47 protein-coding genes and 1 pseudogene (2 of these 48 only partly in view) are annotated in these 57,671 nt (G+C 58.1%); 36 read left to right on the top strand and 12 right to left on the bottom strand.

Annotated features, from left to right (window positions below; all coding sequences use genetic code 11):
• Positions 1 to 1,102 carry the 5' portion of an ABC-F family ATP-binding cassette domain-containing protein gene (locus ABD796_RS14970; RefSeq protein WP_344908905.1) on the bottom strand. The gene continues 821 nt to the left of window position 1, outside the view, so the window shows 1,102 of its 1,923 coding nt (coding positions 1-1,102); it begins with the start codon at positions 1,100 to 1,102; its stop codon lies beyond the left edge, outside the window.
• Between the two features lie 200 nt (positions 1,103 to 1,302).
• On the opposite strand from ABD796_RS14970, the gene ABD796_RS14965 reads away from it, so the two are divergent.
• Both ABD796_RS14965 and ABD796_RS14960 read left to right on the top strand, forming a co-directional pair.
• The gene (locus tag ABD796_RS14965; protein WP_344908904.1) at positions 1,303 to 2,466 is read left to right on the top strand and encodes an MFS transporter; all 1,164 of its coding nucleotides are present in this window, start codon (positions 1,303 to 1,305) and stop codon (positions 2,464 to 2,466) included.
• 90 nt (positions 2,467 to 2,556) lie between these two features.
• A complete protein-coding gene (locus ABD796_RS14960) occupies positions 2,557 to 3,579 on the top strand; it encodes an aromatic acid exporter family protein (protein WP_344908903.1) in 1,023 nt (340 codons plus the stop codon).
• 190 nt (positions 3,580 to 3,769) lie between these two features.
• Here the strand turns inward: ABD796_RS14960 and nagZ are convergent, their stop codons facing one another.
• Positions 3,770 to 5,095, bottom strand: coding sequence for a beta-N-acetylhexosaminidase (gene nagZ, locus ABD796_RS14955; RefSeq protein WP_344908902.1), 1,326 nt, complete (start codon positions 5,093 to 5,095; stop codon positions 3,770 to 3,772).
• A 158-nt stretch (positions 5,096 to 5,253) separates the two neighbouring features.
• On the opposite strand from nagZ, the gene ABD796_RS14950 reads away from it, so the two are divergent.
• Positions 5,254 to 6,837, top strand: coding sequence for a helix-turn-helix domain-containing protein (locus tag ABD796_RS14950; RefSeq protein ID WP_344908901.1), 1,584 nt, complete (start codon positions 5,254 to 5,256; stop codon positions 6,835 to 6,837).
• A 164-nt stretch (positions 6,838 to 7,001) separates the two neighbouring features.
• Here the strand turns inward: ABD796_RS14950 and ABD796_RS14945 are convergent, their stop codons facing one another.
• Positions 7,002 to 8,204 (bottom strand): oxalate decarboxylase family bicupin, encoded by a 1,203-nt coding sequence (locus ABD796_RS14945; protein ID WP_344908900.1) that lies wholly within the window; start codon positions 8,202 to 8,204, stop codon positions 7,002 to 7,004.
• A gap of 220 nt (positions 8,205 to 8,424) precedes the next feature.
• Between ABD796_RS14945 and ABD796_RS14940 the strand changes: the two genes are divergently transcribed.
• From ABD796_RS14940 to ABD796_RS14930, 3 genes are all read left to right on the top strand, one after another.
• The gene (locus tag ABD796_RS14940) at positions 8,425 to 9,993 is read left to right on the top strand and encodes a DUF4127 family protein (RefSeq protein ID WP_344908899.1); all 1,569 of its coding nucleotides are present in this window, start codon (positions 8,425 to 8,427) and stop codon (positions 9,991 to 9,993) included.
• Between the two features lie 106 nt (positions 9,994 to 10,099).
• Positions 10,100 to 10,792, top strand: coding sequence for a gamma-glutamyl-gamma-aminobutyrate hydrolase family protein (locus tag ABD796_RS14935; protein WP_344908898.1), 693 nt, complete (start codon positions 10,100 to 10,102; stop codon positions 10,790 to 10,792).
• A gap of 903 nt (positions 10,793 to 11,695) precedes the next feature.
• Entirely contained in the window at positions 11,696 to 12,058 is a 363-nt protein-coding gene (locus ABD796_RS14930) for a hypothetical protein (protein WP_344908897.1), read from the top strand.
• Between the two features lie 182 nt (positions 12,059 to 12,240).
• Here ABD796_RS14930 and ABD796_RS14925 read toward each other — a convergent pair whose 3' ends face one another.
• Positions 12,241 to 12,411 carry a hypothetical protein gene (locus ABD796_RS14925; RefSeq protein WP_344908896.1) on the bottom strand — a complete coding sequence of 57 codons (171 nt, stop codon included), beginning with the start codon at positions 12,409 to 12,411 and terminating at the stop codon, positions 12,241 to 12,243.
• 954 nt (positions 12,412 to 13,365) lie between these two features.
• On the opposite strand from ABD796_RS14925, the gene ABD796_RS14920 reads away from it, so the two are divergent.
• From ABD796_RS14920 to ABD796_RS14890, 7 genes and pseudogenes are all read left to right on the top strand, one after another.
• Positions 13,366 to 14,820, top strand: a complete 1,455-nt coding sequence (locus ABD796_RS14920; RefSeq protein WP_344908895.1) for a sensor histidine kinase — start codon at positions 13,366 to 13,368, stop codon at positions 14,818 to 14,820.
• Between the two features lie 358 nt (positions 14,821 to 15,178).
• Positions 15,179 to 16,789 (top strand): heparinase II/III domain-containing protein, encoded by a 1,611-nt coding sequence (locus tag ABD796_RS14915; RefSeq protein WP_344908894.1) that lies wholly within the window; start codon positions 15,179 to 15,181, stop codon positions 16,787 to 16,789.
• 154 nt (positions 16,790 to 16,943) lie between these two features.
• Positions 16,944 to 17,141, top strand: a complete 198-nt coding sequence (locus tag ABD796_RS14910; protein ID WP_344908893.1) for a hypothetical protein — start codon at positions 16,944 to 16,946, stop codon at positions 17,139 to 17,141.
• Positions 17,110 to 17,544, top strand: coding sequence for a hypothetical protein (locus ABD796_RS14905; RefSeq protein ID WP_344908892.1), 435 nt, complete (start codon positions 17,110 to 17,112; stop codon positions 17,542 to 17,544). The genes ABD796_RS14910 and ABD796_RS14905 overlap by 32 nt, the downstream gene beginning before the upstream one ends.
• A 3-nt stretch (positions 17,545 to 17,547) precedes the next feature.
• Positions 17,548 to 18,576, top strand: coding sequence for a Gfo/Idh/MocA family protein (locus ABD796_RS14900; protein WP_344908891.1), 1,029 nt, complete (start codon positions 17,548 to 17,550; stop codon positions 18,574 to 18,576).
• A 7-nt stretch (positions 18,577 to 18,583) separates the two neighbouring features.
• Positions 18,584 to 19,129: a Gfo/Idh/MocA family protein gene (locus ABD796_RS14895; protein WP_344908890.1), complete on the top strand. Its 546-nt coding sequence runs from the start codon at positions 18,584 to 18,586 to the stop codon at positions 19,127 to 19,129.
• Positions 19,126 to 19,616, top strand: a pseudogene (locus ABD796_RS14890) (Gfo/Idh/MocA family protein). Before ABD796_RS14895 ends, ABD796_RS14890 begins: the two are co-directional and overlap by 4 nt.
• Before the next feature lie 114 nt (positions 19,617 to 19,730).
• Here the strand turns inward: ABD796_RS14890 and ABD796_RS14885 are convergent.
• The 4 genes from ABD796_RS14885 to ABD796_RS14870 all read right to left on the bottom strand — a co-directional run bounded on the left by ABD796_RS14885 (position 19,731) and on the right by ABD796_RS14870 (position 28,960).
• A complete protein-coding gene (locus ABD796_RS14885; protein ID WP_344908888.1) occupies positions 19,731 to 20,714 on the bottom strand; it encodes a Gfo/Idh/MocA family protein in 984 nt (327 codons plus the stop codon).
• 37 nt (positions 20,715 to 20,751) lie between these two features.
• Positions 20,752 to 26,160: a carboxypeptidase regulatory-like domain-containing protein gene (locus ABD796_RS14880; RefSeq protein WP_344908887.1), complete on the bottom strand. Its 5,409-nt coding sequence runs from the start codon at positions 26,158 to 26,160 to the stop codon at positions 20,752 to 20,754.
• Positions 26,161 to 26,231: 71 nt separating this feature from the next.
• Positions 26,232 to 27,548 (bottom strand): ABC transporter substrate-binding protein, encoded by a 1,317-nt coding sequence (locus ABD796_RS14875; RefSeq protein ID WP_344908886.1) that lies wholly within the window; start codon positions 27,546 to 27,548, stop codon positions 26,232 to 26,234.
• An 11-nt stretch (positions 27,549 to 27,559) separates the two neighbouring features.
• A complete protein-coding gene (locus ABD796_RS14870) occupies positions 27,560 to 28,960 on the bottom strand; it encodes an extracellular solute-binding protein (protein ID WP_344908885.1) in 1,401 nt (466 codons plus the stop codon).
• Between the two features lie 575 nt (positions 28,961 to 29,535).
• On the opposite strand from ABD796_RS14870, the gene ABD796_RS14865 reads away from it, so the two are divergent.
• The 9 genes from ABD796_RS14865 (at position 29,536) to ABD796_RS14825 (ending at position 38,314) form a co-directional block, all read left to right on the top strand.
• Positions 29,536 to 31,125, top strand: coding sequence for a methyl-accepting chemotaxis protein (locus ABD796_RS14865; protein WP_344908884.1), 1,590 nt, complete (start codon positions 29,536 to 29,538; stop codon positions 31,123 to 31,125).
• 23 nt (positions 31,126 to 31,148) lie between these two features.
• Entirely contained in the window at positions 31,149 to 31,574 is a 426-nt protein-coding gene (locus ABD796_RS14860) for a chemotaxis protein CheW (protein ID WP_344908883.1), read from the top strand.
• A gap of 18 nt (positions 31,575 to 31,592) precedes the next feature.
• Positions 31,593 to 33,662, top strand: coding sequence for a chemotaxis protein CheW (locus ABD796_RS14855; protein WP_344908882.1), 2,070 nt, complete (start codon positions 31,593 to 31,595; stop codon positions 33,660 to 33,662).
• Positions 33,663 to 33,886: 224 nt separating this feature from the next.
• Positions 33,887 to 34,177 (top strand): type 2 periplasmic-binding domain-containing protein, encoded by a 291-nt coding sequence (locus ABD796_RS14850; protein WP_344908881.1) that lies wholly within the window; start codon positions 33,887 to 33,889, stop codon positions 34,175 to 34,177.
• A 166-nt stretch (positions 34,178 to 34,343) separates the two neighbouring features.
• Positions 34,344 to 35,075: a WecB/TagA/CpsF family glycosyltransferase gene (locus tag ABD796_RS14845; RefSeq protein ID WP_344908880.1), complete on the top strand. Its 732-nt coding sequence runs from the start codon at positions 34,344 to 34,346 to the stop codon at positions 35,073 to 35,075.
• Positions 35,076 to 35,091: 16 nt separating this feature from the next.
• Entirely contained in the window at positions 35,092 to 35,469 is a 378-nt protein-coding gene (locus ABD796_RS14840; protein ID WP_344908879.1) for a DnaJ family domain-containing protein, read from the top strand.
• A 213-nt stretch (positions 35,470 to 35,682) separates the two neighbouring features.
• Positions 35,683 to 36,726, top strand: a complete 1,044-nt coding sequence (locus tag ABD796_RS14835) for a multicopper oxidase domain-containing protein (protein WP_344908878.1) — start codon at positions 35,683 to 35,685, stop codon at positions 36,724 to 36,726.
• Between the two features lie 12 nt (positions 36,727 to 36,738).
• On the top strand, positions 36,739 to 37,947 hold the full coding sequence (locus tag ABD796_RS14830; protein ID WP_344908877.1) for a ZIP family metal transporter: 1,209 nt from the start codon (positions 36,739 to 36,741) through the stop codon (positions 37,945 to 37,947).
• Between the two features lie 19 nt (positions 37,948 to 37,966).
• On the top strand, positions 37,967 to 38,314 hold the full coding sequence (locus ABD796_RS14825) for a c-type cytochrome (RefSeq protein ID WP_344908876.1): 348 nt from the start codon (positions 37,967 to 37,969) through the stop codon (positions 38,312 to 38,314).
• Between the two features lie 67 nt (positions 38,315 to 38,381).
• Here ABD796_RS14825 and ABD796_RS14820 read toward each other — a convergent pair whose 3' ends face one another.
• Positions 38,382 to 38,894, bottom strand: coding sequence for a hypothetical protein (locus ABD796_RS14820; protein ID WP_344908875.1), 513 nt, complete (start codon positions 38,892 to 38,894; stop codon positions 38,382 to 38,384).
• Entirely contained in the window at positions 38,891 to 39,313 is a 423-nt protein-coding gene (locus ABD796_RS14815) for a NucA/NucB deoxyribonuclease domain-containing protein (protein WP_344908874.1), read from the bottom strand. Before ABD796_RS14815 ends, ABD796_RS14820 begins: the two co-directional genes overlap by 4 nt.
• 182 nt (positions 39,314 to 39,495) lie before the next feature.
• Here ABD796_RS14815 and ABD796_RS14810 point away from each other — a divergent pair, with 182 nt between their 5' ends.
• Positions 39,496 to 39,774 (top strand): DUF2277 domain-containing protein, encoded by a 279-nt coding sequence (locus tag ABD796_RS14810; RefSeq protein ID WP_344908968.1) that lies wholly within the window; start codon positions 39,496 to 39,498, stop codon positions 39,772 to 39,774.
• Positions 39,775 to 39,847: 73 nt separating this feature from the next.
• Here ABD796_RS14810 and msrA read toward each other — a convergent pair whose 3' ends face one another.
• A complete protein-coding gene (gene msrA / locus ABD796_RS14805) occupies positions 39,848 to 40,477 on the bottom strand; it encodes a peptide-methionine (S)-S-oxide reductase MsrA (protein ID WP_344908873.1) in 630 nt (209 codons plus the stop codon).
• Positions 40,478 to 40,666: 189 nt separating this feature from the next.
• Between msrA and ABD796_RS14800 the strand changes: the two genes are divergently transcribed.
• Positions 40,667 to 41,233 carry an NUDIX hydrolase gene (locus ABD796_RS14800; RefSeq protein WP_344908872.1) on the top strand — a complete coding sequence of 189 codons (567 nt, stop codon included), beginning with the start codon at positions 40,667 to 40,669 and terminating at the stop codon, positions 41,231 to 41,233.
• 83 nt (positions 41,234 to 41,316) lie between these two features.
• Here ABD796_RS14800 and ABD796_RS14795 read toward each other — a convergent pair whose 3' ends face one another.
• Entirely contained in the window at positions 41,317 to 42,540 is a 1,224-nt protein-coding gene (locus ABD796_RS14795; RefSeq protein ID WP_344908871.1) for an MFS transporter, read from the bottom strand.
• A gap of 177 nt (positions 42,541 to 42,717) precedes the next feature.
• Here ABD796_RS14795 and ABD796_RS14790 point away from each other — a divergent pair, with 177 nt between their 5' ends.
• The 12 genes from ABD796_RS14790 to ABD796_RS14735 form a co-directional block, all read left to right on the top strand.
• Positions 42,718 to 44,910, top strand: a complete 2,193-nt coding sequence (locus tag ABD796_RS14790) for an ATP-binding protein (protein ID WP_344908870.1) — start codon at positions 42,718 to 42,720, stop codon at positions 44,908 to 44,910.
• A gap of 140 nt (positions 44,911 to 45,050) precedes the next feature.
• Complete coding sequence (locus ABD796_RS14785) at positions 45,051 to 45,620, top strand: Pvc16 family protein (RefSeq protein WP_344908967.1); 570 nt, start codon at positions 45,051 to 45,053, stop codon at positions 45,618 to 45,620.
• Positions 45,621 to 45,638: 18 nt separating this feature from the next.
• Positions 45,639 to 46,439, top strand: coding sequence for a hypothetical protein (locus ABD796_RS14780; RefSeq protein WP_344908869.1), 801 nt, complete (start codon positions 45,639 to 45,641; stop codon positions 46,437 to 46,439).
• Positions 46,440 to 46,654: 215 nt separating this feature from the next.
• A complete protein-coding gene (locus ABD796_RS14775; protein ID WP_425566885.1) occupies positions 46,655 to 48,403 on the top strand; it encodes a phage tail sheath family protein in 1,749 nt (582 codons plus the stop codon).
• Positions 48,404 to 48,427: 24 nt separating this feature from the next.
• Positions 48,428 to 48,862 carry a phage tail protein gene (locus ABD796_RS14770; RefSeq protein ID WP_344908867.1) on the top strand — a complete coding sequence of 145 codons (435 nt, stop codon included), beginning with the start codon at positions 48,428 to 48,430 and terminating at the stop codon, positions 48,860 to 48,862.
• An 84-nt stretch (positions 48,863 to 48,946) separates the two neighbouring features.
• On the top strand, positions 48,947 to 49,324 hold the full coding sequence (locus tag ABD796_RS14765) for a phage tail assembly protein (protein WP_344908866.1): 378 nt from the start codon (positions 48,947 to 48,949) through the stop codon (positions 49,322 to 49,324).
• Positions 49,279 to 49,527 carry a DUF6760 family protein gene (locus tag ABD796_RS14760; protein ID WP_344908966.1) on the top strand — a complete coding sequence of 83 codons (249 nt, stop codon included), beginning with the start codon at positions 49,279 to 49,281 and terminating at the stop codon, positions 49,525 to 49,527. Before ABD796_RS14765 ends, ABD796_RS14760 begins: the two co-directional genes overlap by 46 nt.
• Positions 49,528 to 49,532: 5 nt before the next feature.
• A complete protein-coding gene (locus ABD796_RS14755; RefSeq protein ID WP_344908865.1) occupies positions 49,533 to 49,982 on the top strand; it encodes a phage tail protein in 450 nt (149 codons plus the stop codon).
• 210 nt (positions 49,983 to 50,192) lie between these two features.
• A complete protein-coding gene (locus tag ABD796_RS14750) occupies positions 50,193 to 55,643 on the top strand; it encodes a hypothetical protein (protein WP_344908864.1) in 5,451 nt (1,816 codons plus the stop codon).
• Between the two features lie 95 nt (positions 55,644 to 55,738).
• Positions 55,739 to 56,371 (top strand): CIS tube protein, encoded by a 633-nt coding sequence (locus ABD796_RS14745; RefSeq protein ID WP_344908863.1) that lies wholly within the window; start codon positions 55,739 to 55,741, stop codon positions 56,369 to 56,371.
• Between the two features lie 3 nt (positions 56,372 to 56,374).
• Positions 56,375 to 57,466, top strand: coding sequence for a phage late control D family protein (locus ABD796_RS14740; protein WP_344908862.1), 1,092 nt, complete (start codon positions 56,375 to 56,377; stop codon positions 57,464 to 57,466).
• Positions 57,466 to 57,671, top strand: partial view of a phage baseplate assembly protein V gene (locus tag ABD796_RS14735; protein WP_344908861.1) — the start only. 508 nt of this gene lie beyond the right edge of the window; only the first 206 of its 714 coding nucleotides appear in the window; its start codon is at positions 57,466 to 57,468; its stop codon lies beyond the right edge, outside the window. The genes ABD796_RS14740 and ABD796_RS14735 overlap by 1 nt, the downstream gene beginning before the upstream one ends.

The raw sequence follows: 57,671 nt of genomic DNA, 5'->3' as shown, positions 1-57,671 counted from the left end.
GCGAGCCTGCGATCAGCTTCAGAAGCGTCGACTTGCCCGCCCCGTTCGGTCCGACGATACCGATCCGGTCGTCGCGCTGCACGATGAGGCTGAACGAACGGATAATGTCGCGCTCCCCGTAACGTTTGGAGACGCCTTCCAGCTCGATCACCTTTTTGCCCAAGCGAGCGCCGGAGAGGGCGATGTCCATATCTTTGGCTGCGCCTTCGGGAGCGGCGTCCTGCAGCTTCTCGAAGCGCTCGATCCGCGCCTTCTGCTTCGTCGATCGCGCCTTCGCCCCGCGGCGAATCCAAGCCAGCTCGCGCCGCAGCAGGTTTTGCCGCTTCTCCTCGGAGGCTTGCTGCTGCGACAGCCGCTCGGCCTTTTGCTCCAAATACAGGTTGTAGCTGCCCGCATAGCCGTAAAGACTGCCGCGGTCGAGCTCCAGGATACGGTCGGCGACCCGGTCGAGGAAATACCGGTCATGGGTGATCATCAACAGGGCGCATTTCGATTTGGACAAATGCTGCTCCAGCCAATCGACCGTATCGGTATCGATATGGTTGGTCGGTTCGTCCAGGATGAGCAGATCGGCCTGCCGGATCAGCGCTCCTGCCAATGCCACCCGCTTGCGCCGGCCGCCGGACAGGGTGCCCATAAGGTCGTCGTAACGGTCGATGCCGAGCTTGTTCAGAATGCGCTTTGCCTCGTTCTCGACCTGCCAGGCATCGGCCGCGTCCATCCGCGCGTTCAGCTCCAGCAGCCGCTTCTGCAGCTCCGGGCTGTCCTCGCCGCGCTCCAGCCGGTCGAGGGCGCTCTCGTAATCGCGCAGCAGCCGCATAAGCGGCGAATTGCCGCTGAAAATATAGCCGAGCACTGTTGCCTCGTCGTCGATCGCCGGATTTTGCGGCAAATATTCGATCGTGGCTCCGTTGCGGATGGAGATCGTTCCGGCGTCCGGCTGCTCCGCTCCGGCTATCACTTTCAACAGCGTCGATTTGCCTGTGCCGTTGACGCCAATCAATCCGATTTTCTCGCCTTCGCTTATGCCGAAGGACACTTGCTCGAACAGCTGCTTCATGCCGAAGCTTTTGCTCAATCGTTCCGCAGTCAGTAGGTTCATTGTTTTTTCGCTTTCCTTGGCTGATGGTTTTGTACAGTCAAGCATAGCATATTTTGCCGGGGAACTGAACGTTTAAGCGGAGACGACTTGAAAGCGTTTTGCACGATGCATTGACGGCCGACGGCGAGGCGTGATATCGTTAGCTCCGATAGAGCTTGTACGGACAAGGCAATGCAAGAACCCAAATGGAGCTGAGCAGCATGAATCGATTGCACACCTATGCGCCACACGTCTATTATTTCTTTTTCTTTGCCGCAGCCGCTTCGTATGCTCCGTTTTTGGCGTTTTGGCTAAGAGAAGCCGGATTGACGAGCCAGCAGATCGGCATTCTGTACGCCATCGGGCCGCTGGTCGCGCTGGTGGTGCAGCCGATCTGGGGGCTGTTATGCGACAAGCACGGCATCGAAAAAGCCGTGCTGATGATTTGCAGCCTCATGACGCCGGCCATCGCCTTCGGCTACTCGACCGGGGGCGGCTTTGCGCTGTATGCCGCTACGGCGGTAGCGATCGCGATATTCAACTCGCCGATGATTCCGTTATCCGACGCCATCGCCGTGGCGCATGCGCAGAAATACAGGCAGACGTACGGCGCTTCGCGGATGTGGGGCTCCATCGGGTACGCCGTGCTCGTGTCGCCGATCGGCATCATGTATTCGCATATTGGGATTCGGCACATGTTTGTGTTTTACATGGTGATGATGGTAGTCGTCTTTGCGATTACGCTCGTACTGGAGAAAGGCGGGGGCGTGCGAAAGGCGGCTTCGTGGAGCGATATCGGCAAGCTGCTGCAAAACAAGGAATTTCGGATGTTTCTGCTCCTCGTGCTGCTCGTGGCGAGCGGAACGCAATGCTTTAGCGTGTTTTTCTCGGTCTATGTCGGCTCGACCGGCGGCAACGTATCGGAGAAGATCGGCTGGCTGACCGCCGTGTCCGCCTTGTCGGAGCTGCCTTTTTTCATTCTGGCGGCACGCTTCTCGGAGCGATTCGGCTACCGCCGGATGCTGGCGCTCGGGGCGTTCGCGGCGGCGCTCAGGATGTGCATCGTTTCATTCGATCCCCCTATGGGACTGCTGCTCGCCAGCCAGATGCTCCAGGGGATCACCTTCGCGCTGTTCTATGCGGCCGGCGTGCAGTGCGCCAACGATCTCTGCCCCGAAGGCTGGAAAACGACGGCGCAGACGTTGTTCAGCATGGTCTATACGAGCCTCGCAGTGCTGATCGCCAGCAACGTCGGCGGCTGGCTGATCGACCACGCCGGCTTCAGCATCATGTACCGCACCGCCGCCGTCTTATGCTTCGCTGGAGGCGTCGGGTTTATCGCGATGCGCGGACTCGGCCGGGGAGGCACGGTGTCGAGGTCTTGATAATGTAATCTAATATGACATGAAATCAAATAAACCATTCAAAACCCTCTTTTTGTGTTATGATATATAACATAATAAGGGGGTGTTTTGATGTTGGTCGGACTTCGTGTTATAAAAACCGTCATTGCAATTGCGATCAGCATATCGATCGCCCGCCTGATGCACCTGGAGCCGAGTCACTTCGCCGGCATCATCTCGATGCTTGCCGTACAGCCGTCGGTGTACCGGTCGCTGAAGCATACGCTGGCGCATCTGGCCAGCGCCTTATGCTCGGTGCTGCTCGGGATCGGCGCTGCGCTGCTGTTCGGCAACTACTCGATCGTCATCGCCGGCGTTTCCTTGCTCGTCATGGCGCTTCACGTCCGCTTGCGCAAGACGGCGTCGCTCACGCTCGCGGTCATCGTGGCGGTCAATACGATCGGCACCTCGAGCGAGCTGCACGGCAACGCCGCTTACCATCAGTTCATGCTGGTCATTATCGGCATGGTCGTCGGAACGTTGGTTAATCTGATCCGCAAGCCGGTTCATCGGGAGCGGGAGGAAGTGCTGCTGATGAAATCGGAAAGCATGCTCCGGACGCTGCTGTACTACATCCAGCACGATTTGATGTGCAGCCGGATGACGCCATATAAGCCGCAAATGCGCATGCAGATCGAAGAAGTGCGGACGTACATCGAATCCGGCAAGGAAATATCCGGATTGATTCGCGAAGACCGCTGGTTGAATAACAAGGGGGCTTTGGAACCGGGCGATCTGTTCCGCACGTACGAGACGATGCTGGAGCGGATACGCGATCTGGTCAAGGCGCTGCAGAAAGCGGATCTTTCGAGCGGGGAACGGCAGAGGCTGATTCGCGCGATCGGTTTGACCGTTAGGCTGCAGGAGAGGGTTATGCAAGGGCGGAGAGTGCACGACAAGCTAATGCTGAAGGCGCTTCGGCCGGAGCTGCTGCAGTCGGACGGCGACGCATCTCCGTACGGTCTGTTTCCTTACTACCAGGCTTACGAAGCGCTGACCGAATACGTGGAGGAGTTTTCCGGCGTTACCCAGACGTTTTTGTTCGTGTCGTCGCGGTCGATCGTAGACGGTCGTCAAGCGTTTTTTCAGCTATAGGATCGGAGCTTTGGGAACATCCCGTCCGACAAAAAAAGTCTTCATGCCGCTTGTTGCGGTCATGAAGACTTTTTTGCACACTCACCGGGTTGGCGGGCTGTCCTGCGTACTGGACCGGTCGGCATAGCGGCGAAGCTGACCGGGAAAGCATTCCTTTGGCCGGACATAGCGGGACCGGCCCATTGCGACTTTATTTGCCGACCGCCTGGCGCAAGGCCGCGTTGATCGGCTCCATATCGACCGTCCCGGCGGGAGCGTCGCTCAGCTTGTACTTCGTCTTGAGTGTCAGAATGCGGTATACTCTGCGGTCGATCGCCTCCACGGCAATCTGTCCGCTCTCCACCGCCTGCTTCAACGCGCCGAGCGCCAGCTTGGCGTTCGCGTATTCATGGGCGACCAGCACGATATCCGCTCCGGCGCGGACCGAACGGACCGCCGCTTGGCCGAGGTCGTAATGCTTTACGATGGCGCCCATCGTCATATCGTCGGTAATGACGACTCCTTCGAAACCCATCTCCGTGCGCAGCACGTCGGCGATGACTTTGGCCGACATGGAGGACGGGAATTCCGTATCGAGCTGCGGCAGCAAAATGTGCGCGATCATTACCGCGTCCGCTTTCGCCTCGATCGCTTTTGCGAACGGGACGAGCTCCAGCTTGCGCAGCTGCTCGAGCGTCTTGTTGACGACCGGCAGCTCCAAGTGCGAGTCAACGGACGTGTCGCCATGGCCGGGAAAATGCTTCACCACCGGAACGACCTGCCCGGCTTGCAGCCCGGACATTTCGGCGATACCGAACGAGCTGACGACCGCTGCGGTCGGGCCGAACGAACGGCTGCCGATTACCGGATTGTTCGGATTGCTGTCGATATCGAGCACCGGTGCGAAGTCGACGTTAAAGCCGAGCGCGCGTACCCCGGCTCCTATGGCCTCGCCGATGGCGCGGGCTTTTTCGCTGTCGCCGGATTTGGCGATCTCCCGGCTGGACGGCACGGGCACGAACGACGGCGGCATCCGGTCCACCTTGCCGCCCTCCTGATCGACGCTTAGAAGCAGCGGAGCCGGGTTTGCCTTGTTGGCGTCCTTCAGGGCGTTCAACAAAGCGACCGTCTGCTCGACCGTTTCGATGTTTGGTTTATACAAAATAAATCCGCCCACGGCATCCTCGGCGATCAGTCGTTTTGCCTGCTCGTCGATCTTCGTGCCGTCGATTCCGGCGATGATCATCTGCCCGAGCTTCTGGTCGAGCGTCATCGAACGGATCGTATCCTTGACCGGATCGGAGGGAGGGGCAGGGGGCTTGGACGGCTGGGCCGGAGCACTTCCTGTCCCGCCCGAGTCATTGGGCGGGTTTGTCGGCTGGTCCGGGGCGCCGGGGTTCGCTCCCGCTCCGGCTTGGCCGGTCTGGCCGCCGTTTGCTTGAGGGCCTCCCGTCGGCCCTTCGCCGGACTTGCCCGAGCAGGCGGCTCCGAAGGCGGCGCAAATCAGCAAAACGAGTGCAATACGTACAGTTCGCATGGAAGTTTGTTCCTTTCCGGTTCCGATTCCTTATGCAATATGCCCAACGCTGCCGGGCTGAATACCGACGATTGTAAATGAGAACAATTATCAATATAATGAGAATGAGTATCAATTGTTATTTTGATATTGTTTTCGGTAAGAAAGGAGATGCCGGCGTGAAGCCTACCTATAGTAAAATATACAAACTTGTTGGCGTCAAATCGCACGTCTGGACGCCGGAGCAACTGCCGTGCCAAGAGACGGCGATAACGCATTCCCTGTTCGTCGCCGCAGCGGGCAGCGGCGAAGCGTATGTAGACGGTCGCAAAAACAAGCTGGCTCCGGACACGATCCTGTTTCTGAACCCGGGCGCCGTGGTGGATATTCACCGCTTGCGCAGCAGCATATTCAAGGGAACGCTCTTGTCGTTCGAAATATGGGACGTGGAGGAGGCGCGCGACAACCGCCAGGTACTGGTCAAGGAATCGGGCGAGTTTATCCGGTCCGGAGAAGCGCTCGTCGAGCAGCCGGGCGACGTGTGCGCTTTGGCGGCGCAGCTGGCCGAAGCGTGGGAGCGAGGACGGGGGGAGCCGGATTTCCAGACGGACGCGCTGTTCCGCACGATTCTTCATCACTTGACGAGCCGGCTTCCGGAGACAGGTGACGGAGATCCCGAGCGGCGCATCCGCCAAGCGGTCGCTTACATACACGAGAACTACCGGCTCGACATTACCCGCGATTACTTGGCGCAAAGCTGCGGGTTGACTCCCGAATATTTCTCGGTTCTGTTCAAGAAGACGACAGGGCAGACGTTCGCCGATTATTTTGCCCAAGTGCGTGTCGCCAAGGCGAAGGAGCAACTGCTGCTGTCGAAGGCGACGCTCGATCAGATCGCCCCGGTCGTCGGCTATTCCGACGGCCTGTACCTGAGCCGCAAATTCAAGCAGGTCGTCGGCATGTCGCCGAGTTTGTACGTCAAGAAGCCGAAGACGATCGTCTGCCTGCAATATTTGGGCCATCTGTTCGCGCTGGGTCTGAAGCCTGCCGGAACGACGGCCAAGCAGCTTTCGGCTTTCGCCACGTCGTTGCGAGCTCAAGGCATACAGGATATCGGTTTTCCGGTTTCATTAACCAAAATCTCCGAGCTCGAACCGGACTTGATTCTGACCACGCGCACGAAGCACGAGCACTTTTCGCAGATTGCCACGACGGTTTCGCTTCCCTGGGGGCAATACGACACGCTGAAGGAGCTTGAATATTTGGGCGAACTGCTGGACCGGACAGACGGGGCGAAGGCGTGGATCGAACGGTTTGCGGACAAGGAGAGGAAGGCACGGCGAAATACGGCCGGCGCGGTCGGCCCCGGCGAGACGGTCGCTGCCTACGAAATCTGGGGGGACCGAATTTGGGCGGTCAACATCCGTTTCGGCCGCGGGACGCGGAATTTGTACGGCACGCTTGGCTATTCGCCGCCGATGCAGCTCGCCGAGCATGTGCTGGGCAAAGGCCCGGGCATGGCGATCCCGTTCCGCGAGCTGCCGCAATACGCTGCAGACCACATGTTCGTCAGCGTCTGGAACGAGCACGGCGGGGAGAAGCGGGCCCGCGAGATCATGAGCAGCGAGCTGTGGCAAGGGCTGGACGCGGTGCGGAAAGGGCGCGTCTATGAGGTGGACATCAACCGGTTCGCTTGGAACGACCCGCTTTCCCTGGAGCAGCAGTTGGATATCCAGACGCGGCTACTGACGCGAAAGCGCTAGTGCAAAGCCGGAGCTGGCTCTGCGAATTCGGGAAAGCACGCTGGAGCGGCAGCTCGATATTCAGGTGGCCATGCTGCTGGAACGGAACAAGAAATAAGCCGTTAGCGGACACGCGCAAAGAGCCGATCCTTCCCCGGATGCGGCTCTTTCTTTCTTGTCGCTTGTCAGCGCTCCAGCTTCGGGTAATAGGAATAGCCGGGATATTTGACCACCGGGTGCTTTTCCTTGCTGAGCGCGTCCGTGAAGTCGGCTCCCACGCGCAGGTTGCTCTCCACCAGCTCGTGCGGCGTCAGCGCCAGCCACTGGTTCAGCGAAACGTCCTCGAACCGGTTGCTTTTGAACATTTCCAGAAACCATAACGACTGCGTTCCCGTATTCTGAATGTAATGTCCAAACGCGAACGGCACATATCCGACGTCCCCGGCGCGATAATCGAACGTGCGGGCGCTTCCGTTGCCGGCGAACACGGTCATGCGCCCTTGCCCCGCGATGTAATACTGCCATTCGTCGTTGTTGGGGTGCCAGTGCATCTCCCGCATGCCGCCCGGCTCGATCTCCACCAGCGCGGCCGCGATCGTCTGGGAGATCGGAAAGTTGGTGGAATCGACGATGCGCACGCTGCCCCCCGGCAGCCGCATCGGCGGCTGGGCCAGCAGCTCGTGCTTGAACGTCAGCGGAATGGTGCCTTGAGGCGACTTCACCGCTTGGCTGGCCAACGGGCCGGGGACTTTGTCCTGATAAATGTATACTTGGCCGTTCGGAATGTCCGCGAACTGCTCCGGCGGCACCCCGAAATTGGCGGAGAGCACGTCTCTCGGCGTATGGGCGAACCAGTCGGAGAGCGACAGCGTATTCAGATCGGAGAAGGTGCCGTCGTCGAAGACGAGCAGAAACTCGCAGCCGCCCTCAAGCCCTTGGATCGAATGCGGAATACCAGGGGGGAAATACCACAGATCGCCCGGCCCGACGTCGGCGATAAAATTGCGCCCGTTCTGATCGACGGAAGTAATCCGGGCGTGCCCGAGCAGCATATACGACCATTCCGCCTGCTGGTGCCAGTGCAGCTCGCGCACCCCGCCGGGCGTCAGGCTCATGTTGACGCCCGCCATCGTCTTGGCGATCGGCAGCTCCCGCACCGTTACTTCCCGCGACCAGCCGCCATGGTTGAGCTGCATATGCGTATCCGAGAAAGAAAATTTCAGATTCGGCACAAGTCCCGCATCGGTGACGGGAGGGACGAACATATCCGGATTTTCCAGATCTCTCATGACGTCCCGCGGACCTTTGTCGACCGCTCCGGCCCCGTCGGCACGGATCGGCTGAGGCACCTCGGTTTTGGACGGGGACGGACGATGTGTAGGCTTCATGTGCACATGCTCCTCTTGTTCGGAATGAGGCCGGTAACGGCCAAAATGGTTCACATCCACCATTATGCCGGCGTTCCGTCATATATGCCGATCAATTGCCTACCGGGGAACAAAGCGCCCTTTTCCAAACCGTGCAGTCGTGATAGAATGGAGTTATTCTCCAAACTTAATTGCATAAAAAGAAAAATATTTCTATCACTTCATCAACGGGAGAGAAACCATGCGTAAAATCGTATATGTCCCCTTGGACGAAAGACCTTGCAATTACCGCTATCCGCTTCAGTTGGCTTCCATGACCGACCTGACTCTGGAAGTGCCGGATATGGCGCTGTTGGGCCGCAAGAAAACGCCGGCCGATACGGATGCCGTCCGGGAATGGCTGCTGGGCGCAGCCCCCGACGCGGACGCCCTGATCGTGTCGATCGATATGCTCGTTCACGGCGGCATTGTGCCGTCCCGGCTGCACCATACGAGCGAAGCGACGTGTACGGAGCGCCTCGACGTGCTGGCCCGGCTGAAGCAGAGCCATCCGCACCTGCGCATCTATGCGTTCAACCTCATTACCCGCGTGCCCGCCTATTCCAGCTCCGAGGAGGAGCCGGACTATTACGCGGATTACGGCAACGAGCTGTACACGTACGGCTGGTTGAACGACAAAGCCGAGCAGGAGACGCTCGACGACGCGGAGACGGCCCGGCTGGAAGCAGTGAAGGCGAAGATTCCGCAGGACGTACTGGCGGATTTCCTGAACCGGCGCCGGACGAATTCTTTTGTCAATGCGGAGACGATGAAGCTGGTCCAGAGCGGCGTGATCGATTTCCTGATCGTTCCGCTGGACGACAACTCCAAGTACGGCTTCAGCCCGATGGAGCAGCGCAAGCTGTCGCTGCTCGCCGAGGAGCTGGAGCTGGGCGACCGTATCCTGATCTACCCGGGCGCCGACGAGATCGGCTGCACGCTGTTCGCCCGGGCGTTCTGCGAGGCGAAGGGTTACGTGCCGAAGGCGTTCGTGCGCTATTCGTCCGTGCACGGGCCGTTCGTCGTGCCGAAATACGAGGACCGTTCGCTCGGGGAAAGCATCAAGTATCATCTGACGGCGGCGGGCGCGGTAGCACACGACAACTCTGCCGGAACCGACTTTATTCTGATGACGAATTCGCCGCCGGTCGGCCAGAAGGATATGGCCGAATGCTCGACCCCTTACGCGGAGCGCAATCGCGCGTATTTCTCGGAGACGAACCCGAAGGAGTTCGTGCAGGCGATCCGTCATTATATCCGCGAAGGGCATACGGTCGCGCTCGCCGACGTAGCCGTCAGCAACGGGGCGGATCTTCCGTTCATGAAGCTCGTCTCCGCCAGCGGACTTCTGCACGACATCGCCGCTTACGCAGCTTGGAACACGTCCGGCAATACGATGGGGACGGTCGTGTCTCACGCGATCATCGAATCGTACTATCGCGGCCGCGGGGACGATTCCGCGGAGCGGCTGAACCGCAGCCGGGCGTACTACTATTTCCGGCTGATCGAGGATTGGGGCTACCAGGCGATCGTACGCAAGGACGTCATCCATAACGAGCTGCCGAGGCTCGGAGCAAGCTACTACGAGCTGACCCACGTGCAGGACGACGTTTACGCGGTCATTTGCGGCAAGCTGGAGCAGTTTTTTGCCCAATATGTCCAGAAAGGTTGTCCGGGACGCGTCCGGATCGAGGACGTGCACCTGCCGTGGAGCCGCATGTTCGAGGTCGGCTTCGAGACGGTGCTGGAGGCCGGGCCGGACGGCGTGTAAGGCCATTCAACTATCCGGCCGCTCCCGGCGTCACCGTTTACAGCCCTCCCCGCATAGGGTATAAATAAGGAAGAATGACCCAACCGATCGATGCGGAGGGATGCGGATGAAACCGATCATTGCCATATCGGCCAATTACGAAGACGAGTACGCCGGTTTGAAGCACGCTTATGCCGACGCCGTTTTGCAGGCGGGCGGCATTCCCGTTATCGTGCCGTTCGGCCTCGGGGAAGCGGAGGTGCGCGGCCTGTGCGCCGTGACGAGCGGGCTCTTGCTGTCCGGCGGCCCCGACGTCGATCCGTCCTATTACGGGGAGGAGCCGCTGCCCGGACTCGGCCGGGTTACGCCGGAGCGAGATCGGCTGGAGCTGCTGCTCGTTCGCGAATATGCCGGCTGCGGCAAGCCGATCTTCGCCATATGCCGGGGGCAGCAGGTTTTGAACGTCGCTCTCGGCGGGAGCCTGTACCAGGACATTTATTCGCAGTGCCGCCCGCTCCAGCATAGCCAGAAGGCGCCGAGAAACCATCTGTCCCACCGGGTTCGGGCCCAAGGGGACAGCCGGGTGGCGACGATAGCGGGCGCGACCGAGTTCAAGGTGAACAGCTTTCACCACCAGTCCGTCAAGCAGCCGGCTCCGGACATGCGCATTACGGCCTCTGCGGAGGACGGCATCGTCGAAGCGATCGAGAGCACGGCGCACCCGTTCGTTATCGGGGTGCAGTGGCATCCCGAGGATACGGCTGCGAGCGACGACGTGTCGCGCAAGCTGTTCGAAGCGTTCGTAGCCGCCTGCCGTTGATTCCGGCGATAAGCATCTAGCAAAAGGTTGAAGACACAGAAGCGATTCCGTGTGACAAAGTATGGGTTCCAGAAGACGCCTTCGCAGGCCAAACCTGCGGAGGCGTTTTTTTTCGCGGAATGGCCCGTTCCGCGCGCATTCGTTGCAGTGCTTGACCCATGATGATGTTGACTGGCGCGCAGGGAGCGAAGGTCGTTGGAAGGAAGGCCGCTTTGTACGATATTTCACACAGGAAACGGTCTTTTCCAGGCAATGACGAGTGTTTTATATGAAATACCGTACAAATTTTGGCTTTTTGAATGCCGCGTCTTGCTTTTTGTACGATTGTTCGCACAACAGGCATGAATTCGAATTGCTTTGGAGACAACTTGTGTGAAAAATCGTACAATACTTCATAAGACGTTAGGGAACGAAGAGGCTCACAGGACCTTCACATCACGTCAAGTACTGATTTTGAGGTGAGCCACAAAAGGAAGGCCGAAATTTCAGTAAGTTTCATCTGAGGCCCCGCACTCCAACATACCGTTCACGTGCTACCAAAGTGGGACGGGACGTATGGAAGAAGCAATATTCACGATGAGGAGCCTGCTTATGCAGCTCGCTGTATCGCCGCAGTGCTGAGGTCGAATCGTCAAATCGGTCAACCACAACCATTTCCTCCATATAGCGGTTGCCGTTCATAGAATGAGCTTTCGTTGCCTCTAGAACCACCCATTCATTCGGAAACCGTTCCTGAATTTCTTCCCAACGCATCCCATCACCCCTACTTTTTATATTGTTTACATTGATATAACTCGTTTGATGGAAAGTCTCCGATCATCTCGACGGCCAAATCATGCTTATCATGAAAGGTGATCCGTTGGAGGGCAGGCTTTTATCTTGAAATGGATGAGGGATATTTGGATGAATTTTAGACGTTTGATCATTGTAATGACTTTTGTAATGCTAAATCTAGGTTGCTCAAACAAAGAGCCGGATTTTATGGGTTACGTCGTTAACCGTACCCCCGAGAAAGTTACAATTGTCGAGATAAGCGATAAAGAACCTCCAATGGTGTTGCTCCACCAAAGCTCGAAATTGAAAATCGGCGCCAAAGTTGAGGTCAGATTCAAAGAGAAGAATATGGACACAAGGTTTCCTTCTTCAACTCCCGCAGAAGTTAAAGAGATGAAAGAAAATGCAGAAGTAAAAAACATGCTTAAGCACCTTCTTTCGACTATCACCGAGAGAAATGGCCCTGACTCCTATACTTCGAGACCAAGTTGAGAGTTGGGTTATCCAAACTAAAGAGTATACTGGAAGTGAATGTATACCCAAATCGTATAAGGTATCGAAAAATGGACTTAAGATGGAGACCCTTGAATAGTCTACTCGATATAAAAAAGCAACGAGAGTCGAACTTGCTCGACGGCTCGTTGCCTTTTTTTGGAATAAAGTAAAGTTTACACTTAATACCAGTTGCCCGGCCCGTCCAGCTCACTACTGTTTGTATTACCCAATGCTTTTTCTAAGCTTTTTTGCTCTTGTTTAGCAAGAGTAATTGCGCTTTCATTTTTTTTCTGTTTTTTGTAACCACGCACAACGGGTTGTAATTCTGCAGACCATGTAAGAGTTTTCATATTAGACCTCCCAAAAGTTATGGAAATATATTACACTACTATTATAAAACTATTAAGGATAAAAATGAAAGGGGATATTTAATGACGCGAAAAGTTTTTTTAGGACTGACCGTATTTTTCGTGGTCATTCTCCAGATATGGTTCGTAACTTTGCAATATCGTTATCCATACTTGGGAATCGATTTAAACGTAAACCCTATAACCAATCAATGGGTCGTATCTAGTCTTGAAAATGAAACCAAAGGTCTGGATGCTCGAATTGGTGATATTGTCTACAAAGTAAATAATAAAGATCCCAATTCACATTTTTCCATTACAAAATGGAGAACGTTAGAGCAAGTAAACTCACTCGAATTAATTCGTGACGGAGACTTGATTGTCGTTGATTTAGAGTCCGTCAGTAATTCAGTACGGCATGATCTTCTTCCCATTATGGCTGAAGTTATCTGTTTTTTTGCGGCCATTTTACTGTTCACCAAAGTTAAAATGTCCAAATCGTCGCAATATTTATCCTTTCTCTTTTTCGTTATCGGAACAACATTTATGAGTTTGCCTGCTTCAATTCGAGGAGAAATAGCAGGCAAGTTATTATTGCAACTATCACTTTCTGCAATTCCTGTTGTATTTCTTCAATTTTTAGTTATTTTTTTCAGAGAGAAGAGCGATTTGCGGTTGAATCTGAAAGCTGTGCTTGTGATTCTTTATATTTCTATCATTCTTCAAAATATTTTGTGGCTATCTTGGGTAGGGAAACAACATATTAATTATGATTTGTATCGCATAACCGGACCACTTATTCTAGTCACATTTCTTATTGGAATGTTAATTGTTTTTGGTTTGTTGTTTTATATATATTTTCGATACCGGCAGGAGAAATCAAGTTTAGCTACAATTATACGTTCTGTCGTGACGTCAATGTTAGTTTCATTTCTGCCAGTAATCTTACTTTCTTTTTTGCCAAGCATTGTATTCGGCCACTATGCTGTTACTCCTTACGTAACCAGTTGGTTCGTACTCATTTTCCCGCTGGCGTTTGCTTATCTGATTATTACGAGGCAGATTTACGATATTCATATGGTGCTGCGCCGCGTATTGTTCACGCTCTTAATGGCGTCTTTGCCGAGCGCGATTGTCACAGCGCTATTCCTCGTGTTTACTTATGACCATTTCTCGGTGCGCAAAAGCATCCTGTTTTTTTCCGTTTGTGTGATTATCCTGACGTTTGTCCTGTATTCCGCCGAGCACCTATACACCCGGATGGAGCGGTTTATGTTTCCGCGCAAGCACGTGCTCCAAGCCGCCTTGAAGAAAGTTGCCAAAAATTTAACCTCTACTTCGAGCTTCCGCGATCTGAAAGATTTAATTCTCGTCGATATCGTCGATACGCTGCAGGTGTACGGGGGAGCAATCGTGTTCAAATACCGCGACAGCATGGAAACGATCAGCGAAGGGCATATCGATAAAGCCGAGGTGGAGGCACTCGTCAGCCGCCATATGCCGGAGGAGCACCCGGATCTGGTTTGTATCGAGATCAACCGGCACGAAGAATATACGAGCTATCTGATCATGACGCACAAGCGGGCGAATACCCGGCTCGTCCTGGAAGAAGTGCAGTGGCTGAATCTGATCGTCTCGTATTTGGCCGTGAGCTTGGAAAATGTATACCTGATCCGCAAGCTGACCGACCGGTTGAACGACATGGCGGCCCAGTCGCCGGATCAGGAGGAGTCGCGCCACCTGAACTGGTACCGCAAGCTGTCGTTCGAGCTGCAGGAGCGCGAGCGGATGCGGATCGCTGCGGATATGCACGACACGACGATGCAGGATTTGTTTCACCTCAAGCGCAAGCTGACCGCGCTCGGGGAGAAGTTCGAGCTGCCGCCCGAAGGACACAGCAGCATTCGCAGCCTCGTCGAATATGTGGAGATCATCAACGTCAACCTGCGGCAAAACTGCTTCGACCTTCATCCATATTTGCTTCAGGAAATCGGCTTTATCCAGACGGTCGAGCGGGTGATCGAGCGGGAATCGTACGCCTGTCCGTTCGAGATCGTCTTCGACGCTTCGCGGGCGTACGAGATCGAACGGCGCAGCCTGGAGACGAAGCGCCACCTGTTCCGGATCGTCCAGGAGCTGCTGAACAACGCGCGGAAGCATTCGGAAGCGTCCGTCGTCAGATTCAAACTGGCGGTGGCGAAGGGCAGCTTCTATCTGGACTATACGGACGACGGCGTGGGCTTTGAACCGAACGAGTTCAAACCGGCGGATATCCGCAAATCGGGCGTCGGCATGGAGCAGTTGCGGAGCCGTATACTTTATTTGCAAGGCCATCTGGAGCTGGATACGCATAAAGGCGCTGGCGTGCAGATGCGCATTACGTTTCCTTTGAAGGAAGGCGCGACCGCGTGACGGTGCATTAGTCCGGTTGAACCGAATACGAAAGGATCGTGAATGGCTATTATGTTCATCGAAAAATACGGACATTTGGACTTGGGCGAAAGAATAGCGGCCGGCGAAAACTTCGTTCCTTTTCCTCGAGCAGACGACAGAGCCGCATGGGAAGGCTAGCTTGCCGGTTCGCGCTCGTAATGGATTTCCCAAGGGGAAGCGCGATTAGCGTTTGAGTGGCCGTCCTTGAAAGCGGAGCATTTCCTCCACGTGAAGCGGACCGGCGAGTTTATCGGTTATCTTCATCCGTATTGGGAGAGGCGCAGTCTCCTCGGAACGTTCGTTTTGGCGGAATGCGCGGAAGGCCGGGGGGCGGTTTATGAACCAGATTCTGAACGGCATCCAATGCATATGCGAAGAGACGTCCTGGATGCCGCCGCACATGAACAGCTATTTAACCAGAATCAATAAAGCGGAGTATATGCCAGATGCCGCCGATCATGAGGTAGAGCTTTTTTCGAGCGAGACCGCCGTTCTGCTCGTATGGACGTTTTATTTGCTGAAGCGTCCTCTGGATGCAATCAGCACCCGAATCGGCCGGCGTATCCAGAAAGAAGTAACCGACCGGCTGCTGGCGCCATACTTGGAACGGGACGATTACTGGTGGATGGGCTTTACGGGCAGTCGGGTCAACAACTGGACTCCTTGGTGCAACGGCAACGTATTGATGGCTTTGCTGGTGTTTGATGGGGATGCGCAGGTTCGGAGCAAGGCAATTCGCAAAATGATGCGGAGTCTGGACGTGTTCATCGACACGTATCCGGAAGACGGCTGCTGCGACGAAGGGCCGATGTACTGGGGCCGTTCCGGGGCTTCTCTTTACGATTGTCTGGAACTGCTCCACGCGGCATCCGGCGGGACGATCGATTTGTTCGCCGAGAAAAAGATTCGGGATATCGGGCGTTATTTGGGCAGCGTACATATTCATGAAAACTACTACGTGAATTTTGCCGACGGCGATGCGATCGTGCATGCCGATCCGGATGCGGTGTACGGCTATGGCAAAGCGATAGGGGATCACGCGCTGACGCGATTGGGAGCCAGCATCCGGGCCAAACGGCAAGGCTTCGTCGATTGGTTTCCGCTCTACCGGCATATCCGCGATCTGTTTCAGGAGGAAGAGAGATTGTCGTTCGGGGGCAAGCCTCCTTATGTTCGCGATGCCTGGATGCACGCCTCTCAGGTCATGACGGCGAGGGAGCGCGAAGGCAGCGAGCAGGGGCTGTTTCTGGCTGCAAAGGGCGGCCATAACCTCGAGTCCCATAACCACAACAATGTGGGTAATTTTACCGTATACGCCGACGGCTTGCCGGTGTTTATCGATCTCGGCACGGAGGAATACGTGGCCAAGACATTCAGTCCGCAGCGGTTCGAGCTCTGGTACTTGCAATCCGCCTACCATAATGTACCGACGATCCGCGGCGTTATGCAGCGTGACGGCAGCATGTACCGGGCGAAAGACGCGCATTACGCGAAGAATGCGAACCGCTCGGAGTTGTCCATGGATATCGCCGAGGCATATCCGGGGGAGGCCGGGATCGCGACGTGGCGGTGCAGCTTCGGTCTGACGCGTGGCGAAGAAGCCGAAGTAACGATGGCCGACGAGTTCCGGCTAACCGAACTGGCAGCCGATCTGTATTTCAGTTTCCTGACGCCCCACCTCCCGATGGAAACGTCAGAAGGTGTCTTCGAATTGGAATATGCCGAAGGTAGGCGGGTTGCGGTCGCTTACGACGGCGGCATGTTCCGGATGCGTACCGAGCGAATCGCGATTACCGACAGTCGTCTTCGCGGAAATTGGGGAGAGATCGTGTTCCGGATCGTACTGGAAGCCAAGGACAAGCTGCAGCAAGCGGCACACATGCTCCGCATTCGTATCGTCGTCGACCCGCCAAAACTTCATTCTCCGCACTTCCCGGCATCCCCATAACGCTCATCGTTCCCCATCGTAGCTGGCGCTCTTCGAGCGATGGTTTACGAAAAAATTCAGCATGGCGCTTTCTAGCCTCCCTATTTTCATATATTATATAGAATATACTCATCAGAGAGAAAGCTTACACTCCATAGGGAAAGGGAGTCTCGTCATGCCGAAGTCGTGGCTGAACCGTCTGTTCTGGTCCTTTTTTCCGATCGTATTCGTGATCTCCTTAACCTTGCTGTCCATGTCTTACATGACCTTGAACGAAATGTCCAAGCAATCCGCCAAAAAAGCGAACGAAGTGCTCTCGCACGGTATGATCCAGATGATCGATGCGTGCTTGCAGCAGGCTCGACCTTGCTGATGTGTGCGTCGTCACGGGGACGGGTCGCGCGATCAGCGGCGTTACCGCCACGGCGACAAGCGGCTCGGACGTGCTGACCGCGGTCGCGAACGTTACGGAGCTGATTCCGGGCGACTGCATTATGGCGGCGGGGACGTCGGGATTCAAGCGCATTTTGTCCATTTCCGGCACGACGGTCAAGGTGGACTCGAACTACGACGCATCGGCTGCTGGAGCGGCGGTCGCGAATCGCCCGTTCCAGTTCCTGGCCTTCGGGCAGAACGGATACCGCACGGCGGCAGGCAGTCCGTCCGGCGCGGCGGTTCCGCTGTTCGTCGGCGAGGAGCTGCTGGATACGACAAACAAAGCGTGGTACAAATCGACCGGCGCCAGCAACGCCGATTGGGTAAAGACGGGAGTGTAAGCCATGACGAAAAGCTATACATTTGCGGTGGCCGGAGCGCAGAGCGGCCATATTGACGGATGCGTCGGCGATCTGCTTGCCGACGGGCACCGGTGCAAGGGCATATTCGAGGATGACCGCCGCGCGGCGCAAACGTTCGCGGAAAAATGGAAAGTGCCGTCGCTTGCATCGCTTGACGAAGCGTTCGCGCCCGAAGTCGATTTTATCGTCTCGGCTGCTCGCAACGATCTTAAAATCGATCTGATCGAACGGTGCGAAGCGGCCGGCATCGGCATTATGCTGGATAAGCCTGCCGTAACGGGTCGGGAAGGGCTGGAACGGCTGCGCGCGGTCGTCGAACGGAGCGGCATCGCCATAGGGCTGCTGCTGTCGGAGCGGTACCGCGCGGTCATCCGGGAGGCGAAGCGGCGGATCGTCGACGGCGAGCTCGGCGAGCTGGTCAGCCTGTCGCTGCGAAAGCCGCACCGGCTGTCGCCGGAGGCGCGCCAGGATTGGTTTTATGCGAAGGACCAGAACGGCGGTATTCTGCTGGATCTGTTCATACATGATTTCGACCTGCTCCGTTTTCTGACGGGGCAGGAGCTGGTGTCGCTGCACAGCCGCAAGGCGAAGCGGATTATGCCGGAGCGCGCGGAGTTTTACGACACGGCCTCCGTTCAGGCGGTGCTTGAAGAAGGGATTATCGCCCAGCTTTACACGGATTGGCACGCGCCCCGCACATGCTGGTCCTACGGCGACTGCCGGATTTTCATCATCGGCACGAACGGGAGCATGGAGCTTCGCTTGACGGGCGATCCGCTTCTCGAGGAGGCGGGCAACGAGCTGCTGCTGCTCGCCACTTCGGAACGCGGACTGCATCGCGCGGAAATTCGGGCGGAGCGCATGTCGATGGCGCGGGATTTCGTGAATCGGCTGGAAGGCGGACCATCCTTGCTGACCAATATGGACATATACTTGGCGAGCCGCGCCTCGGTGGAAGCTGATGAGCAGGCTGTCGTCTACAACCGGTTTCAAACTGACGATACGGAGTGAATCACATATGGAGAAATCATTACTGACCGATAAAATCCGTTTTGCCGTGCTCGGCTGCGGAGGCGTATCCAAAGCTCATTTCATGGGCATTACGGCTACGAAGGAAGAGGAGCTCGTCGTCGTCTGCGACGCCGTGCCCGCCAGAGCGGAGGAATTCGGGCAACTATACAAGGTCAGAGCCTATAGCGATTACGACGAGCTGCTGGCCCAGCCGGACGTCGACGTGATCTGCGTATGCACCCCGAGCGGCATGCATCCGGAGCAGGCGATCCGGGCGGCGGAAGCGGGCAAGCACGTCATCTGCGAGAAGCCGGTGGCGATCCGCGTCGAGGACGCGCACCGGATGAATGAAGCGTTCCGGCGGAACAACGTCAAGCTGGCCGCGATATTGCCCCGGCACATGTCCCCGGCCGCGCAGTTCGTCAAAGGGCTGATCGAGCAGGGCAAGCTTGGCAAGCTGAGCCATTGCTCCGGATATTCGCTGTTTTACCGGGATCAAAGCTACTATGACACTGGCGCGGCACCTGGGAATACGACGGCGGCGGCTCGATGATGAATCAGGGTATTCATACGGTCGATCTGCTGCAATGGCTGGTCGGCCCGTGCAATCGTTGTTCGGCTACGCGAAGGCGACGCTGTGGAACATCGAGGTGGAGGATGCGGCGATCGCTACTCTGCAATTCCGCAACGGGGCAGTCGGGGTCATCGAGGCGACGACTACGGCTTATCAGGTGCCGGATCGGCATGTCATCACGATTTATGCCGAGAAGGGGACGGTTACGCTGACAGGCGACGCAATTACCGACTTTAATCTTGCCGATAAGTCTATCGAGCTTCCCGAGTTCGGACCGTTCTTTATTTCCGACGGCCACGAGGCGCAAATCCGCGATATGGTATACGCCATTCGGGAGGGAAGGGACCCTGGTATCCCGGGAGAAGAGACGGTGCATGCGCTGGAGATCATTTTGGGCACATACGAGTCGTCCCGGCTGGGCCAACAAATTGTTTTCGATCAACCTGACGCCGCCGCCAACCGATAAGGCATTACCCCTGCGGTTAAAGCCTAGTTAACAAGCAACCCCCGGAAAGCTTTCGCTCCCGGGGGTTGTTGGCATGGCGCCGGCAAAGGAGTCTTCGATTCGGTAAAAGCGATATCAGCCGACCAACTGCTCCGTCCCCGTCTCGTGGGAAAGATAGGCGGCGTCTACGGCGGCGGCGACCGATTGGCCGTACGCGCCCGAGGTGACCGTGCCGCCTAGGCCCGCGATAGCTTGCAGCATGTCGCTCCATTGGGCGGCGAAAGGCTCAAGGTGCTCGGCCAGCTTGACCTGCTCGTAAGCCCGGTCGTTTCCTCCGATCCACAGCGAGTTTTGTCCGCCCATTTTGAGCTGCCCTCCGGTGAACAATAGCTCGGTCTCGTTGACCGATACGTTATGGTAGCCGCACAGCGATATGACGGCCGGAACGCCCGAGGCGGTTTGCACATACATTAGACCGCTTCCGTCGACATCGCCGCGCTCGCCGAAATACGTCAGGTCGGCTTTTACCTTCGTCACCGCGCTGCCGGTCAGCCACTGGACCTTGTCGAGCGAGTGACTGCCGATATTGCGGACAATGCCGCCGCCGGAGCGGGAGCGGTCCAGGAACCAGGCCGGCCGCTCGGCGGAGAAGTAAAAGTGGTGCCTCTTGTCATTAATCATGATGAGCTTGCCAAGTTGCCCCGATTCGACGATCTGTCTGGCGCGAATCACCGATGGAAAGTAATGCTGCATATGGCCGACGGCGATCACGACGCCGCACCTTTCGGCGGCAGCGTTGATGTCGGCGCATTCTGCGGCGTTCATCGCCATCGGTTTTTCCAGCAAGACGTGGCAGCCTTGCTCGGCGCACCAGATCGCCGCTTCCTTGTGCAGGAAATGGGGAAGCGTGATGACGACGATGTCGGGGCGCTCGGTCAGCACCATGCGGCGATAATCGTCGTAGGGCGTCACCCCGTAGTCGGCTGCAAGCGCCCCCGCGCGGGCGGCAACGATATCCGCCAGTGCGGTCAGGCTCGTGTTCTCGTTCTCATGGAGTGCCTTCATATGGGCCTTGGCGATAATGCCGGCTCCGATGACAGCGGCTTTGTAAGTGCGCATGGTTCTCTCCCTCTCTATTCTGATGCGCTTTTCCGGCTTATGGAGCCGTAACCCGAAGCTCGTCGAACGGAACGTAATAGCCGGTCGCGGCTTCATTTTTTTCCCATAGGGTGACGATCCGGATCGTATGCGGTCCGGCCGGCAGCAGGCCGGTATCGAATACTTCTTGCTTGTAAATAATCGTCGTCGGGTTGTAGAAGTCTACGGTTGCTTTGTATACGCCGTCCACATAGACGGCGCCTTTGCCGCGCAGCGGGCGCTTGTCGCCGACAAGCTTCGCCCGGGTGCCATAGAACGGAATTTCGGCGGACGATCCGCCCTGGAAGCCCAGCACCAGACTGCCTCCCGCGTATAGCGGAGACAAATAGGTGCGCCAATCTCCCTTATACAGCACAAGCGGGTCGTTGTCGTCGATGTTTGCGGCCTGCGCGAGCGGATTGATGACTGCAATCGGTCCGGAGCCCAGGGATACGTCCCCGCGGCTGTCCACGGCGTAAAGACGGTACCAGCCCAGCGGCAGGCTGGTCGTATCGATATGTCCGGCGGCTCCTGCGGTGATGGAGACTGTTCTGCCTCCGGCGGCCGCCGCGGCTTCGATTGCTGCCCTGTTGTCCGCAGTAGCCTCGGGCACCAGATGCAGCGCGCCGCTCTTCGGGCTAGTCGCCGCAACCGTCTGTCCGACCGCAACCGCGCCTGCCGTCGTATCGGTCAATGCGTACCGGTTCTTGAACACGAGCAGGGAATCGAACGAAACGTTTATTCCGCTTGAGGCAGCCTGCTTTTCGCCGGTCACTTCGATGCGAATCACATGGACGCCTTCGCTGAGCGGGCCGGTATCGAACAGCTCTTGGCGGTATTTGATCGTCGGGCTGTAAAAGTCGACCGTCGTCTTGAACACGCCGTCGACGTAAATATTGCCTTTACCGCGGGCGGTATGCAGATCGGCAACGATTTTGGCCGATGATCCGTAGAACGGAATGTCCGCATAGTCGCCTTTCACGCGGCCGAGCATCATCGTGCCTCCGGAGTAACTGGCCGACTCCAGCTTCAGCCATGTGCCGGAATACCGGATCAGCGAATACGTATCCTGTATGACGGTCATATCGCCAGGGACGAGGACGATCGGCGAACCGGTGGACACACCCGTCTGGTTTATGGCATACAGCGTATAATAGCCGGGCGCCAGTCCTGAGGTTGACAGCTCAACCGGAACTTGAGCCGTCGCCGCAGCCTTTACGCCGTAGACGGCCCCCGATACCGGTGTTGCCGCAAGCTCGATTGCCTGGGCCTGGCGCGGCGTTCCGGAAGGGACGAGATAAATATGTCCGTCGCTGGAGCTGGTCGCGTGAACAGGGTCGCCGGCTACAGCCCCGTTCGGGGTTATGTTCGTCAGCACCGGCGGCAACCGCCCGGTCAACGATAACGCTATGTTTGCCGTTTGCCCCTGCGTCACATAGACGGCTTGCGAGACATTAAGCGCGTAGCCTGGAGCGCTGACGGTTACCCGCTGTCTGCCCTCCGGCACGCCGGCGAGCGTAAACCGGCCCGAGTTGTCGGTGAGGGCAGAAGGCGTGCCGTAGCCGGTCGGATGAACCGCGGCCCCGACAACCGGTTCGCCCTCGGCGTATACGGAACCGGTTACGGTACCCGTCCTCAGGTTGCCGGGATTTCCCGTAAGCTCCGAGGCGCGCTCGATGTTACCGATCTCGAACGTATGCGCCCCGGTCCACTGCTTCGAGGGGAAGAACATCTGCTCCGAGCTGCCGTCCGCGCGTATCTCGAAGCCGGGGTCATGCTCGGCGAGCACGATAGCGGTACGTCCCGGGCTCGAGACGATATCCCTGATCAGGAACCCTTGCTTGCTGCCGTCCGGATGCTTCACCAGCACATAGCGGCCGATCGCATCGCGGGACACCGGGATATCCGTGACGATCGCGTCGTACGCGTCGCCCTTCGCCCGGCGCAGCGTATCCGTTACGGTGCCTGCCGCCGCGCCCGCTCCGACAAGCTCGGTGTCGCCTTTTTTCAGCAGCGTGCCGCCGTACAGCGTCAAGTCGCGAACGGCGCCGTCCTTGAGCCGGATCAGTCCCATCTGGCCACGCATCGTCACGTCACCGACCTGTATCGGCTGCTCGGGATGACGCGGATTGCTCAGCAAAATATCGATCGTGTCGCCGTAGGCGATCCGCACGGCGACAGCTCCTTCCGGAGCTTGCTCCGGCACCAGCCGGTCAATGGCCTCAATGCGCGGCTGCTCCCCGGTGAAAGGCTCCATGAGGGTGACGAAGGAGCTTTCCAAATTCGTGCCGTCCCGGCGCAGGACCAGCTTCGGCATATCGTATTTGTCCACTTCGTCGTTGTTGTCCATCGCTCTGCCCTGCACGCGTATAGCCCGAAGCGAAGGCGAGCGGCCCAAATACAGCTCGTTCGTACCCGGCTCAAGCAGACCGGTTATGTTCATTTTCATTTTCTCCGCGCCTTCGGCATAGGTGACGAGCGAGACGTTGTACCGGTCGTCCTGAAGCTGTGCCTGCTTCACGTCGCGGACATAAATATAGCCGGGATAATGCCCTTCCGCGCTGCCGCTGTCGTTGTTGTTCGTCGGCTCGACCACGACCGTTCCCGGAGGCACCAAATAAGGCCCGTAATCGGTCAATGGCAAGGACGTAAGGAATGCGGCATCCCGGTTCGCGTCGCCCTGCAGCGTATATTCATGCCGGCTGCCGCCGGATACCCGGAACAGGTCCAGCACGTAGCCTTGTTCGGCGGTTCCGCCCGGGAAGGGCACGAACCACGGCTCGCGGCTGTATTCCGACGTTTCCGGATAAGCTCCTTCGTAATCGGCACGCATGGCCTGGAACGCGCCGCCGTTCGCGACGAATGACTGGATGCTGCCACCGTCCTTCGACGACTCGCCGAAGGGCATATTTTTGCCATTCACGACGACTGTATTGTGTCCCATCGTCGACAAGGAGAAATACCGGTATTTCGAACTATGCGTGTAGCCGAGATCGGGAAGCAGCTCCTGGCCGCCCGCGAACAGACTCAAATTGAGCGGGTCAAAATGCACATGGCCGTATTTCGGCTGGAAGCCCATGTACAGCATAGTCTGGCCCGTTCCTTGTCCGCCGGACAACCGACCGATGCCGGCCGACGGCAGCAGCAGCGGCCCCTCGTCCGTTTTGGGTTGACTCGGCCTCTCGGCAGCCCACGTGTCCATGACGGGCAGCACTTTGCCGTCCGGGTAGACGAGCCGGTTGGCGGCATCGAGCGCGCGGTTGATGATCGGGAACTGCTGGGCCATATCGAGATTGTCGAAATGCATGCCCGTGCGCGGAGAGACGTACCCGGCCGGGTCGCTCCAGCCTTTCAGCAGATTAAGCGCCGATTGAAGCCCGCTGACCGTCTGAATATGGTAGGAGGGCGTTACTTCCTGCCAGAAGCCGTCGGACAAATACATACGGGCCGTGAACGCTTCAATCGATTCGACCGCGCGGTGAATGTAGTCCGGCTCGCCGAGCGCTTTGCCCAGGGCGATCAGGCCAATCCACGGCTGCAACGACATGTTGCTGTACCGGTTTACGTGCGTCAGCACCAAATCCGCCGACGGAATGAACATCTCCTGCACGATTTTGCGTTCGACATCCTCGCCGAGCGAGGCGCTGAGCAGATCGAAGGCATTCGTTTTCTTCACTTCCGTATAGGCGTCCATCAGCGGGCGCAGCTGGGGAAGATCGTTGTACCACCAGCGATCCCATACGCCGCCCCAATAGGCGTACGGCGGCCCGGATGCCTTGTTCGCCGAGTAATTGATTAAAGTGCTGCCGCCGATCCGGTCGACGGTCGGGTTGTAGGAGCCGTAAGCTTCCGCGAACCGGAGAAGCAGGCGCGCCGCGCCGAGCGGATCGGTTTTCGCGATGGATGCCGTCTGTGTGAGGGCGCGTTGCTTTTGCAAATACCACATTTGGCCGGTTATAAAATATTTTGTACCGTCCCCGGCTTCATAGTAGGGAATTTCGACGGTTTCGCCTTTGCCGTTCAGTACGGTCAGCCGCTCGTTCTCGGGGAAGAGGGCGTTCGGATAGACGGTGCCGGTACGAGCCGCGGTCATACTGTGTCCGTCCGCAGAGAGCTGGTACAGCGACTGCGGATACAGCTCCGGCATTTCCGGCAGGCCGACGAAGATGAAGCCCGGCTGCGGCGGAATCAGCGTCAACGCATTGCTGACCGCCGTCGAAGGTTCCGACCACGTCACGTTTCGGACGGAACCGGAAGGGCCGGGCGCCGTATAGGCTGCCAAGCTCGCCTCGATGGCGTGCTCGCGATCGAAGGACAGCAGCGCCACCTTCGTCTGGCCGGCCCCCGATGGAGAGAAGGCGACCGCCAACTGGTAGACGCCATCCTTGGCGGCTGCGGGATGCTGGAAATCGATGGCGGCCGTCGCGCCGTTCAGGGCAAACGCGTCTATCGCCAGCGTCTGCCAGTCGCCGCCGGGCGCCTTCCAGAACAGCCGCGTATCCGCGCTCGTTAAGCCGGCAGCAGGCGTGGAAATGGTCAGTCGTTTGCCGGTAAAGCCGGTATAAGCCAGCTCGGCAAGCGCCGGCCGCCATTCGGCTGCGCCGCCCGGAAGCGAGGCAAACCGTGCGGGGACTGCCGAGAAAAACAGGCTGCCTAGCCGCTGCTGCCCGATCACATCGCCGACAACCCGGCCATCGGGTCCTCCGGCATGCCAATGGTTCACATTGCGGACCGGGACCCATGAATCGAGCGGGGCGACGTACAGATTGGGAAGGTGAATCACGTTGATGCCCCATTCCGTTCCGGACGTCACGCCTGCCGGGGCAATTTCCGAAAGGGGAATGGCCGCCTCCACGCGCAGCTTGGCCGTATCCTGCGATGTGGCGTAGCGGGCATTCGCAATGTTCCGGCGCCCGATATCCGCCGTGGTGTTGATGTCGTTCATATCCGGATTCCAAACCGTCTGCAGCGACGGCGGCTGCGCCGTGGCGAGCGGAATGCGCAAGGCGTAGAACGCTGCCTTTTCGTCCGCGGGGCGAATGACGATTTCAATCTGCGCGAGCATATCCGCGGCCGGCCGGTCGAGACTTCCTGCGATGTAGAGCGACGAGCCGTCGTAGGCCAGCTTGTATTCGGCATGGTGCGTCGCCGCCTCTTCATAGAAGGCGGTGCCGAAGCCGTTCAGGACGGCGGCCGTCTGCCAGATGTTCTCGCTCGTCGTTCCGTCGATAACCGGAGCGTCCGCTTGATCGATGAGCGGCGCTACCGCCCATTTGTCCGGATAATGCCGCATTGGTTCCAGGAGCACGTTGTTATCTCCTCCTTCGGCGGCTTGTATAGGGGTGGCAGGGATTCCTGCCGAGAAAAGCATCAGCAGGGAGAGCGTGCAGGCGATCGTGACTTTCCCGTTCTTGTATCGTATACCCATTGAGAAATCCTCCTCATCTCGGGACAATACGGTCATGTTTCATTCTCAGTTGGCTGAATCGTTCGTTATCGTTATTTCAGCAGTTCCGCGAGCTTCAAGTCGAGCTTCTCGCCCGCTTCGCGGAGAGCCGAATTGGTGTCCTTCGTGCCGAGCACGACGTTCTGGTAAGCTTCGAAAAACGCCGTATGTCCAGGGCCTTGTCCCTTCACGATCTCGACCTTCGTCAGCGCGGACGGGGCGAACTTCTCCGGCAGCAGCGCCTTGACGTTCTTGCCTTTAAGTAAAGGGACGTCCTGGCCGAATTGGGCCATGCCCGCCGTGCGGTCTTTCAAAATCGGCAGCATGCCTTTTTTGGACAGATGGTTCTGGAATTCCTCCGACGTCATGTAAGCGATTACATCAAAGGCGTCATTTTTATGCTTGCTCGTCTTTGTTACGTAAAAGTAAGTCGGATACGATTGCGGTCCTACGCCCGGCTTGTCGGCGAGCTGCGGATAAGAGGCGATATCCCAGTCGAACTGATCCTTGAGCGTGGACAGCGACAGGACGACGAAGTGCAGCAGCATGGCGGCCGACTGATCCTGGAAAAACATTTTTTGCTGCGCGGCCAGACTCCACGTCTGCGCGTTCAGCCCGTTGCCGGGAATTTGCGCCACGCTCGTCAAGAGCTCGAACGGCTTCTTAAACGCGTCGGTGTTAAATACCGATTTTTTCGTGGCTGCGTCGAGGTATTGCACCGAATACTGGTTGAGCACGATGTTGGCCGACGATGACATCACCAGACCTTTGTAATCGACGCCGCCCTCGGAACGCGACAGCCGCTTCGCCATGTCCTTCACTTGGTCCCACGTGTTCCCGTCCTTCGGATATTCGACACCGAACTTGTCGAACAAGTTTTTGTTGTAGAACAAGCCGAGCGTATTCGTGAAGACCGGAAGGCCGTACATGCCGCCGCTGGCAAATCCTTTCTGCAGCTCCACAGCAGACGGCTCCAGCTTTGTCAGGTCGTATTTCGAGTTCTTGATCATCTCGGAAATATCGTACTGGTAATCGTACGTCGTCAGCGTATCCGCTTGGCCGATCGACATGAACATCACGTCGATCGTCTGGCCCGCAGCGACGACATCCGCGACCTTGTTGCTGCCGGCCGGAAGATGCTTGACCGTGATATGCGGGAATTTTTTCTGGATCAGGGAGCCGAACGTATCCATAAACGTGGCGTCATAGTCGGCAACCTGCGAGTAAAATACAAGCTCGACCGGTTCCTTTTTGACCTCGGCCGTTGCGCCGGGCTGGCCTCCGGCGTCCTTGCCCGCATCTTTTGTTCCGCCGCAAGCGGTTGTCGCCAGCAAAATGGCGCAAGCTGCGGGTATCATTATTTTTTTCATGGAATAACCCCCTAATTGATCTGTTCGTTTCTGTCCGTGGAGAGCAGATGGCCGAGCCGGTCGCACAGTTCGTCTTCATCCAGCAAATCGGCCCAATACGCTTTCAACTCGCCCTCCATCTTGCGTATGGCGTCGTGCGAAACGTTTAAGGCTTCGTGCGGCCGGAAGGAGGACATAATTTCCCGGAACATCATGTAGCGGGACGGACGGCGGCCGTTCGCTTCGTTCTTGTCCTCTGCATGCTCGTTCATGTGTAGCGTCCCGAGAGTCGGGATGCTTAGCGTCGTCCGGCTGATGAGCTGTTGCGCTTGCTCCGAGACGAGATAGTCGACAAGCATAAGCGTTTCTTCCTTGTGCGCGGACTCCCGGCTGATTCCGATGCCGAGCGAGATAAGGAGCGTCCGCATTTCGTCAAGCCGGGGTATCGGAGACACGTCGAATTCGATGTCCGATTCCTTCCAGCCGTTCATCCCCATATAGCTGCTCAGTGTCATCGACACTTTGCCCTCGAGAAACATCCGGTCGATATCGTCATGATTTTCCGACAAATACATGGGAAACGCCTTGCGGTTATGGATGATCCGCTTGCACATCTTCATCCCTTCAAGCAGCTTTGTGCCGTAAAGGCTGCGGAGCCGTCCGCCGTCCCATTCGAACCGTTCGCCGCTTTGCAGCAAAAATACGGGCCAGCGGTTTTTCGAAGGCACATGGAAGCAGAAGCCGTACCGTCCTTTACCGTCGGTCAACTGTTCTGCGGCCCGCATCAGATCGTCCCACGTCCAGCTGCCGTCCGGCTCGAGCATACCATTCTCGCGGAAGTGCGCTTTGTTATAGCAGAGCACGATCGGCGAGAAAATAAGCGGCTGCATATAAAGCAGTCCCTCGTACCTGAACATGTCGGTTGCCTGCGCGTACAAACCGGGCTTCTCGATCAGCGGTTCCAGTCGTTCGTGGTCACGATTCTCGGCGATATCCTGGAATTGATAATTTTCCAGCAATACCGCGTCGGCTGGCAGGGTGCGGTCGTCGGTCCCGAAACCGGGAGAGCCTTGGGTCGGCACGGCTTCCACGGAGATCCACGGATATAGTCGATGAAAGCCGTCCAGCAGTCGCGTAAGCTGCAGGTTGCGAAAGGGTGCGAAATTGCAAAGAAGCTTCAACTTAACCGGCGGCCGTGCGGCCGTCACGCGATTGCCGACGCGAGGGATCTTCTCGATCCAGCCTTCGCTGACCAATTGCTCCAAACCGGCACGAATGGAATTGTTGCTCATGCCGAATCGCTCCGCCAGCGCTTTCTCCGGCGGCAGGTAGTCGTTAGGGAGCAGCTGTCCGTCGAGAATTTCGTTCCGCAGCGCGCTAACCATCTGTTCCAACTGCATATGAAATTGTTCTTTTGTCGGTCGTCTTCTCATGATCGTTCTCCCAGCTGACAAGCGTCGTTTCTTTCCATTTTATCATATTACGCCGATTGCATGGCCAATCTCCCCCTTCTGTATCCGCTTGCACTCATTGATTCATAAATTAGCATTAAATAATGAATCAAATCAAGCGAGTTCCACCGAATAGATGCTTATTTTTATGTTAAAGGAGAGTTTATAGGATGTCAATTTTAATTTAATGAATCAATTAATAATTTTTTATAATTTTATAAATCACAATCGATTTTGAAAGTTCAAACCGACAGACAGTTGCAATCGTCCATGCGCATGAGCCGGCAGTGGGCCTTTGGAATAGGGACCGGATGTTTCCCGAACGGACGAGGCACTCCTCTGCTGGCGCCCAATTCGGCGCTCCCGACTTCCTTATTTCTGGAAAATGCCGTTTTGTCGAAAAATAGGCGAGATTCGGGAAAAAATGCAGCATTTCGTGTAGTTTTGTGTATTTTTTTGTCGAATTATTGGTGACAGAATTAGTTCATGAGACTTATAATGAATTTGTTCATAATTTTTCCTTTTCACCAAACAGAAGATTGGGAGTGATGCGAAGCATGAAATGGTTTTTGAATTTGAAGACGTCGGTGAAGTTGATTTCCGCGTTTGTGACAGTCGCTTTCATATTGGCGGCTGTCGGGATTTATTCCATCTCCAACTTGAGCATGCTGAACGGCAACGTGAAGGAGGTGTACACGAACAACCTCGTCTCGGTGCGGGATTTGTCCGCGGCCTCGATCAGCTATCAGCAGGCCCGGGTGGCCATACGCGACATGAGCACAAGCTCGGACAAGGCGGCGAAAGACAGGCTGAACGAGGAGATTGGTACGTACCAGGAAGAGATCGCGAGTAGAATAAACTCCTATCGTCAAGTGGCCGTTTTGAAAGAAGAACTGGATGAACTCAAGCTGTTCGACACGGCTTATGCCAATTACACCAAGATTATGGACCAGGGTCGTCAGCTGACGTATCAAGTCGATGCCGCCGAGTTCAGGGAATTTCAGGACAGCCAGTTGACGCCGGTCGGGACGAAAGTACGGGAAAGCCTCGGCAGGCTGATCGATCTCAACGTCAAAATAGCGGAGAGTACGTACAAACAATCGGGCGAAGCCTATGCGTCCTCCCGGAATATTACGATCGCGGTTATTGTCGCCGCTTTTGTGATCAGCATTTTGCTTGGTTACTACATAGCCGGTACGATTGCCAAGCCGCTGGCGGGCATTGTCGCTCTGGTGAGCAAGGTGGCGCAGGGCGATTTGCGGGAGCAAGCCGATGTCCGGACGAATGACGAGGTCGGACAGTTGTCCCGTTCGGTGAACGATATGATCCATAACTTACAGCAGTTGATCGGGGGCGTCATCCAGTCGTCGCAGAGCGTGGCGGCCGCCTCGGAAGAAATATCCGCAAGCACCGAAGAAATTGCCGGCAGCAGCACGAATCAGGCTCAAGCCGCGCAGCATATTACGGACCTGTTTAACGAATTGTCGACTGCGATCGATTCCGTGGCAGCAGGCGCCGAGCAAGCCGCAGAGCTATCGTCGGAGACGGTCAGGACGGCAAACCAAGGGGGCAAAGTAATAGAAGAATCCGTTGCCGGCATGCAGGCCGTCAACGACAAGATGGCGAAGCTGGAAGAGGATTCCCAGAAGATCGGGGATATTATCGAGGTTATCGACGATATCGCCGACCAGACGAATCTGCTGGCGCTGAATGCCGCCATCGAAGCGGCGCGCGCCGGCGATCAGGGAAGGGGCTTTGCCGTTGTGGCCGACGAGGTCCGCAAGCTGGCGGAGCGCAGCAGCGAAGCGACGAAGCAGATTTCCGCCATTATTAAGGTGATGCAGGAGAATACGAAGCAAAGCGTTGTTGCCGTTATGGAGAGCGTGAAGGAGTCGTCTCGCACCGGGGAGGCGTTCCAGAGGATCGTCTCCATGGTCGACGCCTCCTCGAACAAGGTGAACGAGATTGCCGCCGCATGCGAACAGCAGTCGGCGCAAGCTTCGGAAGTGATGACGGCCGTCCAGTCGATCGCCGCGACTAGCGAAGAAGCGGCGGCGGCGTCCGAAGAGACGGCGGCGACCTGCCAGTCTCTGGCGCAGCTGGCCGACGAACTGAACGTATCGGTCGCGAAATTCCGGATCGGCTAATACTAGGACACGGATGTGAGATTATGACCTCTCAACTGGAGCAATATATCGAATTTGGCATCGGACTTGAAAACTATGCGGTGAAAATCGGGGACGTGCACGAAATTATCAAGCTGCAGACGATTACCGACATCCCGCATTCCCGGCGGTACGTCAAGGGCGTCATCAATCTGCGCGGCAAGGTGGTGCCGGTGATCGCCCTGCGCGATCTGTTCGGCCTGCCCGACGAAGCTTACACGAAAAGCACGCGTATCGTCGTCGTAAAGCACCGCGAGGAATCGGTGGGCATCATCGTCGACCGGGTGAACAAAGTGACCTCGTATACGGACATTCAGCCGCCTCCCGAGCAGGCGGGGAACATAAGCGGCTCGTATTTCCTCGGCATCGGCCTCAAGGAGCAGCAGCTGGTCGGCATATTAAAACTGGACGAAGTGCTTCTTCGCGAGTAAGAACAGGAGGTTAGCCGCATGAACGATATGTCGGTCTACCGCGAAGCTTTTATGGAAGAACTGGCCGACCAACTGGAGCGGATCGAACAGGATCTGCTCGAGCTGGAACAGCAGGTGACCGAACCGCTTGTCCAATCGATCTTCCGTGCGGCCCATACGATCAAGGGATCGTCGGCGGCGATGGAGTTCGGCGAGATGAAGCAGCTTACCCACGAGATGGAGCACCTGCTCGATATGGTCAGAGGACGCCGGCTGGAGGTCGACGATGCGCTCGTCGAGCTGTTGTTCCAGTCGCTGGATTTGTTGAAAAAGCTGCGCGATCAGTACGCGCATAACGGTCCATATGCGGATATTGCCCGCATGGTGACAGCGCTCGGACGCTTTGCCCGCGGCGATCGCGAATCCGCCGGGCCTGCTGCCTTGCCCGAGCTGACGCCGGAGCAGTCGATGGCGGCGGAGAATATGCTGCATTCGGGCTTGCGCCTGCTTACCGTGCAGATCCGGTTTGCGGAAGAATGCCCGATGAAAGGGGCGCGCTTCTACCTGATCGCCGATAAAATCGCCGGCTCGATCGGACCTGTCGCGATGACCGAGCCTCTGCTGCCTACGGGATCGCAGCAGGACGATTCCATCTACGGGACCGTCCGCCTGCTGGTCGGGACGCTGATGGATGCCGAACGGGTCGTGGCCGAGCTTAGCGAGGAAACGGATGTACGCGACGTTCAGGCGGCCGAATACAAGCAGTTGGCCTCGCCGTCGTCCGTCGCGGCAACCGATGCTGCTTCCGGGGCAAGGACCGAGTCCGCAGCCGGTGAACAGCCGGAGGAGGAAGCGACTTACCTCCCCGTCAAGGAGCCGCAGCCGGTTGCCGCCGAGGAACGGCAGAGACAGGGAGCGCAAACGATCCGCGTCAGCGTCGAAAGGCTGGAGCAGCTGATGAATCTGGTGGGAGAACTGCTGATCGATCAGACCTCGCTGGCCGAGCTGAAGCGGACGGCGTCCCAGCGGTATCCGAACGAGGAGTTTACGGAACGGCTGAGCGATGTCTCCGATCATATGGTCCGCATCGTCGGGGAACTGCACGAAAGCATCATGAAAGCGCGGATGCTGCCCATTGAGCATCTGTTCAACCGGTTTCCGCGCATGGTCCGCGACTTGTCGCGCAATCTGGGCAAAGATATCGAGCTGGTGCTGGACGGAACGGAGACGGAGCTGGACCGGACGTTGATCGAGGAAATCGGCGACCCTCTTATTCATCTCGTCCGCAATGCGCTCGACCACGGCATCGAAGCCCCGGAGGCCCGATCCGCCAAAGGCAAGCCGGAGCGCGGCCGGGTCCGGCTGAACTCGTTTCACGAGGACAACCAGGTGGTCATTACTGTCGAGGACGACGGGGGAGGCATACGCCCCGATACGATCAGGCAGTCGGCCGTCCGCAAAGGTTTGCTTACCGAAGAGCTGGCCGGACGGCTGACGGAGCAGGAGGCGATCCATCTCATCTTCCAGCCGGGCTTCTCCACCGCTTCCGCGGTTAGCGAAATATCCGGCCGCGGGGTAGGGATGGACATCGTCCGCAATCAGATCGAACGGCTGAACGGACTCATCTCGATCCGTTCGGTTCCGGACGAGGGTACGTGCTTCACGATCCGGCTTCCGCTGACGCTCGCGATCATTACGGGGTTGATGGTGAAAGTGTGCGGCCGCGAATACGTCGTGCCGATGAACAATGTATCGGAAATCGTGCGTATCCCGCGCGAGAGCGTCCAAAAAGTGCAGGGCAACGACGTTATCATGATCCGCAACGAAATCATTCCGCTCGTCCGTCTTCAAGAAGTGCTGGGCTACCCGGCCCCTTCCGCCGTCGGCAAAAACGTCTCCGTCGTTATTATTGCGCTGCTGGACAAGAAGGTGGCATTGGCAGTGGACGAAACGTTGGGCAACCAAGAGATCGTCATCAAGACGCTGCCTCCGATGCTGGGGAAGATGGAGCATGTGGCGGGAGCGACGATTTTGGGCAACGGACGCGTGGCGCTTATTCTGGAAGCCGGCTATTTCGTCAAGCTGCGGGGCAAGAGGCACGGATTGTAACGAGACTTACGCGGAAGGGATGCGGATGCGTCCAGGCTGCGAGTTCGGCAATATGTAAACTTGAACAGCCCCTTGCCGGGAATGGCGAGGGGCTTTTTCGTTTGGAGAAATGCAAACATGAGCATTAATGAACAAAATATTGCATGCGCATATTCGCGCCGGCATAGAAATAGAGAAAGGGATGTACACCCGGGCATCCGGCCCCGGCTATCAAGGGAAGACAAATGACGGACGCCAAGGGCGGTCTGCAGCTTGTGCTGGATACCGGGTACTTGCCGTTTACGAAGAAGATGGCGGAGTCGCCGCAGATGAAGGAGCTGTGGGCCAAGGAGCCGAACCGCAAAACGGCTTTTGAACAGCTGCAATATGCGATCGACACCAACAAGGACGTCGCCTGGCCGCAAATCATGCAAGAATTTTTCAAAGCGATACAGGCGATCATGTACGACAACAAACCGATCGAGTCTACGCTGGATACGTTCAAGAAAGAAACAGAGCGTCTGCTGAAAAAATAAACCGGGGGAGCGGGCTGAAAAGATGCCTGCTCCTTTTTTGCCATATGCCTCGATTTGCCGCCGATTCGTCCAATGCGATTGCCCTGCTTCGGCGGGTCCGGCGAATAGCCCGGTTGTGCAAAATATGGTACGATTGGGCTAAACCGTTGAAGGCGAGGCTTGTTTCGTGAACAATCATGCGCAAATTATGGGAATCTCGTTTCCGAAAATGACGATGGACCAGAGCTTGCATCTGCTGGAGGACGTCGTCGGACAAAACCGCAAGGAGCTGTTTTATGTCGTGACGGGCAATCCGGAGATTGTCATGTCGTGTCAGCACGACCGGAAGCTGAGATCGATCGTCGAGGAGGCCGGGCTGGTAACGGCGGACGGCATCGGCATCGTGATGGTATCCCGGCTGAGGGGCGGCCATCTGCCGGAGAGAGTCACCGGCTGCGATCTGCTGATTCAATTGCTGGAGAAGGGAAACCGGCACAGCTGGTCGTTTTATTTGCTCGGGGCGGACGAGCCTACCAGCCGGCGGGCGGCGGAGGTCATCGGGGAGCGGTATCCTGGCGTACGCGTAGCGGGGCGGCATCACGGCTATTTTCACAAGGACGACGAAGCCGCGATCGTGGAGGACATTCGCGCAGCCGCTCCGGACTTCCTGATCGTGGCGCTGGGCGCGCCGTATGCGGAGAATTGGATCCACAACTATAAGGCGCATCTCGGTGCAAAAGTGGCCATCGGCGTCGGCGGAAGCCTCGATATTGTCGCGGGGAAGGTGAAGCGGGCGCCCGCGGTCTGGCAGAAGCTGCATGCGGAGTGGCTGTACCGGCTGATCCGGCAGCCTTCGCGATGGAGACGCCAGCTGCTGCTGCCGCGTTTTGCGCTGAGAGCGCTGCTTTATAAAGACTGAAAGGAGCCGGTGCGGTATGCATTGGATGGATGCGATCGTCGAAGCGAAGGTACAGGAGTCGATGCGCAAAGGCGAGTTCGACAATTTGGCCGGAGCGGGGAAGCCGCTTCGTCTGGACGACGACGCCGGGGTGCCGGAGGAGCTGAGGGTCAGCTACAAGCTGCTCCGGAATGCCGGGATGATTCCGGAAGAGGTGCAGCTGCGCAAAGATATGGTGACGCTGGAAGAGCTGCTCGCCTGCTGCCGGGACGACGCCGATAAGGTTAAGCTGAACGGCGAATTGGCGGTCAAGAAGCTGCGCTACCAGATGCTGATGAACGAACGCGGCTGGCACGCCTCCGCGGCTTTCGCCGACTATGAGGCGAAGATAAGGGGACAGCTGAACGGCCAATAGGCGCGAGCCGCATGCGCGGCCGCGCTTTTGTTTTGCTCAACCCACAATCTTTCCCTAGGGAAAAAGACATGCATTAGAACAAAAAAATGTCTTTACACCAAAAAAATCTGGGCGTATACTAATGATCAGAAATGAGTGATTTCTCTTTTTTTGGATAAAAAATTGCCCTTGGCAAACATAGTTATCTTTGTACAAAAAAATGGAGGGGACAGCGTGAAAGATTCAAACGGCAAGCAGGTTTCACGTCGAAGTTTTTTGCAAGCGGGAGCGGTCGGAACGGCGGCGCTGATCGGGGGCGCCTTGCTTCATCGCGGTTCCTTGCTCGGAGGCGCGGTCCGCGCCGAGTCGCATACGTCCCACGATGCGCAGGATAGCGGCCATGACAATCACGGCATGCAGCACGGCTACGATCCCGGCACGGAAGAGACGGAAGGGCTGATCATGGCCCGTGAGGCGCTGACCAATTTCGATTACGGCAAAGTAAGCCGCGCGCCGGACGGGCGGACGATTCGCGAGTACGAGATGACGGCGCTGGACAAGGAAATCGAGATTATGAAAGGAGTGAAATTTCCCGGCTGGACCTATAACGGGACGATTCCCGGACCGACGATCCGCTGCACGGAAGGCGACATCGTCCGGGTTAAATTCAGCAACGCGACGGCCCATCCCCACTCGATCCATTTTCACGGCATTCATCCGACGAACATGGACGGATTGGAAGCCGTTCCGCCCGGCGGAACGTTTACATACGAATTCGAGGCGAAGCCGGCCGGCATGATGGTGTACCATTGTCACGTGCAGCCGTTCCGCCACCATATCCATAAGGGCATGTACGGCAATTTCATTATCGACCCGAAGAAGCCGCGCTCTCCGGCCAAAGAGTTCTCAATGGTCATGAACGGGTACGATCTCGATTTTGACGGGGAGAACGAAGTGTATACGGTCAACGGCTACGCATTTGCTTACATGCAGGAGCCGGTTAAAGTGAAGGTGGGCGAGCCGGTACGCATTTACGTCAGCAATTTTCTGGAATTCGATCTGATCAATTCGTTTCATCTGCACGCTAACTTCTTCAACTATTACGCCACCGGAGCCGATCCGGAGGCACGGCCATACTATACCGACACCGTGACGCTCACCCAAGGGGAGCGGGGAATCGTGGAGACCGTTTTTCCGGCTGCCGGCAAGTATATGTTTCATGCGCATATCAGCGAATTTACGGAGCTCGGCTGGATGGGCTTCTTCGAAGCCGAGTAGGGGGGCAAGCAGATGAGCCAGTTGCAAACGAATGTGAACACTCCGCCGGGGAAGGCCGGCCGGAGAGGCTTGCTGGCATGGGCGGTATTGCCGGTCGTGCTGCTCATTCTCCTGATCGCGGGGATTATGACGCTCGGCACCGGTGTCGACGAACAATCCCCCGTGCCGATCGAGAAGATGGATATCGAGAAGACCGTATTGACGGACGGCGGCATCACCATGAAGGTGCTGAACTCGGGGCCGGAGGACCTCACGATCGCGCAGATTATGGTGGATGACGCGTATTGGAATTTTACGATGGAGCCGGGGACGACGATTTCGCGGATGAGCCGGGCTACCATTACGCTTCCGTATCCGTGGGTGGAAGGCGACGCCCATGAAATCCGCATCATTTCGTCCAACAGCACGATTTTCGATAAATCGATCGACGTGGCTTTCAAGACGCCGGAGATGACCGGAGAGCGGCTCGGCAAATATGCCCTGATCGGGCTGTACGTCGGGGTCATTCCGGTGGCGCTCGGTTTGCTGTGGTTCCCGTTCATCCGGCGGTTTTCGATGCGCGGCATGCATGTCGTTCTGGCTTTTACCGTAGGGCTGCTCGCTTTTCTCGTCGTGGATACGCTCGAGGAAGGGCTGGAGTTCGCTTCGGAAGCCCCTTCCGTCTTTCAGGGAACCGGTCTGGTTTGGCTCGGCGCCCTGCTCAGCTTCCTGTTCCTCACCGCCCTCGATCAGGCGAGCAGAAGCAAGGCGAAGAGCGGCGATGCGGAAGGAAAATCGCTCGCTTACAAGCTGGCGGCGGGGATCGGGCTGCACAATTTCGGCGAAGGCTTAGCGATCGGTACGGCCTTTGCCGTAGGGGAGGCTGCGCTCGGCACTTTTCTGATCATCGGATTCACGCTGCACAACTTGACCGAGGGTATCGGGATTGCCGCGCCGTTGACCAAGAGCAAGCCGACCTGGCAAACGTTCGCCTGGCTGGCGCTCGTCGGCGGCGGGCCCGCCATACTGGGCGTCTGGTCCGGGGGGCTGATCGTAAACAATACATTTGCCGCGCTATGCTTCGGGATCGGCGCGGGCGCGATCGCGCAGGTCATCTACGCCATCGCCCGGATGATCGTAAAGGAAAGCGAACGGAATTCGTACGCGCTTCTGTCCTGGAGGAATTTTGCCGGCATAGGGCTGGGCATTGCGGTCATGTATGCGACGGCGTTGCTCGTTTAACGGCGAGGGGGACGGCAATATGAACAAGAGGATGGCGATCGTCGCGACGGCTCTGGCCGTTTGCGTTCCGCTTGCCGGCTGCGGCAGCCGGAGCGCAAGCGGCGTAACCGGCGAACGAGACGGAAGCGGCGAAAGCATCCCCGCCGTTCGGGCGGAAGCTCTGTATAAAGCGAACTGCATCGCCTGCCATGGCGCAGAGCTGGAGGGCGGAGTCGGACCGAATCTGCAAAAAGTCGGCGGGCGGCAAGGCCAGCCCGCTATCGCTTCGCAAATACGCCAAGGCGGCAAAAAAATGCCGCCTTTCCGCGCGAGTCTTTCGGATGAGGAAGTGGAGACGTTGGCAAGCTGGCTGGCGTCTCGGAAGTAGGCGGGCAAACCGTCGGAGGATGGGGGAATCCGCTTGCGGAGGCTATTTCGCCTGTTGCGCAGCGTATTCAAGAGAGACCCTGCCAGCCGCTGCGGATCAACTGCTTGAGCCGCATATGCCGGTACGCAAAAAACAGATAAACGCCGACGGAGGCGGGGAGGGTGAACAAGCCGCTGTCGAACGAAAGCTCGTCCCGGAATACGGACGTTCGCTCGTCTACCCGGGTGACCCGCATCGTATGGCGCCAGGTGCGGAATAACCGGCCTGTTTCATCGGTCGTGACGGTTCGGCGGCCGTCGTCGATCGTCGCGAAGGTAATGGTATGATGTCCGAGCGGGAGCCATCCCAACAAATACATCCGGAGCCGATACGGCTTTCCTGCACTCCATTGGGCGGGAAAGCCGTTTGCGTTGTCGGCGTATCGGAATGCCATTAGCGGGGAGGCGACCTTCCGAAAGGCGGAAGGTCTTTTCATGCTCGCCCACAGCAGGTCGGGGGAGGTTCTCAGGGTGGACTGCATCGTAATCCGCATCGTTCCTACCTCGTTATCGCCAGAATGACGGAGGCGGCGCTTGGTCATTTCACCGTAATGGCCACCTTCGTACCGTCAGGATATTTTTCCAACTGGTTGCTAACCCAGGAGCCGGCTCCCCGATTGTCGGACGGCTTGACATAGGCGATATCCGCCCCTTTGCCGCCTTCCGCGCACATCGCCATCGGGAATTCGTCACGGTCGAAGTTCGGCTTCGTCGGGACGCCCTTCAACGACTCTCTGCGATTGCTCTCCGCTCCTTTGCGGTCAATCGTACAGATAGAGGAATGTCCCTTCTGGATGGCTGATTGGATGTGCGCCGCCGTCTCCGGAAAACGGTCGGCCGGGAAGACGATCGTATAGGCGGCCGTGTTGTCCTGCGATTCGGGGTTAAGGTAGTCTTGTAAAAAATAGGAGGCCGTCAAAATCAGCATGACAATGACGGAAAGCAACGTTTTCTTTTTCACGTGTCGGTCCTTTTTCCTTATGGGAGTAAGAGTGCGCTTGTCGAAAGCCTACCCATTACTCTATCGCAACCGCTAGGATCATGGCAAGCTTGAATTGGCGTATTTTGGTAGAATCGGCGGCTGGCGGGATGCGGGGGAAGTATAGTAAGATGAAAACAAAACGGTTCTTACAAGGAGAAGCCATGTGCCGAAATATCAAAACCTTGTTCAACTTCGCTCCCCCGGCTACGGAAGACGAAATTCAGGCGGCCTCGCTCCAGTTCGTGAGGAAGCTGTCGGGCTTCAATGAGCCCTCCAAAGCGAACGAGGCGGCGTTCAATCAAGCTGTCGCCGAGGTGACGGAGGCGGCCCGCCGGCTGCTCGATTCGCTGGTCACCCGAGCGGAGCCGCGCAATCGCGAGATCGAGATCGAACGCGCGCGCGTCCGTTCGGTGAAAAGGTTCGGAACCGGCAAGAGCTAGTCCTGTGTATTCGGGAACGGCGCGGAAGCTTGCATGTACCCGGCAAGACCGGCTCGCTTCCGCCTGCCATTGTTCACCAACGGATGCTCTTGACGAGACGGACCATGGCGTCCCGCTCGCTTTCGCCGATTGGCCATTCCGCAATTTCGTTCAGAATGTCCGTCAGATTGCCATACCCTTTCGCCAAGCCGTTCAAGCGGGCCGGCAGAGTGGCGTCCCGAAGCTCTTCGAGGGTCGGGTAGAGCTGGCCCAGCTTGTTCACGGCGTCGGGGAATCGTTTCAAATAATATTTCTGATGCCTGTCTTCGGCGGGATAAAACGTATGAAAAGGGGCGATCTCGGTAGCCGGGCGTCCCTTACCCTGCTGTTCCCGTTCCCGTAAAACGGTGGCAACGACAGCTCGTTGAGCCTCGTCGCGGTACAGCACGAGGGACTGGTATTGCCGTCCTTTATAGTCGTTGATATTGATCGGATTATGGTTGTTCCAGAACAGACTCAGCAGCTGTTCCAGCGTTAGACGGTCCGGGTCGTAGTCCAGCTCGACCGTTTCGGAGTGGTCGCCGAGCCGGCGGTAAGTCGGGTTGAGGGCCGTCCCTCCAGTGTAGCCGACACGGGTTCGAACCACGCCCGGCTGTCGGCCGAATAAGGCGTCCGGGCTCCAGAAACAGCCCATGCCAAACGTTATTGTGCGAATGCTGCTCATATCGCGGCACCTCCCAAGTCCATCATAGCATGAACAAAGGAACGTCCCAAGTCTAACAGCCTAACGCCTTGCTTAACGATCCTCGGAGTAGAGGGGAGCGCTGTTGTCCCGGAACTGTGATAAAATGGAGACAGCCCCGCTTGACACGTCGGCGGGTATTCAGCGAATAGCGAATATTGAGGAGATACGATGCTTGTATACAACTTGGGGTTAGTTCGGCAGGGGAGCCATATTTTGCTGCTGAACCGGGAAGCTCCGTCATGGATGGGGTGCTGGAACGGCATCGGCGGCAAATTGGAGAAGGGCGAACAGCCCCGGGCGTCCATGATCCGCGAAATGGCCGAAGAAACCGGAATCGTCGAAGCGGATTTGCATTTTAAAGGTCTGATTACCTGGTCTTCGCCGGAGGGAGCCGGGTTCGGCGGCATGTATTTGTATGTGGCGGTCGTGACGGATGCCTATGACTACCCGACTCCGGTCAAAACCGCCGAAGGCATTCTCGACTGGAAAACGAGCGACTGGATCAAGCATCCCCAAAACGTGGGCGTCGCCTCCAACATCCCGTACTGTCTGGACAAGGCGCTGTACGACGATCGCTGCTACCATTACCATGGCCTATACGAAAACAATAAGATGATCGGGCAATCCTCGGCGCCGATCGATGAACGGATCGAAGCCGACGAGGCTTGGAGACACGCCTATTTGACGGACTATATCGAACAGCGCCGTTACCGCGCAGCGGCCGAACGAGCGTGAGCGTTCCGCCGCCCGGAGCGCAAGCCAAGCAGGCTGCCAGCGAGATGATCGCCGGCAGCCTGTCGTTCGTTTCAGACGGTTTTCTACAGCTCCTTGGAGGAGGAACCGGGCGCGGCGGAGGGGGCGGCGACGGAGAAGACGCGCAAGCGTACGAGCAGCGCGATGCCGAACAGGAACACCCCGGTCATGACGAAGACGGCTGGAATCGGCACTTGGCTGGCGAGTAGTCCTCCGAGCAGCGGTCCCGCCATAAGCCCCAGCGCATTGGCCGACTGGTTCAGGCTGAACGCTCGGCTGCGGAAGCCGTGATCCGTATTTTGAGCGATGATTGCATTCAACGCCGGGAATACCGCAGCGAAGAACAAGCCGTAGCCGAACCGCAGCGATCCGAAGCCGAGCAGGTTGTGGAACACGATTTGCAGCACATTGCCGAGAGCGCCGCCCAGCAGGCCGATGAACAGCACCCTCTCGTAGCCGATCCGCATGCCGAGTTTGCCCCAGCGGGGAGCGGCGATCAGTGTCGCCACCCCGACCGCAGAGAAAATGATGCCTGAATGAAGCGAGGCCGAGGACGCGCTGGAGCCGAGCTGCAGCACATAGATGGTCAGCAGCGGTTCAGCGATCATGATCGAGGTGGTCGTGATGAACACGATGGCTAGGGCCGCCATCAGCGGACGATTGCGCGCCGCCTCGCGCACGTCGCTGACGACCGAGGAGCGCTTGCCTTCCCGCTTCACGAACGAAGGCTCTTTGACCCCGAACAAGGCGATCAGGAAAGCGATCAAGACCATGACTCCGGCTGCGAAGAACGTCTCGCGCATGCCGAGCATATGACTGATGACGCCGCCCGCCAGCGGCCCGATAACGGCTGCGGCCGCCGAAGCGGTCGAGATGACGCCGAGCGCGTAGCCGACCTGCTTCTCCGGCGTGTTGGTGGCGACGATCGCGATGGACGCCGGAATATAACCGGCCAGCAGTCCTTCCATGACGCGCACCGCCAGAAGCTGGTAAGGATTTTCGACGAGAAAATAAAGAAAATAGGTGGCTGCCAGACAGATGCCCGCGCGCAGCATCATCGGCTTTCTGCCGTATTTGTCGGCCAGGGAGCCCCAGAACGGAGCGATCAGCGAGCTGGCCAAAAACGTTATGGCGAATACGCCGCCGGTCCAAGTCTCCAGATGATTGTCGACGCCCAAATGTTCGGTAAGAAAAATAGGCATGAACGGTATGGAAACCGAATACGCCATGCTAACGAGAAAACAGCCAAGCCAGAGAATAAACAAATTCCGTTTCCACGAGTAATTCACAACCGTAGGCACTTCCCTTTTCCGTAATCTGAGCTATGCAGTCATGGTCATCATATCATTAAAAAGTCGGTTTTCCGATTAAAGATTGTTATCAATAGATCAAATGTTTTGATTCCCCTGCTTTCCAATCGGCGAAGGCTCGATTAAACTAATAGTAGAGAAAGAGGGGTGTGGACGTTGCGTACTTCTCCCGAAGAAGCCTACGAGCGCGTATGGGACTATTATGCGGATGAGCTGCGTCTGCTCGATTGGAGACTGCGGCAGCTGTTCGTGCGCCGCCGTCAACTGGCCAACGACCCGCAGGCCGACGCCCTGCGCAGCATGTATGTGTCGGAGGACGAGTTTCTGCGGATGGTCGGCGAAGCCGACGAGACCGAGGAATGGGATGCCGACGTGGATATGGAGCTGGCCCACGCCGGCGAGGAAATCCTCCGCCTGGAGGAGCATATTGCCGCCCGAAAGCGGGCCAGCGCGCTCCGGAATGCATTCCTTCCGACTGTCTACGCCGCTTCCGTGTTCGCGCTGGACGAGCTGGAGCAGCGCCTCATTCTGCTGGGGCTGGCGGTCGAGCTGGACCGCAAGTACGAGCGCATATTCGGTTTTTTGACCGATGATTTGACCGTACGGCTTCCCACCGTCAGCCTGGCGCTGCAGCTGACCTGCCGCTCTCCGGAGGAGCTGAGGGCCGGGAGGTTGGCGTTTGCCGCAGACGGCAAGCTGGCGAGGTACTGGCTGGCCCGCGAGGATTCGGAGCCCTATGGAAGAACGCTGCTGTCGAGGCCGCTGGCGCTCGATCGCCGGATGGTCGCCTTCCTGCTCGATACGGGCGAGCTGGACGCGGGGCTTCAGCCGGGGTTGACGATTCATTATCCCGACGAGCCGCTCGCGCCGCTGCTTGTGCACCGGGACGCGCAAGAGCAGCTTGCAGGCTTCGGCTCCGTTTTGGAGGCTCGCCGATCACCTGGAGCCGCAGCGATCGGGCTCCATGTGCACGGTCCCGCCGGAGTCGGCAAGAGGCTGCAGGTGCGGCATGCCTGCGCCCGCTGGGGCAAAAACGTGCTGATCGCCGATCTGAACGTATACGTGGCGGCCCCGGAACGGTTCGGCGCACTGCTCCTCCGGACGATTCGGGAAGCGCTGCTGCATCAGGCCGTGCTGGCGTTCGCGCATACGGAGGCGCTTTATCCCGACGAGCCGGATACGGCGGCGAAGGAGCGGCTGCGCATCTTCCAGGCGGAATTGGACCGCTTTCCGCTGCCGGTCTTGCTGCTATCCGAGCCGAACGTTCGTCTGGAATGGAGCCCGGCGGGTCGGGTATGGTTGGACCGGGCGTTGGCGGTTCCCGGCGACAGCGAACGGCTGGAGCTGTGGAAGGCGTTTGCGGCCGATGCGGGGCTCGAGGCCGACGAAGCGTGGAACGGCCTGGCGGTCAAATTCCGCTTCACGCCAGGCCAGATCCGCGATGCGCTGAACGATGCCGCTTTGCTCGCCGCATGGGAGCGCAAGGATGCCCAAGCGATGCTGTACCGGGCCTGCTACCGGCAGATGCGGCACCGGCTGGACCGTAAAGCCGTCCGCATCGAGCCGCGATACGCGTGGGACGACATCGTGCTTCCGGACGAGCAGAAGGAATTGTTAAGAAGCGCCTGCGGCCAGATCAGGCATCGCGCGCAAGTTTACGGGGACTGGGGCTTCGATAAGAAGCTGGCTTACGGCAAAGGGCTGTCGATGCTGTTCGCCGGACCGCCTGGAACGGGCAAGACGATGTCGGCGCAGGTCGTGGCGAACGATCTCGGCATGGAGCTGTACAAAATCGACTTGTCCCAGGTTATCAGCAAATATATTGGGGAGACGGAAAAGAACTTGCACGAGATTTTCGGCGAAGCGCAAAAAAGCGGAGCCATCCTGTTTTTCGACGAAACCGACGCCCTGTTCGGCAAAAGGTCGGAGGTCAAGGACGCCCACGACAAGTACGCCAACATCGAAACCGCTTATTTGCTGCAAAAGATGGAGGAATACGACGGCATATCCGTGCTGGCCACGAATCTGCTGAACAATATCGACGAGGCGTTTCTGCGGCGGATCAATTATGTAATCAAATTTCCGTTTCCGGACGCCGAGTACCGCGAGAAGCTTTGGAGAGCCGCTTTTCCGCGCGATCTGCCATTATCCGCCGATATCGACTTTCGCTGGCTGGGACAAAAGTTCGAAATGGCCGGAGGCAACATTAAAAACGTGACGCTATCCGCGGCTTTTCTTGCGGCCGAGAACGGGTCGGAGGTCGGGATGCGGGAGATCGTCAAGGCCGTGCGCCACGAACTGCAAAAATCGGGAAAAATTTTGCCCCGCAACGAGCTGGAAGGTTATTGACATGTGTGAAATCTCACCGTTTTTCCTATAGTCAGTCTACCGAAATATAAGTATAATAGACGAGAATCGAAAATTGTCATTCTGGCGCCGCCGTCTGGAAACCGCCTGCGGCAAGCGCCTTTTTTTGGGAGGAATGTCCCATAGGCGACTATTCCGTTATTGCCGATGTCAGCGCATCCTTGGTCAAGCTGCTGCGCGAGCAAATGACGCCCGATCCGATCCCCCAGCCCGAGCTCATCGGCCTAGGCACGCCGGTCGACAAAGGCGACTTCTACTTGTCGTTATTTCTGTACAGCGTCCGGGAAAGCGGTGACAATCGCAAAACGCAGATGATTGCGCGCGGAACCGGCGAGATTCAGTACCCCCCGCTCGCTGTCGATCTGCATTATATGGTGACGGTTCAGTCGCCGGCGGAGCTGCAGACGCGCGCTCTGGATGAGCAGCGCATACTCGGCCGCGCCATGCAGGTGCTGTACGACCACTCCGTGCTGCGGGGCTCGAGCCTTGTCGGCACGCTTGCCGAGCGCGGGGAAGAGGTTCGCATCGTGATGGATAATGTGAGCGGCGACGGGATGCTGAACATGTGGAATTTTGCCGATACGCCTTACAGGCTGACCGTCAGCTACATGGTCGGTCCGGTGATGATCGATTCCACCCGCATCAAGACGACCAAGCGGGTTCTGGAGCGCGACATCTCGATACAAGGCTAGAGCGGGAGGGGGATTGGTTTGGAGCAGCTGCGCATCGTCCGAATGAAGACGCGCGTCACTCTCGTGGTGATCGTGCGCGACGCTTATGCTTCCGGTCCGCCCTTCGACCGCAGCATGGAAGTTCGTCTGGCCGGCTATCCGCGGAAGCCGGTCGGCAAGATGGACGGCACTTACATATTTTCCGATTTGGAACCGGGCGAGTACCGCCTGGAAATCGACTCTTCTTATTACTTTCGCGAAATCCGGGACGTTTCGGTCGGTACCGAAAACAGAATCGTCCACGTTCCGCTGCTGCCGCTCCCTTCCTATCCGTTCGAACCGAACGGCACGCTGGTCCGGGCGATGATCGTCCAGTCTTCCGGCGCGCCGCTCGTCCGGGCGTTCGCAGCGGCAGTCGTCTCCTCCGAGGAATGCGTGAAGGGCCGTTTGTCCGACGGTGCGGATGGGGAAGGAAGCGATGTGATCGCCGTGACGGCGCCCGTCGGAACGATCCAGCCCGAAGATCGTCTGCTGCTGGTCGGCCGAGGAGAGGACGGACGCAGAGACGTTGTCCATATCCGCGAAGTGCTCGAATACCAGAAGCGATTCCGGCTGCGGAGCGGGCTGTCGTCCGCTTACGAAAGAGGGTCGCGGCTGTTTCCCATATTCGTCTCGAGAACGACGGAACGGGGGGAGTTAGCTCTCGCTTTTCCGGGAATCGGGGTCAGGTCGTTCCGCGCGGAGCTCCGTATCGGCAACGGTCCGGACGAGACGCTTGCGATGAGAACGATCGAAGTGAAGGAAGGCGGCACGGTCAATCTTGGCACATGGATGGTCTAGGACGAAGTGGCGCGAGGAAGCGATCGATCGATGATCGAAAAGGCTTCAGCCGCTGCTCGCAGGAAGCTGTATGCCACTGCGCCATGGAATACCATACGGCAGGTTCCATGTCCATTTTGAAACTATAAACGAAGCCGAAAGGAGAGAACTGGTCCGGATTTGCGGCCATGCGGACGCGCATAAAGTCCCATGCCGGCAAATGCGACCGGGAAACAATGGCAGAATATTTATCGCCAGGCGTGTATGTAGAAGAGTTTGACAGTGGCGCGGCGCCGTTGGAAGGTGCGAGTACGAGTACGGCCGGTTTTATCGGCCTTGCGCAGCGGGGGGAAATCGAGGGTCTTCCCCAACTGGTCACGAGCGTGGCGGATTTTCACCGGATTTTCGGCGGCTACTTGTCCGAGAACGCCTTCGGAGATTACCGGTTTCTGTCTTACGCCGTCGAGCATTTCTTCCTGAACGGGGGCTCGCGCGCCTATGTCATGCGGGTTGCGCCGTCCGACGCGAAGCTGGCGAACAACCAGTCCGGAACGAATAAAGAAGCGGCAGTATTGAGCATCCAGTCCAAAAATCCGGGAGCCTGGGGCAACCAGGTCCGCATTGCGGTCGTGCCATCGAGCAAAGCCAAGACGCAAATTTATGAGATTCTGGGCGATGCCGCTGACGCCAAGCAGTACCGGGTGAAGAACAACGCCGGCTTCAATGTGGGCGACGTGGTCGCTTTCGAGGCGAACGGAGAGAAGCAGTACAACAAGATCGTATCGTCGCAGGATAACGTGATCGAGCTGGAGACGGCGCTTGAGGGCGGCGAAGAGGTCGTGGATCAAAACCTGCTGCCGGCCAAGGTGCTGACGACCAGCGAGTTTACGCTGCATGTCTTCTACGGCGACGAGGCGGAAACGTTCGAGAAAATGTCGTTGAACGTGGCGGCGGCTAACCATGTCGAGAAAGTGATGGCCCGCTCCAACATCGTCAAGGTGCAGGACGTGTCCGGCGGCAACGGCGGTCCGGTCGCTCCGTTCGAAGTGATCTCCGGCCTGGCCGAAACCGAGGGCAAGTTCCAGATCGCGCTCTCCGGCGGCAGCGACGGCTCGGTAGCCAATCTGGCCGCATCGGATTTCATGGGGCAAGACCGCGGCCCGGGCAAGCGTACCGGCATCCAGGCGTTTATCGACAACGACTTCGTGAGCATTATGGCCGTTCCGGGCGTTACCGATCCGAACGTGCAGCTGGCGCTCGTGGCGCATTGCGAAAATTTGGGCAGCCGCTTCGCGGTGCTCGATATTCCGCGCGAGAAGACGAAGGTAGCGGACGTCATGACGCACCGCAACATTTTCGACAGCCAGTATGCGGCGATGTACAATCCTTGGCTGCAAGTGTTCGATCCGCTGGACAAGCGCAATATTTACATACCGCCGTCAGGCTCGATGGCGGGCATCTACGCCCGTTCGGACAATACGCGCGGCGTGCATAAGGCTCCAGCGAACGAGGTCGTGCGCGGCGTCGTCGGTCTGGACTGCCAGTACAACAAGGGCGAGCAGGATATTTTGAATCCGCAAGGCGTCAATCTGATCCGTCAATTCGCCGGTCAAGGCATCCGCGTATGGGGCGCCCGTACGTGCTCCTCGAACGGCTTGTGGAAATATATCAACGTCAGAAGGCTGTTCATTTTCCTCGAAGAATCGATCAAGAGCGGCACGAACTGGGTCGTCTTCGAGCCGAACGACGAGCAGCTGTGGGCCCGCGTGCAGCGCACGATCGACGCGTTCCTGACGCGCGTGTGGAGAGACGGCGCGCTGACCGGCGCGAGCTCGAACGAGGCGTTTTACATTAACATCGGACGCAGCACGATGACCCAAGACGATATCGACAACGGCCGTCTTATCTGCGTCATCGGCGTCGCTCCCGTGAAGCCCGCCGAGTTCGTGATCTTCCGGATTACGCAAAAAACGAGAGAAGAGTAAAGCTAACGGGGAAAGGGGTATTGTATGGCAGGCGAACGCAAGGATCCATACCGCAATTTTAGATTTCGCGTCGAAGTGGCCGGCATTCAGCAAGCCGGCTTCAGCGAAGTATCCGGCTTTGACGCGAGCATATCCGTTATCGAATACCGCGAGGGCAACGAGGTTATCACGCCGCGCAAGCTGCCGGGCTTGGCCAAATACGGCAACATTACGCTCAAATGGGGCGTAACCGATTCCCTCGATATGTACAACTGGATGGCGGAAGCGATTCAGGGCAAGATCGCGCGCAAAACGGTGACCATTATCGCCATCAACGAGGAAGGTCAGGATGTCGCGACGTGGCAGGTCATCGAAGCTTGGCCGTCCAAATATTCGGCTCCCGGCTTCAATGGCTCGGGCAACGAAGTGGCGATCGAGAATCTCGAGCTGGCGCACGAAGGCATGACCCGCACGAAGTAAGTTGACGGATGTTCGCGCGAGGAGCGTCTGGCATAACGCCCGGCGCTCCCGGCTCATCCGCGACAGGAACCGGAGGAACTGGATATGGCTTTTCAAACCGAATACGAATTCGAACTTCCGCGCGGCTTTGTCGACGATAGCGGCACGCTGCACAAGCGGGGCGTCATGCGGCTCGCCACGGCGGCCGACGAAATATTGCCGATGCGCGACCAGCGGGTGCAGCAGAACCCGGGTTACTTGAGCATCATTTTGCTTGCCCGCGTCGTCATCAAGCTCGGCGACCTGCGCGCCATCGACACCCGTACGATCGAAGGGCTGTTTACGGCCGATCTCGCCTATTTGCAAAATTTATACCGCACGATCAACGAGGTGGAGGCGCCGAAGGTGCATTGCCTGTGTCCGAAATGTGAGCATGAATTCGATGTGGATGTGTCTTTTTTGGACGTGACGGCGGAGGCATAACCGGATATCCGATCGACAAGATTTACGAGGAGGCCAGCTTCATCGCCTACTACTTTCATTGGCCCCACGAGCAGATCATGTCGCTGGAGCACCGAGAGCGCCGCCGCTGGTGCGAGGAAATATCCAAAATCAACCGTAATTTGAACGACGACGGCCAGGAGAAGCAGGCCAATCCGTTCGACGTGTTTAACAAAAGGTGGTGAGAGCGATGGCCACTCCGGCGAAGCGCACGAACGACGCGATCGGAGCGTTCCGCTTCAAGGTGGAGCTTGACGGGCTGCTTGTCGGCGGGTTTTCCGAGGTGACGGGCATCCAGTCCGAAACCGAGGTCATCCAATACCCCGAGGGCGGTCTGAACACTTACGTGCACACCTTTCCCAAGCAGACGAAATATCCCAAAATGGTCCTCAAGCGCGGCATTACCCAGTCGAGCGAGCTGTGGGACTGGTACGACGGGGTAGCTGGCGGAAAGGTCAAACGCAAGAACGGCTCGGTTATCTTGTACAATAATGGCGGTAAAGAGCTGTGCCGCTGGAATTTTTTCGAGGCTTATCCGGTCAAATGGAGCGGTCCCGACTTGAACGCGACCGGGAGCGGCGTGGCGATCGAATCGATCGAGATTGTCCATAACGGCTTGAAGGCGATTTTCAGCAAGTAGCGGGCAGTCTGTCGGGCCCGGATCGCCAGCAGGTTCGCAGGCCTACGGACAGAAAGGGCTTAAAGCCCAAAAGAGCCTTATTTGCGGCGCACGACTGCAGGTTCGGGCAAATAAGGTTCTTTTGAGCCTTAATGAGAAGGCGGAGAGCATGGTTTCGCCATGCGGGTCAATGGTATTCGTGGCTCTGACACTGTACGAGGGGGATTCGAAATGGCTGCGCCAAAACCGCATAAGGTTCGAATCCCGAACGGCGTTATGCCAAAAGCCGCTCTTGCATCCCCGATGACCGCCGCCGAAGCTTCGCTTACCGGAGTCGGGGCAGACGGCTTTGCGGCCGGCATCATAGGAAAGTACGGATTTGCCCGGAGCGGGCATTGGGCGAGGCTTCCGCTAGTGTTCAAGCAGCAGCGGGAGCAGATCCGCCAGGCGATGCGAAGCACGCCGGGGCGCGAAGTGATGACGACGCAATGGATAACCCGGCTTCAGCGCATGTACGAGACGCTCCCCGCTCCTTCGCCTACGCAGCGGACGGTCGTGGAGAAAGTGCTCGTAAGGGAGCGGGGACCGCTGCCGCAAGAGGCTGTGCCGTCTCAAGGAGGCGCGGCGTCCGGGCCGGTTTCCGCGTTTGGCTCCGCAAGCGCGGCCGCGACCGGGGACACGTCCGCCGCTGCAGCACGGGAGACGCAGGACGCCGCAGCTGCAGAAGCTCGGCCGAAGCGAAAGGCGCAGACGGGAGGCTCCGAAGCCGATGTCGGAAGTCCGGCCGCGGAGACGCTCCGGAAGCGCGGCTCGCGCCGCAGCCAAAAGCAGGAAGCGGCGAAGTTGGCCAAGCATGCAGCCGATGCGGACGAATTGCATAAGCAAGCTAACAACAATAGCCGTCAACCGGCGCCTGAAGCCTCAGGCAGGTTCGTGGGCCGCGTTCGTTCGCCGGGCGCCCCGGTTGGCCGTCTGCAAGCGAAAGCAAGCGCTGCTTTGCCGAGCGGACGTGCCTTTCCATGGACGAACGAGGCCGCTTCGACCGGACGGTCGCAAGCTACATCGTTCGGTCGCCTATCGTATAGGGCGGCTCCAACGTCCGGATCGACAAAAAGCCAAGGGGCTGCGCCATTAACAAGCACCCTCGGCAGCATGCGGGAAGCCCCGGTCTTGACGGCACTCCACGGAATCCGTCTGTCGGCGATGCCGGACGCTTTTATACAAAGATACGGGAATAGGGTTGTCGAAACGGCTGGGCTTCCGTTTCGGAGGCTGAACCGTGAGGGCGCGGTAGGCTTCATATACCGCATCGAACGCAAATCCGATAGCAAGCTGCCTTCAGGCCAAGCTTCTCCCCATGCTTCGCGAAGAACTTTCGCAGATGCCAAGGATGGGGCTTACCCTGCGAACGGGCAACGTTCGTTGCGGCAGTCTGACGGCACGCTGGTTCGAAGCTCGACGGCAACCGATCGGTCCGCGTACACGACTACCGTTCGTACCGGGACTGCGGCAATGATCGCCGCTTCGGCAGGACGAACGATGAGGCCGACAGTCGACACAATCGGACCCGGTACGGCCGCAAGACCGGCTATGGCAGCGCGTATGCTGCGGAATGGCTACTCGTTGGACAGCAGCATTCCTTCCGGCGTCGAAACGCAGCGAGGTTTCCCTCGATCGTCGTCCTTCATCCCACGTATTGCGGCGGAATGGAGATCGATGACACGAGCGGATAAGGGCGCTCTCCCCATCTTGTATGGGAAGGCTTCGCTTGACGAAAGCTCCGTGCGGCGGCAGCGCGAACCGGCGTTTACCGGCACTTCGCCGGAGCGCGATAGGCAAAGGGCAAGCGTAACGTTGAGTGCGGGCGAAGCGCTACGGGGAGCAGGTTTGTTAGCTTCGATAGCTTTACCGACCCGCCTGGGCGGCCAGCCGGTCGTCAGAGGGATCAATCTGCCCGTCCAGCGCTTGTTTCGCAAGCAGCCAAGCAGCGCTGGACCGGTTCGTCCGGAGGCGCAGTCGGCCATTTCGCGTCGGAACGGTCTCGAAGAGGCTGGCCGAACAGTGCTGGTACGCAGCGGTGCCGGGAGCCTTGGCGCTGACGCCGCGATCGGCGTAGTGCCGCTTGTCGGCTCCAGGGGTTCGGGGAACGGATCTTTCGGCTGGGTTTCGGTAAAAGGCCTCGATACTCTGGTAGGAGACGGGACTCCCTCGAGCCGAAACAGCGGTTCGGCAGTTGGAAGCACATTCGCCGCACAGGTGCTGCGCAGGTTCCAATCCGCCCAATCAACGAATGCCCCGGCATTTGGTCGTATGGCGCTGGCGGCTGCGTCCGCAAACAGAGGCAGCGGTCCGGCAAAGAGTCCGCGGGCAGACGCTCGGCCGGCAACGGCGAAGTCCGGGCTATCCGGAAAAGTTCCTGTTCGTGAGATGGCGAAGGCGAACCGAAGTGAACGGACGCCCTCTGTTTTGGGAATAGGAAGAGGGCAGTCAGAAGAAGCAGTTGCCACGTTTGCGGTCATGTCCGCATTCGGGACGACGTCGTCCTTGGGCAGGCAGCTGCGTCGTCTTTTCCAGACGCAGTCTCTCTCTTTGCGCAGGAAGCCGGAAAGTGGCAGGGACAAGGCGCTTCTTGCAAGGCGGCCCGGCGGCAGCCTGAATGATCGGATAGGCGTGCAAAGCGGGCCGCTTCGTATCTCTGCCTCTACGAACAGGTCGGGTGCAAACTGGCCGGGGAATACGGATTTATCGTTCTACCGGTTAGCGGGTCAACGCCCCGTCATAGACGGTCAAGAGGCTCCGCGTGCGCTTGCGCCTTCCCGGTCGTCAGGAGATCATGACGCCGTTTCCGGAAATGCTTCCGCACGCAGCGGGAGCGGTACGAATGAGACGGAACGACAGGAAGCCGGGCGGTCCGGGAATCCTGGACCGACGGCGGGCATATCGGTATTCGTTGCGGGAATGCCTTCCGCTAGACGCGTCGAGGATCGGATAAGCAGCGGGTATACCCGGTTAAGCGGAGGTGCGGAGCCTGGACTAGCCGGGCGGACTTCGGACATATCGGGAACGGGGCAGTCGTTTTCCGCAAGCCGTCTGGGGAACAGACCGATACTTGACGGTTTAACTCGAGCCGGGGCTGACCGGGAACTGCGTCGGCAGTCCGAGCTCACCGGTGCGAGGACGCGCCACGTAAGACGCTTTGGCGACGCACAAACGAGCTTGCGACTGTCTAATGCGAGGCGAACCGTTTCCTCGGCAGATAGCGCTGGCGCGATACAGGCTTTGCCGCTCCGCAACCGTTCAGGCGCGTCGCGTTTCGGCGAATCGGAGCAAACAACGCGCATCGGTGCCTGGACCCCGCAGCCGACAAGCGAAGTGGGCAAGGCGGGAGCGGGTATCATCCGCTTGTCCGGAGGCTTGGGAAAGCAAGCGGGAGCGGCGGAGTTAGCCGCCCGGAAGGACATCCGCGCGAATGCGCAGCAACCGGCATCGATCGGCCAAACCGGCAGGAGAATCGGATTGGCTCCCGGCAGCGGCTATCCCGAGCTTCGCGAACGTCTGAGCCGCAACCGGGAAGCGTCAGAGCGGCTCGGCGCCAGTATGGCTCGTTCGTTGGCGGAAATGGGAGGGGACGGCGTCCGCGAATTCGTCCGGCAGCTGTCGTCAAGCCGGCTTGCCGAGGCAGACCGGGGGGCGAAGCAAATCCGGAGAAGTCGAGACGGGAATCGTCCCGTTTCGGCAGCGGATTTGCCTCCCATTCCCATGCGGCATGGCGAGGCGAGCGGTACAGGCGCTTGGAGAGCGCTGGCCTTGAGCCACTCGTCCGCCGAGCTTCCCGTTATCGGACGGCAAGCGATTGCGGCTGCGTACGAAAGAGGCCTAGCCCGCAGAATGACCGGGCTCGTTAAAGATAACGATAACCGGCAGCGCCTTATGCGCCAGCTGGAAATACGGCCGGATCGAAGAGAGGGTTACCGCGAGACGGGGCTTCAAGCGGATGAAGGTTTGCGGGTACGGCTTCGCGCTGCGTCAGAGCCCGACGGACAAAACGGCAGGACGTCAAATCGGATTTTGCGAAAGCCCGCAACGTCGAGCATTACCTCGATAAACCATACGAATTCAACGGCTATGCTTCCGAACCATGCAGGTCTCATAAGATACGGAACGAATGCGGCGGAAAGACCGCTGGTCGCACGACGAACCGCAGCCCTGAACGCGGCGGAGGCAGGAGCACGCGGTATATCGGCAATCCGCTCTGCGGCCGAAGCTGGCTCGGCAGGCTTTGCGATAAGCGGGCAAGCAGCCCGAGCGAAGGCAGGCAACACGACGGTTTTCCGGCAAGCGGCCCAGAGGAGCACAGCGAACATGGCGTCCTTGCGGCATAAAGCTTTTGCAGAAGTTAGCCGTCCTGCAGCTTTCCGTCAAGCGGATCGTGCAGCCGCAGTAGGCGCTTCGGCATTCAGCCATACATCGCAAGCCGGCATCGAGGTATTGCGGCAGCATGGGGCCCGCTCAGGCGCAAACCGTTCCGCGGAGTACGTTCAAGCGGCCCGAGCAGGCGCAAACCGCTCTTCGGGGCTCGTTCAAGCGTCCCGAAAAGAAGCAAACCGCTCCGTAGAGAACGTTCAAGCGTCCCAAGCAGGCGCAAACCGTGCCGCAGCGCTCGTTCAAGCGGTCCGAACAGGCGCAAACCGTTCCGCGGGGCACGTTCAAACAGCCCGAGCAGGTGCAAACCGCTCCGCAGAGTACGTTCAAGCGGCTCGCGTAGGCGCAAACCGTTCCATGGGACTCGGTCAAGCGATCCGATCAGGCGCAAACCGTTCCGCAGAGTACGTTCAAGCGGCTCGCGCAGGCGCAAACCGCTCCGCGGGGTTCGTTCAAGCGGCTCGCATAACCAGCGGAAGCGGCGTCTCGGCCGTTTTCCGGAATACGATACAAGCAGACACAACCGGCATTAAGACCGTCCGGCGTGCGCGGGGACAGAAAGCGGCCGCGAGCGGCGCAGAGGGTTTGAACTTCCCCGGCGGTAACGGAACCGGGTCGGGCGGCCGCGATCCAGCCACAGTCTACCACCGGATTCGCGAAAGTTTATCCATTTGGCACGGCGGAGCAGCTGTCAGACCGGGACAAGCGCGGTTCAATGCGACCACGCGCCCGAGCCGGGCAGATGTCTCTACTGGGGCCGAAAGCCGGATGGTACGGCGATCGGAACCCGCCGCTTTAACGGAGCGGCGGACGGCGTCCGCCGGGATCGGCAGAAGCGGCGAAAGCTCCGCTTCAACCGTCATTCGCCGGCAGGCGTCAATGATACGCGGCTCCACAGCGTCGGCCACTGCCGCAGAAGCGCCTGCCGTTTCGCAAACAATGCGGGCTCCGGCGCGTCCGAGCCTACTGCCTAGCGACCCGATGGTCGCGCTGGAGCATAAGGCGCAGCCGCCACAAGCGCTCCCGGGAGCCGCCGCCGAGTTCGATCCGGCCGCGCTGGACTATCGCCGCAACATACAGCGGGCGGCCGAGCCGCCGGTCGTACAGACGGAGTCTCCCCCTCCGGCTGCGGTCGATATCGAAGAGCTGCAGGAAATCGTCAGAAAGCTGCCGCAACTCGATGTGAAGAAGCTGGCCGACCGGGTGTACCGGGAGATCGAGCAGCGTCTTCGTTTCGACCGGCAAACGCGCGGCTTGTAGCGAGCGGCAGGCACTGGCATGCCGCGGCTGAAGCCGGCTGCCGGCAGGCAGAGGGTCACGGGAAAATCCGCGGAAGGAAAGGCGGGACATAGGCATTGGCATTGAAAAAAGCGTTGATTCTCGTAGACAGGGGCAACAAGAGTAAAAACGAGCAAATCGAAGTGCTGTTTAACCCGAGCGAGTACGGATTGGAGACGAGCAACCACTACAATTGGCAGAAGGTGCCCGGGCTGTCGATGCCGATCGGACAGTTCGTAACCGGCAACACGTCGACCTTGACGTTCGATCTGTTTTTCGATACGTACGAGAAGCAGACCGATGTCCGGGAATATACGCGAAAAATATCCGGCCTGCTCGATGTGGAGAAGGAGCTGCATGCTCCGCCCGTTTGCCGGTTCGTATGGGGCTCCCTCGATTTCAAGGGGATCGTGCAGAAGGTGACCCAGACGTTCACGATGTTTCTGGATACCGGCATCCCGGTGCGCGCCAAGCTGAAGGTGACGTTCAACTCCTGGTACACGAAGAAAGAGCAGCTCCAGACAATACCGCGCCATTCGGCCGACCGCACGAAGCAGAAGATGCTCAAGCAAGGCGAGGAGCTATGGATGGTCGCGGCGGAGGAATACCAGGACCCGACCCTTTGGCGGGAAATCGCCAAGGCAAACCGCATCGACAATCCGGCCAGACTGCAGACCGGCCGGAGCATCACCGTTCCGAGGCTCGACTAAGCCATGGCTCAGCTGCAATTAGATACTTCATCCTACGACTTCGGGGAGCTGGACAAAAAATACGGCAGCTTCTTCGCCCCTGCGCTGGACATTTCCGTAGACGGCAAAAAGCTGTCCGAGCAGATCAGCCTTGCGTCGGTGCGCGTACATACGACGATTGAGGCGAACGCCGATTCGTTTACGCTGCGCATCTCGAACGCGATGGATTGGAAGACCAGCGAATGGCTCTGGCTGGACGTATTCGTGCTAGGCGCGCAAATCGATATCTCCCTCGGCTATGTGGATAAGTTCGCTCCGGTGTTCAGCGGCTACATTACGTCGGTGACGGCCGATTTTCAGGAGGCGGACGGCGCCAGCCTCATCGTGAGCGGGATGGACTTGAGCTTCTTCATGATGAAAGGAACGCGTATGCAGACGTGGAACGAGAAGAAGTACAGCGATATCGTGACGGAGATCGCCTCCCGCCATAAAGCGACCGCTCATATCGATGCGACGACCGACGTGCTGCCGACCATTTCGCAAAACATGATGGACGATTTTCATTTCCTTCAGCATATGGCAAGCCTGCTCCATTACGACTTTTTCGTCGTCGGCAAGCATCTGTATTTCCGCAAGCCGCTGACCCAGACGACGCCGGTCGTGACGCTGGCCTGGGGCAAAGAGTTGCGGGCTCTCTCGATCGAGCGCAATTTGGCCGATCAATTGACCGGGGTCAAGATCCGCTACTGGGACGACAAGGAGCAGAAGGTCGTGCTGAACGAAGCCGGAGCTATTGCCAAGCTGGGCGGCAACGCCAAGACGGGCAAGGATATTTTGGCCTCGATCGGCGAATATACCGAGACGCTGTACATGAACGCAAGCTCGGCCGGCGAAGCGAAAAATTACGCCGACGCGTATTTGAACAACCGGGCGATGAAGCTGGTGTCGGGCACCGGGGAAAGCATCGGCATTCCGGAAATTCGCGCCGGACGCTACCTGAAAATCGAAGGAGCCGGCAAAACGTACAATCAGCCGTATTACATCACCTCGGCGACCCATCTGCTCGACGGGGACGGCTACGTCACACAGTTCCGGTTAGGGGGGAACGCCGTATAATGGATTTTCCCATAGACACGATGTCCCATGCGCTGAATCCGCGGATCGACGGAGTGATGATCGGCGTCGTCACGAACAACAACGATCCGGACAAGCTCGGCCGGGTCAAGCTGCAGCTTCCCTTACACGACGAGAAGGCGGAGACCGACTGGGTGCGCATCGCCACGATGATGGCCGGCAAGGAGATGGGCAGCCTGTTCATCCC

Source organism: Paenibacillus hodogayensis (assembly GCF_039536325.1).
Taxonomy (GTDB): domain Bacteria; phylum Bacillota; class Bacilli; order Paenibacillales; family NBRC-103111; genus Paenibacillus_AB; species Paenibacillus_AB hodogayensis.
Note: the sequence above shows the minus strand (reverse complement) of the source record. Positions and strands in the feature narration are given on the sequence as shown.

Excerpts from the sequence above, each read along its gene's own strand:
- ABD796_RS14965 (WP_344908904.1), top strand. The coding sequence starts at position 1,303 with ATGAATCGATTGCACACCTATGCGCCACACGTCTATTATTTCTTTTTC.
- ABD796_RS14960 (WP_344908903.1), top strand. The coding sequence starts at position 2,557 with ATGTTGGTCGGACTTCGTGTTATAAAAACCGTCATTGCAATTGCGATC.
- nagZ (WP_344908902.1), bottom strand. The coding sequence starts at position 5,095 with ATGCGAACTGTACGTATTGCACTCGTTTTGCTGATTTGCGCCGCCTTC.
- ABD796_RS14945 (WP_344908900.1), bottom strand. The coding sequence starts at position 8,204 with ATGAAGCCTACACATCGTCCGTCCCCGTCCAAAACCGAGGTGCCTCAG.
- ABD796_RS14940 (WP_344908899.1), top strand. The coding sequence starts at position 8,425 with ATGCGTAAAATCGTATATGTCCCCTTGGACGAAAGACCTTGCAATTAC.
- ABD796_RS14935 (WP_344908898.1), top strand. The coding sequence starts at position 10,100 with ATGAAACCGATCATTGCCATATCGGCCAATTACGAAGACGAGTACGCC.
- ABD796_RS14930 (WP_344908897.1), top strand. The coding sequence starts at position 11,696 with ATGAATTTTAGACGTTTGATCATTGTAATGACTTTTGTAATGCTAAAT.
- ABD796_RS14925 (WP_344908896.1), bottom strand. The coding sequence starts at position 12,411 with ATGAAAACTCTTACATGGTCTGCAGAATTACAACCCGTTGTGCGTGGT.
- ABD796_RS14915 (WP_344908894.1), top strand. The coding sequence starts at position 15,179 with ATGAACCAGATTCTGAACGGCATCCAATGCATATGCGAAGAGACGTCC.
- ABD796_RS14910 (WP_344908893.1), top strand. The coding sequence starts at position 16,944 with ATGCCGAAGTCGTGGCTGAACCGTCTGTTCTGGTCCTTTTTTCCGATC.
- ABD796_RS14905 (WP_344908892.1), top strand. The coding sequence starts at position 17,110 with ATGCGTGCTTGCAGCAGGCTCGACCTTGCTGATGTGTGCGTCGTCACG.
- ABD796_RS14900 (WP_344908891.1), top strand. The coding sequence starts at position 17,548 with ATGACGAAAAGCTATACATTTGCGGTGGCCGGAGCGCAGAGCGGCCAT.
- ABD796_RS14895 (WP_344908890.1), top strand. The coding sequence starts at position 18,584 with ATGGAGAAATCATTACTGACCGATAAAATCCGTTTTGCCGTGCTCGGC.
- ABD796_RS14885 (WP_344908888.1), bottom strand. The coding sequence starts at position 20,714 with ATGCGCACTTACAAAGCCGCTGTCATCGGAGCCGGCATTATCGCCAAG.
- ABD796_RS14880 (WP_344908887.1), bottom strand. The coding sequence starts at position 26,160 with ATGGGTATACGATACAAGAACGGGAAAGTCACGATCGCCTGCACGCTC.
- ABD796_RS14875 (WP_344908886.1), bottom strand. The coding sequence starts at position 27,548 with ATGAAAAAAATAATGATACCCGCAGCTTGCGCCATTTTGCTGGCGACA.
- ABD796_RS14870 (WP_344908885.1), bottom strand. The coding sequence starts at position 28,960 with ATGAGAAGACGACCGACAAAAGAACAATTTCATATGCAGTTGGAACAG.
- ABD796_RS14865 (WP_344908884.1), top strand. The coding sequence starts at position 29,536 with ATGAAATGGTTTTTGAATTTGAAGACGTCGGTGAAGTTGATTTCCGCG.
- ABD796_RS14860 (WP_344908883.1), top strand. The coding sequence starts at position 31,149 with ATGACCTCTCAACTGGAGCAATATATCGAATTTGGCATCGGACTTGAA.
- ABD796_RS14855 (WP_344908882.1), top strand. The coding sequence starts at position 31,593 with ATGAACGATATGTCGGTCTACCGCGAAGCTTTTATGGAAGAACTGGCC.
- ABD796_RS14850 (WP_344908881.1), top strand. The coding sequence starts at position 33,887 with ATGACGGACGCCAAGGGCGGTCTGCAGCTTGTGCTGGATACCGGGTAC.
- ABD796_RS14840 (WP_344908879.1), top strand. The coding sequence starts at position 35,092 with ATGCATTGGATGGATGCGATCGTCGAAGCGAAGGTACAGGAGTCGATG.
- ABD796_RS14830 (WP_344908877.1), top strand. The coding sequence starts at position 36,739 with ATGAGCCAGTTGCAAACGAATGTGAACACTCCGCCGGGGAAGGCCGGC.
- ABD796_RS14825 (WP_344908876.1), top strand. The coding sequence starts at position 37,967 with ATGAACAAGAGGATGGCGATCGTCGCGACGGCTCTGGCCGTTTGCGTT.
- ABD796_RS14820 (WP_344908875.1), bottom strand. The coding sequence starts at position 38,894 with ATGACCAAGCGCCGCCTCCGTCATTCTGGCGATAACGAGGTAGGAACG.
- ABD796_RS14810 (WP_344908968.1), top strand. The coding sequence starts at position 39,496 with ATGTGCCGAAATATCAAAACCTTGTTCAACTTCGCTCCCCCGGCTACG.
- msrA (WP_344908873.1), bottom strand. The coding sequence starts at position 40,477 with ATGAGCAGCATTCGCACAATAACGTTTGGCATGGGCTGTTTCTGGAGC.
- ABD796_RS14800 (WP_344908872.1), top strand. The coding sequence starts at position 40,667 with ATGCTTGTATACAACTTGGGGTTAGTTCGGCAGGGGAGCCATATTTTG.
- ABD796_RS14775 (WP_425566885.1), top strand. The coding sequence starts at position 46,655 with ATGGCAGAATATTTATCGCCAGGCGTGTATGTAGAAGAGTTTGACAGT.
- ABD796_RS14770 (WP_344908867.1), top strand. The coding sequence starts at position 48,428 with ATGGCAGGCGAACGCAAGGATCCATACCGCAATTTTAGATTTCGCGTC.
- ABD796_RS14765 (WP_344908866.1), top strand. The coding sequence starts at position 48,947 with ATGGCTTTTCAAACCGAATACGAATTCGAACTTCCGCGCGGCTTTGTC.
- ABD796_RS14755 (WP_344908865.1), top strand. The coding sequence starts at position 49,533 with ATGGCCACTCCGGCGAAGCGCACGAACGACGCGATCGGAGCGTTCCGC.
- ABD796_RS14750 (WP_344908864.1), top strand. The coding sequence starts at position 50,193 with ATGGCTGCGCCAAAACCGCATAAGGTTCGAATCCCGAACGGCGTTATG.
- ABD796_RS14740 (WP_344908862.1), top strand. The coding sequence starts at position 56,375 with ATGGCTCAGCTGCAATTAGATACTTCATCCTACGACTTCGGGGAGCTG.